This window comes from Cytobacillus sp. BC1816 (assembly GCF_051353635.1).
Classification (GTDB): domain Bacteria; phylum Bacillota; class Bacilli; order Bacillales; family Cytobacillaceae; genus Cytobacillus; species Cytobacillus oceanisediminis_C.
The window spans coordinates 161,565-219,235 of the sequence record NZ_CP195611.1 but is presented as its reverse complement, the minus strand read 5'-3'; the positions used below and the strand labels follow the sequence as shown (position 1 = coordinate 219,235).

Annotated in this window: 52 protein-coding genes, 10 tRNA genes and 3 rRNA genes (1 of these 65 only partly in view); 12 read left to right on the top strand and 53 right to left on the bottom strand. The window is 43.3% G+C overall.

All coding sequences use genetic code 11. From position 1 onward, the window contains the following. Nucleotides 1-2: 2 nt before the first annotated feature. Complete coding sequence (locus ACR42H_RS01210) at nucleotides 3-884, bottom strand: sulfite exporter TauE/SafE family protein (protein WP_113885051.1); 882 nt, start codon at nucleotides 882-884, stop codon at nucleotides 3-5. 183 nt (nucleotides 885-1,067) lie between these two features. On the opposite strand from ACR42H_RS01210, the gene ACR42H_RS01205 reads away from it, so the two are divergent. The 5 genes from ACR42H_RS01205 (at nucleotide 1,068) to ACR42H_RS01185 (ending at nucleotide 5,859) form a co-directional block, all read left to right on the top strand. Beyond that, on the top strand, nucleotides 1,068-1,505 hold the full coding sequence (locus ACR42H_RS01205) for a Dps family protein (RefSeq protein ID WP_113885052.1): 438 nt from the start codon (nucleotides 1,068-1,070) through the stop codon (nucleotides 1,503-1,505). Between the two features lie 139 nt (nucleotides 1,506-1,644). Next, nucleotides 1,645-2,538, top strand: a complete 894-nt coding sequence (locus ACR42H_RS01200) for an EamA family transporter (protein ID WP_113885053.1) — start codon at nucleotides 1,645-1,647, stop codon at nucleotides 2,536-2,538. 249 nt (nucleotides 2,539-2,787) lie between these two features. Further along, nucleotides 2,788-4,473 carry a mechanosensitive ion channel gene (locus ACR42H_RS01195; RefSeq protein ID WP_436374503.1) on the top strand — a complete coding sequence of 562 codons (1,686 nt, stop codon included), beginning with the start codon at nucleotides 2,788-2,790 and terminating at the stop codon, nucleotides 4,471-4,473. A gap of 122 nt (nucleotides 4,474-4,595) precedes the next feature. Beyond that, the gene (locus tag ACR42H_RS01190) at nucleotides 4,596-5,027 is read left to right on the top strand and encodes a DUF4395 domain-containing protein (protein ID WP_436374502.1); all 432 of its coding nucleotides are present in this window, start codon (nucleotides 4,596-4,598) and stop codon (nucleotides 5,025-5,027) included. A 106-nt stretch (nucleotides 5,028-5,133) separates the two neighbouring features. Beyond that, nucleotides 5,134-5,859, top strand: coding sequence for a YqcI/YcgG family protein (locus ACR42H_RS01185; protein ID WP_113885056.1), 726 nt, complete (start codon nucleotides 5,134-5,136; stop codon nucleotides 5,857-5,859). A gap of 145 nt (nucleotides 5,860-6,004) precedes the next feature. Here the strand turns inward: ACR42H_RS01185 and ACR42H_RS01180 are convergent, their stop codons facing one another. From ACR42H_RS01180 to ACR42H_RS01125, 12 genes are all read right to left on the bottom strand, one after another. Next, nucleotides 6,005-6,790, bottom strand: a complete 786-nt coding sequence (locus ACR42H_RS01180; protein ID WP_436374501.1) for a serine hydrolase — start codon at nucleotides 6,788-6,790, stop codon at nucleotides 6,005-6,007. A 1-nt stretch (nucleotide 6,791) separates the two neighbouring features. After that, on the bottom strand, nucleotides 6,792-7,802 hold the full coding sequence (locus ACR42H_RS01175) for an ABC transporter ATP-binding protein (protein ID WP_113885058.1): 1,011 nt from the start codon (nucleotides 7,800-7,802) through the stop codon (nucleotides 6,792-6,794). A 2-nt stretch (nucleotides 7,803-7,804) separates the two neighbouring features. Further along, nucleotides 7,805-8,734, bottom strand: coding sequence for an NlpC/P60 family protein (locus ACR42H_RS01170; protein WP_436374500.1), 930 nt, complete (start codon nucleotides 8,732-8,734; stop codon nucleotides 7,805-7,807). Between the two features lie 33 nt (nucleotides 8,735-8,767). Beyond that, nucleotides 8,768-9,874 (bottom strand): dipeptide epimerase, encoded by a 1,107-nt coding sequence (locus tag ACR42H_RS01165; protein ID WP_113885060.1) that lies wholly within the window; start codon nucleotides 9,872-9,874, stop codon nucleotides 8,768-8,770. 13 nt (nucleotides 9,875-9,887) lie between these two features. After that, nucleotides 9,888-10,808 carry a S66 peptidase family protein gene (locus ACR42H_RS01160; RefSeq protein WP_436374499.1) on the bottom strand — a complete coding sequence of 307 codons (921 nt, stop codon included), beginning with the start codon at nucleotides 10,806-10,808 and terminating at the stop codon, nucleotides 9,888-9,890. 439 nt (nucleotides 10,809-11,247) lie between these two features. Beyond that, a complete protein-coding gene (locus tag ACR42H_RS01155) occupies nucleotides 11,248-12,876 on the bottom strand; it encodes a peptide ABC transporter substrate-binding protein (protein ID WP_436374498.1) in 1,629 nt (542 codons plus the stop codon). A 108-nt stretch (nucleotides 12,877-12,984) separates the two neighbouring features. Continuing rightward, complete coding sequence (locus ACR42H_RS01150; RefSeq protein WP_113885064.1) at nucleotides 12,985-13,983, bottom strand: ABC transporter ATP-binding protein; 999 nt, start codon at nucleotides 13,981-13,983, stop codon at nucleotides 12,985-12,987. Nucleotides 13,984-13,987: 4 nt separating this feature from the next. Next, complete coding sequence (locus ACR42H_RS01145) at nucleotides 13,988-14,944, bottom strand: ABC transporter permease (protein ID WP_217035946.1); 957 nt, start codon at nucleotides 14,942-14,944, stop codon at nucleotides 13,988-13,990. Further along, on the bottom strand, nucleotides 14,944-15,876 hold the full coding sequence (locus tag ACR42H_RS01140) for an ABC transporter permease (RefSeq protein ID WP_113885066.1): 933 nt from the start codon (nucleotides 15,874-15,876) through the stop codon (nucleotides 14,944-14,946). Before ACR42H_RS01140 ends, ACR42H_RS01145 begins: the two co-directional genes overlap by 1 nt. Before the next feature lie 13 nt (nucleotides 15,877-15,889). Further along, a complete protein-coding gene (locus tag ACR42H_RS01135; protein WP_436374497.1) occupies nucleotides 15,890-16,714 on the bottom strand; it encodes a M55 family metallopeptidase in 825 nt (274 codons plus the stop codon). A gap of 181 nt (nucleotides 16,715-16,895) precedes the next feature. Further along, complete coding sequence (locus ACR42H_RS01130) at nucleotides 16,896-17,213, bottom strand: DUF3870 domain-containing protein (protein WP_035331889.1); 318 nt, start codon at nucleotides 17,211-17,213, stop codon at nucleotides 16,896-16,898. A gap of 180 nt (nucleotides 17,214-17,393) precedes the next feature. Then, complete coding sequence (locus ACR42H_RS01125) at nucleotides 17,394-18,596, bottom strand: alanyl-tRNA editing protein (RefSeq protein ID WP_436374495.1); 1,203 nt, start codon at nucleotides 18,594-18,596, stop codon at nucleotides 17,394-17,396. Between the two features lie 180 nt (nucleotides 18,597-18,776). Between ACR42H_RS01125 and ACR42H_RS01120 the strand changes: the two genes are divergently transcribed. Further along, nucleotides 18,777-19,550: a general stress protein gene (locus ACR42H_RS01120; RefSeq protein WP_436374493.1), complete on the top strand. Its 774-nt coding sequence runs from the start codon at nucleotides 18,777-18,779 to the stop codon at nucleotides 19,548-19,550. A 199-nt stretch (nucleotides 19,551-19,749) separates the two neighbouring features. Further along, nucleotides 19,750-20,439, top strand: coding sequence for a hypothetical protein (locus ACR42H_RS01115; RefSeq protein WP_436374491.1), 690 nt, complete (start codon nucleotides 19,750-19,752; stop codon nucleotides 20,437-20,439). Between the two features lie 49 nt (nucleotides 20,440-20,488). Here the strand turns inward: ACR42H_RS01115 and ACR42H_RS01110 are convergent, their stop codons facing one another. Further along, nucleotides 20,489-20,623 (bottom strand): BA3454 family stress response protein, encoded by a 135-nt coding sequence (locus tag ACR42H_RS01110; protein WP_113885071.1) that lies wholly within the window; start codon nucleotides 20,621-20,623, stop codon nucleotides 20,489-20,491. Between the two features lie 292 nt (nucleotides 20,624-20,915). Further along, nucleotides 20,916-21,479: a hypothetical protein gene (locus ACR42H_RS01105; RefSeq protein WP_436374489.1), complete on the bottom strand. Its 564-nt coding sequence runs from the start codon at nucleotides 21,477-21,479 to the stop codon at nucleotides 20,916-20,918. 195 nt (nucleotides 21,480-21,674) lie between these two features. On the opposite strand from ACR42H_RS01105, the gene ACR42H_RS01100 reads away from it, so the two are divergent. Next, the gene (locus ACR42H_RS01100; RefSeq protein ID WP_436374487.1) at nucleotides 21,675-22,898 is read left to right on the top strand and encodes an MFS transporter; all 1,224 of its coding nucleotides are present in this window, start codon (nucleotides 21,675-21,677) and stop codon (nucleotides 22,896-22,898) included. A gap of 218 nt (nucleotides 22,899-23,116) precedes the next feature. Here ACR42H_RS01100 and ACR42H_RS01095 read toward each other — a convergent pair whose 3' ends face one another. After that, complete coding sequence (locus ACR42H_RS01095; protein ID WP_436376798.1) at nucleotides 23,117-26,200, bottom strand: efflux RND transporter permease subunit; 3,084 nt, start codon at nucleotides 26,198-26,200, stop codon at nucleotides 23,117-23,119. Between the two features lie 94 nt (nucleotides 26,201-26,294). Here ACR42H_RS01095 and ACR42H_RS01090 point away from each other — a divergent pair, with 94 nt between their 5' ends. Continuing rightward, nucleotides 26,295-27,131: a TetR/AcrR family transcriptional regulator gene (locus ACR42H_RS01090; RefSeq protein ID WP_436374485.1), complete on the top strand. Its 837-nt coding sequence runs from the start codon at nucleotides 26,295-26,297 to the stop codon at nucleotides 27,129-27,131. Between the two features lie 77 nt (nucleotides 27,132-27,208). Here the strand turns inward: ACR42H_RS01090 and ACR42H_RS01085 are convergent, their stop codons facing one another. The 14 genes from ACR42H_RS01085 to sigW all read right to left on the bottom strand — a co-directional run bounded on the left by ACR42H_RS01085 (nucleotide 27,209) and on the right by sigW (nucleotide 40,458). After that, nucleotides 27,209-27,847, bottom strand: coding sequence for an O-methyltransferase (locus ACR42H_RS01085; protein WP_436374483.1), 639 nt, complete (start codon nucleotides 27,845-27,847; stop codon nucleotides 27,209-27,211). Further along, nucleotides 27,834-28,220, bottom strand: coding sequence for a hypothetical protein (locus ACR42H_RS01080; RefSeq protein WP_436374481.1), 387 nt, complete (start codon nucleotides 28,218-28,220; stop codon nucleotides 27,834-27,836). The genes ACR42H_RS01085 and ACR42H_RS01080 overlap by 14 nt, the downstream gene beginning before the upstream one ends. Nucleotides 28,221-28,298: 78 nt before the next feature. Next, nucleotides 28,299-29,324: a siderophore ABC transporter substrate-binding protein gene (locus ACR42H_RS01075; RefSeq protein ID WP_436376796.1), complete on the bottom strand. Its 1,026-nt coding sequence runs from the start codon at nucleotides 29,322-29,324 to the stop codon at nucleotides 28,299-28,301. Nucleotides 29,325-29,534: 210 nt separating this feature from the next. Continuing rightward, nucleotides 29,535-30,302, bottom strand: coding sequence for an iron ABC transporter ATP-binding protein (locus ACR42H_RS01070; RefSeq protein ID WP_113885079.1), 768 nt, complete (start codon nucleotides 30,300-30,302; stop codon nucleotides 29,535-29,537). Beyond that, nucleotides 30,299-31,252 carry an iron chelate uptake ABC transporter family permease subunit gene (locus tag ACR42H_RS01065; protein ID WP_436374478.1) on the bottom strand — a complete coding sequence of 318 codons (954 nt, stop codon included), beginning with the start codon at nucleotides 31,250-31,252 and terminating at the stop codon, nucleotides 30,299-30,301. Before ACR42H_RS01065 ends, ACR42H_RS01070 begins: the two co-directional genes overlap by 4 nt. Further along, nucleotides 31,242-32,195, bottom strand: coding sequence for an ABC transporter permease (locus ACR42H_RS01060; protein ID WP_009336388.1), 954 nt, complete (start codon nucleotides 32,193-32,195; stop codon nucleotides 31,242-31,244). Before ACR42H_RS01060 ends, ACR42H_RS01065 begins: the two co-directional genes overlap by 11 nt. Nucleotides 32,196-32,531: 336 nt before the next feature. Further along, entirely contained in the window at nucleotides 32,532-32,921 is a 390-nt protein-coding gene (locus tag ACR42H_RS01055; protein ID WP_113885081.1) for a ribbon-helix-helix protein, CopG family, read from the bottom strand. 298 nt (nucleotides 32,922-33,219) lie between these two features. After that, nucleotides 33,220-35,022: a glutamine--fructose-6-phosphate transaminase (isomerizing) gene (gene glmS / locus ACR42H_RS01050; RefSeq protein WP_436374475.1), complete on the bottom strand. Its 1,803-nt coding sequence runs from the start codon at nucleotides 35,020-35,022 to the stop codon at nucleotides 33,220-33,222. A gap of 96 nt (nucleotides 35,023-35,118) precedes the next feature. Further along, nucleotides 35,119-35,244: a hypothetical protein gene (locus ACR42H_RS01045; protein ID WP_258549837.1), complete on the bottom strand. Its 126-nt coding sequence runs from the start codon at nucleotides 35,242-35,244 to the stop codon at nucleotides 35,119-35,121. Between the two features lie 293 nt (nucleotides 35,245-35,537). Next, nucleotides 35,538-36,887, bottom strand: a complete 1,350-nt coding sequence (gene glmM, locus ACR42H_RS01040) for a phosphoglucosamine mutase (RefSeq protein ID WP_113885084.1) — start codon at nucleotides 36,885-36,887, stop codon at nucleotides 35,538-35,540. Nucleotides 36,888-36,921: 34 nt separating this feature from the next. Then, nucleotides 36,922-38,244: a CdaR family protein gene (locus tag ACR42H_RS01035; RefSeq protein WP_113885085.1), complete on the bottom strand. Its 1,323-nt coding sequence runs from the start codon at nucleotides 38,242-38,244 to the stop codon at nucleotides 36,922-36,924. Beyond that, nucleotides 38,237-39,064, bottom strand: a complete 828-nt coding sequence (gene cdaA / locus ACR42H_RS01030) for a diadenylate cyclase CdaA (RefSeq protein WP_113885086.1) — start codon at nucleotides 39,062-39,064, stop codon at nucleotides 38,237-38,239. The genes ACR42H_RS01035 and cdaA overlap by 8 nt, the downstream gene beginning before the upstream one ends. A gap of 177 nt (nucleotides 39,065-39,241) precedes the next feature. Next, entirely contained in the window at nucleotides 39,242-39,877 is a 636-nt protein-coding gene (locus ACR42H_RS01025; protein WP_113885087.1) for an anti-sigma factor family protein, read from the bottom strand. A 17-nt stretch (nucleotides 39,878-39,894) separates the two neighbouring features. Next, on the bottom strand, nucleotides 39,895-40,458 hold the full coding sequence (sigW, locus tag ACR42H_RS01020) for an RNA polymerase sigma factor SigW (protein WP_048008702.1): 564 nt from the start codon (nucleotides 40,456-40,458) through the stop codon (nucleotides 39,895-39,897). 174 nt (nucleotides 40,459-40,632) lie between these two features. Between sigW and ACR42H_RS01015 the strand changes: the two genes are divergently transcribed. After that, nucleotides 40,633-40,791, top strand: coding sequence for an aspartyl-phosphate phosphatase Spo0E family protein (locus ACR42H_RS01015; RefSeq protein WP_113885088.1), 159 nt, complete (start codon nucleotides 40,633-40,635; stop codon nucleotides 40,789-40,791). 42 nt (nucleotides 40,792-40,833) lie between these two features. On the opposite strand, the gene rocF is transcribed toward ACR42H_RS01015, so the two are convergent. The 15 genes from rocF to ACR42H_RS00940 form a co-directional block, all read right to left on the bottom strand. Further along, on the bottom strand, nucleotides 40,834-41,739 hold the full coding sequence (rocF, locus tag ACR42H_RS01010) for an arginase (protein ID WP_113885089.1): 906 nt from the start codon (nucleotides 41,737-41,739) through the stop codon (nucleotides 40,834-40,836). Between the two features lie 192 nt (nucleotides 41,740-41,931). Then, nucleotides 41,932-42,007, bottom strand: a tRNA-Ala gene (locus ACR42H_RS01005). A gap of 7 nt (nucleotides 42,008-42,014) precedes the next feature. Then, nucleotides 42,015-42,089 (bottom strand) — tRNA-Gly (locus tag ACR42H_RS01000). A 67-nt stretch (nucleotides 42,090-42,156) separates the two neighbouring features. Further along, nucleotides 42,157-42,229, bottom strand: a tRNA-Lys gene (locus tag ACR42H_RS00995). Between the two features lie 5 nt (nucleotides 42,230-42,234). After that, nucleotides 42,235-42,309: transfer RNA gene (locus ACR42H_RS00990), tRNA-Gln, on the bottom strand. A gap of 65 nt (nucleotides 42,310-42,374) precedes the next feature. Beyond that, a tRNA-Tyr gene (locus ACR42H_RS00985) sits at nucleotides 42,375-42,458 on the bottom strand. 15 nt (nucleotides 42,459-42,473) lie between these two features. Continuing rightward, nucleotides 42,474-42,549: transfer RNA gene (locus ACR42H_RS00980), tRNA-Thr, on the bottom strand. Between the two features lie 20 nt (nucleotides 42,550-42,569). After that, nucleotides 42,570-42,645 (bottom strand) — tRNA-Val (locus ACR42H_RS00975). Between the two features lie 4 nt (nucleotides 42,646-42,649). Beyond that, nucleotides 42,650-42,724, bottom strand: a tRNA-Glu gene (locus tag ACR42H_RS00970). A 27-nt stretch (nucleotides 42,725-42,751) separates the two neighbouring features. Then, a tRNA-Thr gene (locus tag ACR42H_RS00965) sits at nucleotides 42,752-42,824 on the bottom strand. A 36-nt stretch (nucleotides 42,825-42,860) separates the two neighbouring features. Beyond that, nucleotides 42,861-42,935: transfer RNA gene (locus ACR42H_RS00960), tRNA-Asn, on the bottom strand. 21 nt (nucleotides 42,936-42,956) lie between these two features. Further along, a 5S ribosomal RNA gene (rrf, locus tag ACR42H_RS00955) occupies nucleotides 42,957-43,073 on the bottom strand. 124 nt (nucleotides 43,074-43,197) lie between these two features. Next, nucleotides 43,198-46,133, bottom strand: a 23S ribosomal RNA gene (locus ACR42H_RS00950). A gap of 206 nt (nucleotides 46,134-46,339) precedes the next feature. Further along, nucleotides 46,340-47,889: ribosomal RNA gene (locus tag ACR42H_RS00945) — 16S ribosomal RNA — on the bottom strand. Together the 16S, 23S and 5S rRNA genes with 10 tRNA genes alongside form the textbook arrangement of a ribosomal RNA operon. Nucleotides 47,890-48,155: 266 nt before the next feature. Further along, on the bottom strand, nucleotides 48,156-48,386 hold the full coding sequence (locus tag ACR42H_RS00940; RefSeq protein ID WP_113885923.1) for a hypothetical protein: 231 nt from the start codon (nucleotides 48,384-48,386) through the stop codon (nucleotides 48,156-48,158). A gap of 144 nt (nucleotides 48,387-48,530) precedes the next feature. Here ACR42H_RS00940 and pdaB point away from each other — a divergent pair, with 144 nt between their 5' ends. Continuing rightward, nucleotides 48,531-49,283 (top strand): polysaccharide deacetylase family sporulation protein PdaB, encoded by a 753-nt coding sequence (gene pdaB, locus ACR42H_RS00935; RefSeq protein WP_113885924.1) that lies wholly within the window; start codon nucleotides 48,531-48,533, stop codon nucleotides 49,281-49,283. 292 nt (nucleotides 49,284-49,575) lie between these two features. On the opposite strand, the gene ACR42H_RS00930 is transcribed toward pdaB, so the two are convergent. Further along, the gene (locus ACR42H_RS00930) at nucleotides 49,576-50,208 is read right to left on the bottom strand and encodes a KinB-signaling pathway activation protein (protein WP_436374470.1); all 633 of its coding nucleotides are present in this window, start codon (nucleotides 50,206-50,208) and stop codon (nucleotides 49,576-49,578) included. Nucleotides 50,209-50,355: 147 nt separating this feature from the next. Here ACR42H_RS00930 and gerD point away from each other — a divergent pair, with 147 nt between their 5' ends. Beyond that, a complete protein-coding gene (gene gerD, locus ACR42H_RS00925; RefSeq protein ID WP_436374468.1) occupies nucleotides 50,356-50,997 on the top strand; it encodes a spore germination lipoprotein GerD in 642 nt (213 codons plus the stop codon). A gap of 47 nt (nucleotides 50,998-51,044) precedes the next feature. Here gerD and ACR42H_RS00920 read toward each other — a convergent pair whose 3' ends face one another. The 7 genes from ACR42H_RS00920 to rpsI form a co-directional block, all read right to left on the bottom strand. Next, nucleotides 51,045-52,103 (bottom strand): Mrp/NBP35 family ATP-binding protein, encoded by a 1,059-nt coding sequence (locus ACR42H_RS00920; protein ID WP_113885225.1) that lies wholly within the window; start codon nucleotides 52,101-52,103, stop codon nucleotides 51,045-51,047. Nucleotides 52,104-52,243: 140 nt separating this feature from the next. Next, complete coding sequence (cwlD, locus tag ACR42H_RS00915; protein ID WP_113885266.1) at nucleotides 52,244-52,966, bottom strand: N-acetylmuramoyl-L-alanine amidase CwlD; 723 nt, start codon at nucleotides 52,964-52,966, stop codon at nucleotides 52,244-52,246. 100 nt (nucleotides 52,967-53,066) lie between these two features. After that, the gene (locus ACR42H_RS00910) at nucleotides 53,067-53,510 is read right to left on the bottom strand and encodes a YbaK family protein (RefSeq protein ID WP_113885226.1); all 444 of its coding nucleotides are present in this window, start codon (nucleotides 53,508-53,510) and stop codon (nucleotides 53,067-53,069) included. Between the two features lie 140 nt (nucleotides 53,511-53,650). After that, the gene (locus ACR42H_RS00905) at nucleotides 53,651-54,919 is read right to left on the bottom strand and encodes a glutamate-5-semialdehyde dehydrogenase (protein WP_436374466.1); all 1,269 of its coding nucleotides are present in this window, start codon (nucleotides 54,917-54,919) and stop codon (nucleotides 53,651-53,653) included. A gap of 17 nt (nucleotides 54,920-54,936) precedes the next feature. Next, on the bottom strand, nucleotides 54,937-56,055 hold the full coding sequence (gene proB / locus ACR42H_RS00900) for a glutamate 5-kinase (protein WP_436374464.1): 1,119 nt from the start codon (nucleotides 56,053-56,055) through the stop codon (nucleotides 54,937-54,939). Nucleotides 56,056-56,091: 36 nt separating this feature from the next. Further along, complete coding sequence (gene proC, locus ACR42H_RS00895; RefSeq protein WP_113885229.1) at nucleotides 56,092-56,934, bottom strand: pyrroline-5-carboxylate reductase; 843 nt, start codon at nucleotides 56,932-56,934, stop codon at nucleotides 56,092-56,094. Between the two features lie 358 nt (nucleotides 56,935-57,292). Continuing rightward, nucleotides 57,293-57,671, bottom strand: the 3' portion of a protein-coding gene (gene rpsI / locus ACR42H_RS00890; RefSeq protein ID WP_009336614.1) for a 30S ribosomal protein S9. Its footprint extends 14 nt past the window's final position; the window shows 379 of its 393 coding nt (coding positions 15-393); the start codon falls outside the window, past its right edge; it ends in the stop codon at nucleotides 57,293-57,295.

Sequence of the window (57,671 nt, the reverse complement as noted above, 5' to 3'; positions counted from 1 at the left end):
CATTATGGTCTCTCCTTTTTTGCCTTTATGCGGGCATTTGCTTTCTGCACTTTCACAAGGCTTCTTACTAAAAATCCGCCGACAAAGATGGCCATCAGCACTAGGCCGGTATAATTCAAATGTATTAATTTCAAAATCACACTTGCCACTGTAGCCATATATAAGGCTCCTAGCATATAGGTGATCTCTTCGTTTTCAAAATAGGAGGTAAGCCTTGCTCCAAATTGTGATCCTATCAGGCCTCCTGTTACGAGTGAAATGCCAATCCAATAATCAATGCTGACAGTAGAAGCGTAGGATAGGAAGCCTGCGGATACGATTAACATGACAGCAAACAAGCTGGTCCCTACTGCTTTCTTCGGCATCATCCCTAAATAGGCAACCGATAAAGGCACCATAATAAAGCCGCCGCCAACACCTAATGTCGTAGAAACAAATCCTGCAAAAAATCCAATCAGCACCATTTTCACAATGGATGGAGAAAGTTCAGAAGGCAGAACGGCACTGGTTGATTTTCTCCCTCTTTTTAACATGCCCAAAGCAAAATAAGACAGCAGAATGATATAAAACAAAGGAACTGCCCACGTATCCCAGCCCTTTTCCTCAAGAAACAGCACAAATGGGTGGGCGGCCTGAGTAGCTGCCATGCCGCTTAGTCCAAGAATCAGCCCTTGCTTAAGCCATATATTCTTCATCCTGATATGAGCGAAAATGCCTGAAAGAGAGGTGCCAATTGAAAAAAGCAAACTCGTGGTGATTGCTTCTACCGGAGAAAAGCCAAACAGCATGAGTGTCGGAGTAAGAATGAATCCCCCGCCTACCCCAAAAAAACCAGAGAGCACACTAATAAGCGCTCCGAGCGCAATAAATAAGAGATATTCCATTAAAAATCCTCACTAACCTTTATGTCTTGCCAATTAAGCGGTACTATATCACTTTACCATAATCAGCCATGGTTATACTGTGGATTTTGAATTTACCTTATTTATAATTATTATAAATAAGTATTGATTTTAATTTAGTATTTGTTATAATAAATATATAAATGATTTAGGGGGAATATAACAATGGAAAAATTACATGCAGCATTAAATGTACAAATCGCAAACTGGAGTGTTCTTTATACTAAATTGCACCGCTACCACTGGTTTGTAAAAGGCCCACTCTTCTTTACCCTTCATGAAAAGTTCGAAGAATTATATAATGAAGCAGCGGAAGTTGTGGATGAGTCAGCTGAACGCCTGCTTGCAATCGGCGGCTCACCGGCAGCGACATTAAAGGAGTTCTTAAGCATCACTACTCTTGAAGAGTCCAATGGGGAAAAGAAAGCAGAAGATATGGTTGCTGCTCTTGCTTCCGATTATAGACATATTAAAGAACAATTAATTTCTTTAGCCCAGCTTGCTGAGGAGCAGGGAGATCAAGTGACAGGCGACTTTGCCATCGGTCTTATGGAGAAATTGGATACGCATATTTGGATGTTAAATGCCTACTTAGGAGAATAATCGATAATAAAGAAAGAGTCAGTGAGAAAAATCACTGGCTCTTATTTTTGTGAAGAAAAAAACCGTTCCCTTAAAGGCTCACTGAGATGTTATGATTGACCTGATTGCCTGATATCATCTTCTGAAAGGAGTATCCATAATGGCAAACTTAAAATATTCATTATTTATTTTTCTGGGCGCATGCAGTTATGGCATTCTGGCATCCATTGTGAAGCTCGGACTCCAAGCCGGCCACTCTGTTCCTGAATTGACTGGAAGCCAATATTTATTTGGGCTCCTTTTGCTGTTGCTTTCTTTCCCATTTATCAAAAGAATGAAAATCACCCTTAAACAAACAGCAGCTTTATTATTGACCGGTGCCTCCCTTAGTTTAACAGGCATTCTATATGGAATGAGCCTTGATCGGAATCCGGCCTCCACCGCTGTTGTCCTCTTATTTCAGTTCACCTGGATAGGAATTCTTTTAGAAGCCCTATATGAAAGAAAGATGCCCAGCAAAGCAAAAGTCATTTCTTCGATCTTGCTTATTATAGGGACTGTATTTGCAAGCAACCTGATTAATTCCGGGTCACATCCTATTAAAGCTGATGGACTGATCTATGGCTTATTATCTGCTGTTACATTTGCCGTATTCATTTTTGCGAGCGGCAAGGCAGGTAAAGGAATTCCAACCATCCAGAGGAGCATCTTCATCACATTTGGCGGTCTTCTTCTGGTTGCAGCTGTTTCAGGCCCCGTCATAATAAGCGGTGGCATACAGCTAGAGGGCCTGTGGAAATTCGGGCTGCTGATGGCATTATTCGGCGCTATTTTCCCAATTGTATTCTTTGCAATCGGTTCACCTCATTTAGATTCAGGTCTTGCCACGATTGTAGGTTCTGCCGAACTCCCGGCCGCTGTTGCTGCTGCCATGCTGATTCTTGGCGAAAGAATTTCAGAAACACAGACTTTCGGAATCGTGCTGATCCTGATTGGAATAAGCATTCCGCAGTTCTCATTTAAAAAAGCAGCAAAGAATCGTTTTAGCACGTAAGGAGTTTTTACGGCAAAAATTATTTTGAGGAGACTTTGGAGATCCACTCCAAAGTCTTTTTTCTTTAAAGGCTGTTGCACCGGGTTCGGACTCATTTGACCAGAATTCACCTCCTACTGTCCGAATTAGCGCAGGATTCTTTACGATATTCTCCTTCATAAAGGACTATTTAAAGAAGACTGTTTACTCCTAAAAGCAGTGGGTATATGAAAGTATGCATTCTACAAATTCTTTTAAGGAGTGACAATATTGGACAATAATCGGTACTGGGGCGGATTTGATTACCTTTTGGCCAAACTGCCTGATTTATTATTAGCACTATTAGTATTATTAGTTGGCTGGATTATCGCAAAAGCAATCGAAAAAGCCCTTTTAAAAGGCCTGCGCAAAACCAGCCTTGATGACAGAGTATTCCCTGATAAAGCAAATAGAAAATATTCATCTGAGAAAATAATCAGCAAGATTATTTACTATCTGCTTTTAGTGTTCGTGTTTATCTTGTTCTTCAATATATTGGACCTCGATATTATCGCTGCACCGCTTGTGGGCATGTTCTCCTCCATCATGGCAGCAGTGCCGAGCATTTTAAAAGCAGCTCTAATTCTATTATTCGCATGGCTGATCGCCACTGGACTCAGCCTGCTGATCAGAAAGAGCGGCAGAACGCTCAAAGTTCATGAAAAGCTGAGCAAATGGAATTTAACAGACAATAAAGAGCAGCCTGCCAATGTTATTGATAACGCAGCTAAAATTGTTTTCTACCTGACATTGCTGGTATTCCTGCCGGCTGTATTGGGAGCTCTAAACCTGAATGGAATTGCCGGACCGTTCACCGGCATGCTTGAAAGCATCCTTGCCTTTTTGCCTAAGCTTCTTGCAGCAGCCCTGATATTATTTGTCGGGTGGTTTGTTGCAAAAATCGTCCGCGATATTGTAACGAATTTCCTGCAGGCTATTGGAAGTGAAAAACTAACCGCAAGACTTGGCTTAAACCGATTGTTTGAAGGGACAAGCCTGGCATCTGTAATTGGCACAGTTGTGTTTGTGCTTATTCTGATCCCAACAGTCATTGCCGCTCTCGAGAGATTGGATATTGAAGGCATTTCCGGACCTGCCATTGCCATGCTGAATGACGTCCTGACGATGCTGCCGAATATTGCTGTAGCTATATTCTTCGTGCTAATTGGCGTTTGGCTCGGAAAATGGGTCCGCAAATTCGTCTCCAGTTTACTCGAACGCATCGGCTTGAATTCTTACTTCTCCGGTATGGGATTAAACAAGTCTGCTGCAGCAGGCAATGGTTTAAGCTTCTCCCAGCTGATTGGCTATATTGCAGAAGTGATTATTGTCCTGTTGTTTGTGGTGCAGGCTCTTAATATCCTTGGCCTTGACTTCCTCGTAACATTGGCGACAGGTGTAATTGCCTACCTGCCTCATGTGATTGCAGCTCTTGTCATTCTTGGTGTAGGTTTGTGGCTGGGCAGTCTGGTTAAGAAATTGCTAAGCACGATTCTTCAAGGACCGCATTATAAATTCCTTGCCAATGTCGCCCAGGCAGCCATTATCGCGATTTCAATCTTTATGGCACTTGATCAGCTTGGTCTCGCAGCTTCCATTGTCAATGCCGCGTTCGTTCTAACACTTGGTGCACTTGCACTGGCATTCGGCTTATCATTTGGTCTGGGAGGGAAAGACTTTGCTGCCAAATATCTTCAAAAGCTTGATCGTAAAATTGAAGAAACAACCATTAATAAAGATGCCGATACGAAAGCAGTGATGAAAGAAGCTATGCCGGAGATGAAACCAGGCAATGCCCCTGGCAGTACTGATAAACCGATTAACCCAACAAATTCGGATCCATCTATGAATCCGGCAAACGACCCATTAAATCCGCGCAATAACCGGATGGATGAAAACAATGGGCCATTGAAATAATATGGGAAGCACGTCCCTGTGGGCGTGCTTTTTTATTTTCCAGGCTTTTTATCTTCACAAAAACCTGCAATTTAAGTAAACTATTAATACCTATAAAACCAATGAGAAAGGTCGGAAAATAATTGGCAAATACAACGGTTTCTATTCCCCGTCCGCTCGTAAGAACCAATCAATGGTCAATCGTATTAAGTGTTTTAGCTTCGTGGATTACCGGAGAAGCATGGATTCTCGCCATACCCCTCCTTGCAGGTATAATGGGCCTATTGTTCGGCTACAATCCCATTATGCGTACAGCAAAACATTTTCTAAGAAAAAATCCTGCTGATTACATTCCCGAAGACTGGGAGCAGCAGCAATTTAATCAGGTGATTGCCGTTGCTTGCCTGGCGCTGGGCCTAACCGGCTTTCTTCTGGGCTGGACAGCTGCAGGATATGTTTTTACAGCTATGGTAGCTCTATCAGCATTTGTTGCCATTCTTGGATTTTGCATAGGCTGTTTTATCCGCTTTCAGCTCAATCAATATAAATACCGAAAATCGTTAGATAATTCTTAAGGCAGCCATCATGGCTGTCTTTTTCTTTTCCATTTCCACCCAGCTAGTTTCAAAGGACTTTTTAAGGGGTACATATTTCATAAGTAAATCATTCTGAGGTGAAAAAATGAAAACTGCCAGTAAGTTTCTTTTAACAAAAGAAGATATGACTAACCCCGAAATTGTGCCTGGGTGGGTTACTCAAGAATATAAAACATTTCATGATACGGTTACAGATAAAACCTTCCCGTGCTATTTTGGAATGACTGCTGAAATGCGCGGCGAATTAAGATATGCCTATATTACACAGGAGGACTGGTCTAACCTGCCGGAAGCCCTCGAATCCTTTATCGAGCTTTTTGAGGCACCAAAACTGATTCGCCATGGCCTGTTTGTATTTGTTGAGCCGGAAAAAGATGAAAAACCGCTTGAACATTACAGAGAATATTTCTGGAATATTCTTCAGTATTTGCATAAGGTTGATACAAAGCCTTGGCCCAAGGATTATCCGACAGATCCTGACCATCACCTTTGGGCGTTTTCTTTTGCTGAGGAACCATTCTTTGTGTTTGGAAATGCGCCTGCCTACAAGCAGCGAAAGACGAGGGATCTAGGCAACAGCCTTGTCCTCGGTTTCCAGCCGCGCCGCATCTTTGAAGGTCTTGAAGGCACCTCTAAAGGCGGCATCATGTCCAGGGAAAAGGTCAGGGAACGGGTTGAAAAATGGGATGGCCTTCCTACCCATCCAAACATCAGCCACTATGGCGATCCCGAACACCGTGAGTGGAAACAATACTTTATCGGTGATGACATTAAACCTATCAAAGGGAAATGCCCTTTTCATCATAAATAATTTTGAAAGCGCAGCGCCTTGCGCACGAAATATTATCGAGGATCTTCCGTCTTCCGCCCAATCACCTAAGCGGGCAGATCGGAAATCTGGCTGAAGTGCAAAAACTGCATAAATAAATAAGGAACCGTTCTCAGTAAACGGTTCCTTATTTATGGGTTATATATTGATTAATGCGACTGCCGATTGCGGCCAGTACTTCTCCGCCGGCTGCCTGGCTTTGAAGCTGGTCCACAAGTACAGCGGCGTAAACGGTGTTTCCTTTATAGGTAAATATGGCGCAATCATGCTCTATTCCGGGAAGTTCCCCTGTTTTGCTGGCAACCTTGACTTTTTCCGTGTCTATCGTGTTTGCAAGTTTATTCTTATACTGCTGTTTTTCCAATATATCCAGAGCTTTTTCTGTATATTTCCCGGATAAAAGTGAATGCTCTGCCAATGCCTTCATGCCATACACCATATCCCTGGCAGTCGTGATGTTGTCCATGCCGTTTTTCAATGCCTCAAAGTCCATCATCTTCCTGTTTAATTCTGTGCAATTAAAGCCCAAACCTTTGATAAGCTGATTGATTTTCTCTATTCCCAGCCTCTCAATGATAAGATTAGTCGCTGTATTATCAGATACAATGACCATGAGCGTCATTAAGTCTATAACCTTCACCTTCAAATCTTTGCTCATGGCCTGCAGTATCCCAGCCCCGCCAACCCGGACAGTATCATTCACTTCTGCTTCTTCATCAAGCTGAAGCAGGTTATTCTCCGCCTCCGAAAGACCCGCGAGTAAAATAGGAACCTTAATTAAGCTTGCGGAAGAGATAACATCATCGGCATTTGTTTCGATTACACCATCCCCTGTATGGATGTATACGGCCACGTGTCCTTCACAGCAGCTGGCCAAATCAAGAATTTCTGCTTTGAGAGTATGAAAGTTCATGTTATTTCGCAGCGGCTACTTGCGGCCGGTTATGGTCGCCAGTTACCTTTTCATTATATAAATGGCAGGCCACAAAGTGATCCTTCTCAATCTCCTGCCACTCAGGCTTCATGGAAGCACAGGCCTCCATCGCATAAGGGCAGCGCGTCCGGAATACGCAGCCGCTTGGAGGATTCATCGGACTCGGGAGTTCCCCTTCCAAAATGATTCTTTCCCGGTGATCCTCAACATCTGGGTCAGGGATGGGAATCGCCGACAGCAAGGCCTGTGTATAAGGGTGAAGCGGATTTTTATATAAGTTTTCGCTTGTCGTTAATTCCACTAAATTCCCCAAATACATAACGCCAATTCTGTCGCTGATATGTTTGACCATCGAGAGATCATGGGCGATAAATAAGTAGGTCAGGCCCTTTTTCTTTTGGAGCCCCTTAAGCAGGTTGACTACCTGGGCTTGTACCGATACATCCAGTGCGGAGATCGGCTCATCAGCAATAATGAATTCCGGCTCCAGCGCTAATGCACGGGCAATCCCAATTCTTTGCCTTTGACCGCCGCTGAATTCATGCGGGTAGCGGTTGGCATGATCGCGGTTAAGACCCACATCCTCCAGAAGCTGATAGACCCGCTCAAGCCGTTCCTTCTTGTTCGGATATAACCCATGCACTTCCATGGGCTCCGAGATAATCTCCTGGACGGTTGACCGCGGATTCAACGAAGCATATGGATCCTGAAAGATCATCTGCATCTTCCTGTGAAAAGCAAATCTTTCTTTCTCAGTCATGGTATGGACATTCTTTCCGTCATAAAGGACTTCGCCTTCCGTACGGTTATATAAACCAATAATTGTACGCCCTGCGGTTGACTTTCCGCAGCCGGATTCGCCGACAATCCCGAAGGTTTCTCCTTGTTTGATATGAAAGGAGACATCATCAACGGCCTTCAGAGTCTGTCCTTTCCCCATTGAAAAATGTTTTTTCAAATTATTGACTTTTAACAGTGCTTCTTTTGGCATATTTATTCCTCCGTCTCTTGCCAGTAGCGTCTAGCTGCACATAGTTCCTTTTCATAGATGGTATCTTTCAAGTCGATAATTTCGATGGTTTTACCGGTATTAGGAGAATGAAGCAGCTTTCCATCACCATAATAGATGCCTACATGATGAAGTTTGCCTTTTCCTTCTTCATAAGCAAAAAATAATAAGTCCCCCGGTTCAATGGCGTCAAGTTCCACCAAGTACCCTGCTTCCGCCTGATCATGGGCATCGCGCGGGATGATAAATCCATTTGCTTTGCACATAGAATAGCTGAAGCCTGAGCAGTCATATCCAAAGCTGCTCATGCCGCCCCATAGATATGGCAGGCCTATAAATTGTTCCCCCGCATCGATGATGTCTTTTCCGCTGCCTTTCCGTATAGCCTCAATTGTTTCATACACCTGTACATCTTCAGGTTTTAAATATCCTGCTCCCTCAGGTGTCTGTACCTGAATCCACTCTGCTTCTTCTTTTAACACTGGGAGTATGGTTTGATAGCTTAGAACAAGTTCTCTCTCTCTGTCATTAGAATAGAGAGTTGCTTTTTTCTTCTGAATGACTGCAGCCATTCTTCTATCAAGCTTCCAATCTTCATTTTTAGTCAGCTGGGCTTTCGGCAACCAGCCAGGGTATCCTCTCCCGTCCTTAGAAGAAGGCTGGCTCGGGACCACAACATGAACCCACCCATCCTTCTCCTCCAATATAATCACTTCTTCTCCGTACAGAACTTGTGATTGAACAAGATTTCCGTCACAAAGTTCCAGCCGGGGCTCATATGTAAGCTTTTCAAGCCAGGAATCCAGATTAACTGGATTGGTGATCGCTTCAAAGTCAATTTCTCTTGATGAATCGCTTGCTGTCCACAAGGTTGCAGCAGGAACCGAAACCAGCCATTTTTGCTGAATTGCCAAAACGAATTCCTCCTTTTTAATATCCAGAATTTATCAGGAAGTCAGTTCATGCTTGTTCACTATTAACGATACATTCCTGATGCCAAGGCCATGTTCAGAAGGCAAAGTGATTTTGCGGCCGGTATAATGGATTCCGCCTTCCACAATTTCCTTTGCCATCATCAATGGAGCGTCAAAATCAAAACGGGTTATATTCTTTTTGCTTGCTGCAAAATGGGCCGCAGCCGTAATGCCGATCTTGGTTTCAATCATGCTGCCCACCATGCACTCCATCCCGCAGACTTCAGCGAGCTGATTGATGATCTGTGCCTGATAAATGCCGCCTGATTTCATCAGCTTAATATTGATTAAATCAGCACTTCGGGTCTTAATGACTTCAAATGCCTGCTTCGGGGAAAAGACACTTTCGTCTGCCATAATCGGTGTATCTACCGCATCGGTAACCTGCTTAAGGCCCTCTATATCCCAGGCCTTCACAGGCTGTTCGACAAGCTCAATATTCAAGTCCAAAGCTTCCATTTTTCGGATGGCATAGATAGCATCCTTTGATTTCCAGCCCTGATTGGCATCGAGCCGGATTTTAATCTTTGATCCGACTCGTGTGCGGATTTCTCTAATTCTCTCAATATCTGTTAAAATATCATCCTTGCCGACCTTCACCTTAAGGACATTAAAGCCCTGCTGAACATAGGAAACAGCATCTTCGCCCATTTCCTCCGGGCCATTGACGCTTACCGTATAATCCGTTTCCACCTCATTTTTGTGTCCGCCTAAAAATTGATAAAGGGGCAGTTTGCACTGCTGTGCAAGACAATCATACAATGCCATATCCACTGCAGCCTTTGCACTTGAATTTCCTATTAAAGCTGACTGAATTTCCTGGAAGATATCTTCATAGTTTAGAAGGCTCTTATTGACCAGCATCGGCTTTAATACATGATGAATGGCGGATTCTATGCTTGATAGGCTGTCTCCAGTGATTACCACAGTGGGAGGGGCCTCCCCCCAGCCGAAAATACCGTTATCGCAAGTTACCTTTACAACAACCGTTTCTGCTGTCTCAACCGTTCTCAAAGCTGTTTTAAATGGTTTTTTCAGTGGTACCGCAGCTCTATATGTTTCGATCGTGTTTATTTTCATCTATACCACCCTTTTACTTAACGCCGCTTTCGATTGTCAGCTTTTTACCGGCCGCATCCAATTCTGCCCTTACACCTAATGGCACAGAAATATGAGGAGAGCAATGGCCGATGTTAAAGCCCGTTACAGCCGGCTTATTCATCCTTTTTATATACGAATCCAGCACTTCATCCAATTCCAGGGAAAGTTCTCTCTCCGGGACGCAATTATTAAAGTCCCCGATGATAAAGCCGGCCGCATCCTCAAGCTTCCCGGCCATATGCAGCTGGTTTAGCATGCGGTCGACCGCACGGGGCTCTTCATTGATGTCTTCAATAAGCAAAAGCTTATCTTTTGTATCAATTTCGAATTGTGTTCCAATCGTGCTGGCCAAGAGAGACAGATTGCCTCCCGTTAAGATTCCTGAGGCACTCCCGCTTACCATTGTCTCCAGGTTGGAAATACCGTCAGGGTAGTCAAGACTTACAGGTTCGAATAACTGGTTAAAGTATTGCTTCGAAAGGGGATCCGCATCCTCTTTTCCAATATCGGAAGCCAGCATCGGTCCATGAAAAGTAACCAATCCGGTCTGCTGGCGGATTGCGGTGTGCAGAAATGTAATATCACTGTAGCCCCAGAAAATTTTCGGGTTTTCTTTTATCAGGCTGTAATCGATTTGGGACGCAATTCTCCCTGTGCCATAGCCGCCGCCTGCACAAATAATGGCTTTAACTTCCTCATCCTTAAACATGTTATGTAAATCCGCCAGCCGGTCTTCATCCTTACCGGCCAGGTAACCATATTGATCAGTCACATGATCGCCCAGCTTTACCTTTACTCCAAGCTCCGCCAAAAAGACCAGGGAGCGCTTCAGGTTTTCCTGATTGGGAGGACTTGCCGGTGCTATAATTCCAATCACATCGCCTTTTTCCAGGCGCTGAGGTTTCATTGCCATGCTGCCACATCCTTTTAATTGTTTATTAGCATTATATGCTCCTTCAGCAAAAGCATTGTTTGGGAAATGAAATAATTGTCGGGGATATAAGCCAAAATTCGGGAAAATGTATTATTTTTCGGGAAATAATTCGAAAAGCGCAGAGCGCCAGCTTACCGGCGATAAGCATAAGACAAACGCCAGCAGAGGGTATCCTGCCTTCAGAAGTGATTGCCCGAAAAACCAAGGCGACTGCTTAGGGACGACAAGCATAAATGACCTCAAATCCCTGGGAGCCGCAGTTAGCCAAGCTTAAGATCTCGAGCAGACGGCGCTCAGAGCTAGGCAGTTTTTAAAGTTCAAAGATTCTATTCTTCAAAAAATTATTCTTCTGAAAAAAAGGGATGTTCGCACGAACACCCCTTTTTTCCTGTTACCTTCAAATCAAGCCGAAGGAGTATTACTTCTTATCTGCCCATTTAAGCTCCACGTATCCAACCGGATGGCGGACAATTCCTGAAACAGCATCATTATAGAGATAAACCTGGTTGTAGAAATGGATAGGGATAATCGGCATTTCTTCAAATAAGATTTTTTCAGCTTCATACATTAGTTCAAAGCGTTTGGCTTCATCTGCTTCATTCTTTGCATCTTTAATCAGCTGGTCATATTTCTCATTGCTCCAGCCAGTACGGTTCATGGAATGTCCTGTCTGGAAGTTTTCAAGGAAGTTAATAGGATCTGCGTAATCAGCAAGGAACGAGCTTCGTGATAATTGGAATTTAAGCGCTTTTTGTTCTTCAGCAAATACATTCCATTCCATGTTGGCAAGCTTTACTTCCACGCCAAGGTTTTCCTTGAACATTTGCTGAAGTGCTTCAGCTATTTTCTTGTGTGTATCATCCGTGCTGTATGTTAAGGTAACTTCTGGAAGCTTATCATATCCTTCCTCTTCCATACCTTTTTCAAGTAATGCCTTCGCTTCTTCTGCATTTGTTTTTACAAGATCTCCGGATACTTCACGGAAATCTTTTCCTGAAGGATCAGCAAATCCATATGAAACAAATCCATATGCTGGCTTTTCACCATTCTTTGTGACGAAATCAACAATTTGCTGCTGATCCACTGCCATCGCAAATGCTTTACGGATGTTAAGATTCTGGAATGGCTCCATGTTTACATTAAATCGATAGAAATAATCTCCAGCCTGGTCCTCAACTTTTGCCTCTCCCAGAAGCTGCTCACTTAGCTCAGATGGTACATCAGATACATCCAGTTCTCCAGATTGGTACATTTGATATTCTGTATTTGTATCATCAATGATTGCCCAGTGGATTTTATCAAGCTTTACCGTCTCAGCATCCCAATATTGATCGTTTTTCTCCATTACAAAATGGCTGTCATGCTCCCATTCCGTTAAGTTGAAAGGGCCATTTCCGACAAAAGATTCAGCTTCAGCAAACCACTTCGGGTTTTCTGTTGCAACTTTTTCGTTAATGGGGAAAAATGCCGGGTTAGTAATCACACTTAGGAAGTAAGCTTGCGGACTAACTAAAGTAACTTCAAATGTTTTGTCATCAACTGCTTTTACTTTTACATCATCAGCTGATCCTTCCCCATTGTTATATGCTTCTCCACCTTCAATGAAGTAGCCAAGGAAAGCGGCTGAAGAACCTGTATCAGGATTTAAAAGGCGCTTCCATGCAAATTCGAAGTCACCTGCAGTTACAGGATCACCATTTGACCATTTTGCATCCTCACGGATATGAAAGGTGTAAGTCTTTCCATCTTCTGAGATATCCCATTTTTCAGCAATAGCTGCCTCTGGTTCATGATCTTGCCCCAGACGGGTCAAACCTTCCATCAAGTTATTCAGTGCGCTCCAGGAAACAGAGTCAAAGCCGATAGGAGGGTCAAACGAAGTCGGCTCCTGGCCATTGTTCAAATAAAGCACTTTTTCAGCACTTTCTTCTTCTTTCTTGCCATCATCCTTGCTGTCTGTCTCTTTGCCGGCATTTTCATTTGCCGTACAGGCTGCCATTACAAATAGCAATACTCCTGCCAGCAGCAGTGATAAAAACTTTTTCATTCTTTTTCCCCCTCTTAAAATATATTTCTTTATCTACCAGGTGCCTGTTTGACAGCTGATAGAATCATAACTTTCACAGTGCTGATCCAGTACTGTGAAAGGGAAAACCTATTTTACGGCTGCAAGCATTTTCTGTGCCCGCTCATCCTGAAGCCAGCAATCTACATGATGATCCCGGCTTAAGTGAGTTTTATATGGATAGACCCGGTCACATACTTCCATTGCGAAGCCACATCGGGCAGCAAATGGGCAGCCAGCCGGCGGAGCGAATAAATCCGGCGGCGATCCGCCAATGGGAACTAGATCAGCTCCGTCCAAATCAAGACGCGGAACTGAATTCAGCAGGCCTTTCGTATAGGGATGCTGTGGATTGTAGAAGATTTCCCTTCGTTCTCCGGCTTCCACTATTTTTCCTGCGTACATGACGGCAATTCGGTCCGCTACTTGAGCGACAACGCCAAGGTCATGGGTAATGATGATAATGGATACTCCAGTCTTCTTCTGGATATCTTTAAACAAATCCAATATTTGAGCTTGTATGGTCACATCAAGTGCGGTTGTAGGTTCATCGGCAATCAGCACCTCGGGCTCACAGACAAGGGCCATGGCAATCACAATCCGCTGCCTCATCCCTCCGCTGAACTGGTGCGGGTAATGTTTCAATCTTTCGGACGGATTTGGAATCCCAACTAAATTAAGCATTTCCAGGGCCTTTTTACGGGCATCCTGCCGGGAAATGTTTTCATGCTGCATTATTCCTTCTATAATTTGCTCCCCAATTGTAATCGTAGGGTTCAAAGCCGTCATCGGATCCTGAAAGATCATCGAAATGTCTGCACCGCGAATATCCCGCATTTCAGACTCTTTTAATTTGGTCAGGTCCTTCCCTTTGAAAAGGACTGCACCATCAGCTATTCTCCCGGGCGGTGAGGGAATCAGCCGCATGATGCTCTGGGAAGTCACGCTTTTTCCGCAGCCGGATTCACCGACAATCGCAAGGGTTTCTCCCTTAAGCAGATCAAATGTTACTCCCCTTACAGCCTGGACTTCTCCGCCATAAGTGGTAAATGTGACATGCAGGTCTTTTACTTCCAGTACTTTTTCCATACTGCTACCTCCTTAACTTCGGATCAAGGGCATCCTGCAATCCGTCTCCCAGCACATTAAACGAAAACATGGTCAGGGAAATGAAAAAGGCAGGGAAGAACAGGCGCCACCAGTGACCTGATAGAATTGTAGATAGCCCATCATTGGCCATGGATCCCCAGCTGGCAAAAGGAGGCTGAATGCCTAATCCCAGAAAGCTCAGGAATGCCTCTGCAAAGATGGCTGAAGGAACGGTAAGTGTCATCTGTACAATAATAGGACCCATCGTGTTCGGAAGCAGGTTTTTCTTAATAATCCTCGAAGTTTTTGTCCCAAAAGTCTTTGATGCCAGTACAAATTCATAGTTCTTAATCTGCAGGACCTGCCCGCGGACAATCCGGGCCATCCCAACCCAGCCCGTCACAGAAAGGGCAAATATAATCGTGAACAAACCAGGTCCCATTACGACGCTGATTAAAATAACAACAAGCAAATAAGGAAGTCCATAAAGAATTTCCACAACCCTCATCATGGCATTATCTGTTCTGCCGCCTTTATAGCCGGCAATCCCGCCATAGATAACTCCGATTGCAAAATCAATCATGGCAGCAACAATTCCCACGAATAAGGAAATTCTTGCCCCATACCATGTTCTGGCGAATACATCTCTGCCCAGCTCGTCAGTGCCGAACCAATATTTCGATGATGGCGGAAGGTTCTGATTAGTCAGAGACTGCTCAGATACACTATGCGGGGAAATCATCGGTCCAAAAATAGACATAAAGGCTAAAGCAATAAGAAAGAATAACCCTGCCATTGCCAGCTTATTTTTCAAAAGCCGGCGCCATGCATCCTGCCAATAGGAAAGGCTCGGCCTTACAACTGCTTCCGCCGCATCCTGATCCTTGGCCTTAGGCACAAACCAGTCATCCGGAATATCAGGTGCAAGGTTGCGGTTATCATGCTGTTTGCGCAGTTCCATTAGCTCGCCTCCTTTTTGTGAAGCTTAATTCTCGGGTCTAAAATTCCGTAAGCAATGTCCACAAGGAACAGCATAATAATCAAAATTGAACTGTAAAAAACAGTGGTCCCCATTATGACGGGATAATCACGTGTATTGATGCTTTCTACAAAATACTTTCCCATTCCAGGAATGGCAAAGATTTTTTCAATGACAAACGTACCTGTCAAAATGCTTGCTGCCAGGGATCCCAATACAGTTACGACAGGCAGAAGGGCATTCCTCAGTGCATGCTTAAACACAATTTTTACTGGTGATAAGCCTTTGGCTTTGGCCGTTTTTATGTAATCCTGCGTCAGCACCTCCAGCATGCTTGAACGTGTCAGACGGGCGATAATTGCCATGGGCCCGGTCGCAAGCGCGAGAGTCGGCAGAATCATATGCTTCGGACTTGACCAGGTAGCCACCGGCAGGATTGCCAGGTTGACAGCAAGCTGCTGAATTAACAGTGTCGCAAGGACAAAGTTTGGCACCGATATCCCCAGAACAGCAATGGTCATCGCTAAATAATCAATAAAGCCATTGTGCCGGAGGGCAGCTATGATTCCGAGGGCAATTCCCGAAAAAACCGCCACGATCAATGTGACGATTCCCAGTTCGAAAGACACCGGAAAACCCCGGCCGAGCATTTCATTAACCGTCTGGGAAGATTTTTTAATAGATGGCCCAAAGTCGAATGTCACAACGGACTTCAAGTACATCCCATATTGGACATAGAGCGGTTCATCCAAATGGTAGAATTTCTCCAGATTCCGCTGAACCGCCTCACTTGTATTTCTTTCTTCATTAAAAGGCGACCCCGGTATGGAATGCATTAAGAAAAAAGTCAGAGTGATAATGAACCAAAGTGTGACGGCCATTGCGATAAGGCGTTTTATTATGTATCCAGTCATTCATTAACACTTCCTAACAGAATGTAGTTCTCATGGCCAGCTCAGTCATCACCAGCATTGCCTGGTATGCTTCAAGAATATCTTTAGCCTGATAGCGGACAATGGTTGTATTCTCTACTATCTCTGCACCAGGCATTAAAGCAGCCCACTCAGCCTGACCAAAGTTGGCAAATTCAATTTTCAATACAGGGTTTTCCGGCGGAACAAGCGGTTCTACAAGTTCCTTCCTGCTCAGAGCCTCTGCTGCTTTTTCTCTTAAAAGCTGTCCGGCTTTTGCAGGTGTCAGTGACTTCACGCTTGAGCGGGAAATCGTTTCCTTTACAACTGCAGTGGTGACATTCGGGATTAATTTTTCTGCTTCCAGAGCCGCCTGGTCATCTCCGCCCACCATGAGAACCGGTACGCCATGATAACCTGCCACATAAGCATTAAAGCCCATTTCCCCAATGGCATGGTCATTGATGTACATATGCCTTACACCGAATATCATGGAGTGGGACATCACTCCTTTCATGGAAGCACGTGCATGATAACCAACAAACATGGCACCGCTAAAGGTTGAATCAAGCCCCTGAACCATTGAGTATGGCTTCACATCGCCAGTAATCAGCTGTGTTTCAGGATGCATCCTTTCAATCAGCAGGTTATTCATTTTCGAGTGGCTGTCATTTACAATAACCTCGCTGCAGCCCTCATCAAAGGCAGCTGTTACCACATGATTTGCTTCATCAGTCATGATCACCCTGCTGCGTTCATAATTGTGCTTCGAAGAGTCTACATGAGTGTGATCAGCCAGACCCGTTATTCCTTCCATATCAACAGATAGATAAAGCTTCATTAATAATCCCCCAAATATTATATTGTTATAGTTTAATATTATAGATTATTTGCTATTTTCTGTAAAATTCATCTGTAATCTTCCTCTTATACAGGCAGAATGAAAAAAATCCAGCTATCGGAGAAAATAATGCTTTTCTCTGATAGCTGGATTTCATCTGCGGAAAACAGAAAAAGCAGCTCTACTTATTCATAATTTGTGTATATTTTATATGGGCATTTTTAAAGGCAACCATTAGTGCCTTTTGCGAGGAGCCGAAGTAGCGGCTTTCGATTTCTTCCATTACCTTGTCTGCTTCCAATATAGATTTGCCGACAAATATAGATTTAATAAATAGTGAGGTTAAGTTAATGGTAGATGAGCATTCTGCATCTACAATTTCATCTGTTTCCCTGTCAATTACAAGACCGATAAAAAAGCCATTGTATTTTTGCATAATCGGATTGTTCAATGATGTTTTGCTGTCTCCGATGATATAGACGGTATTTTGTCTGTACATGAACTAGCCTCCTGTAGAACCGGATATTATATGAGGCGTTTATGAGGTTATCATAAACATTCATTATAATGCATGGCCCGTACCAAAATTGTAATACAACAGAAGCTGTATTACAATCACTTTTCAACACTTTTCTAAATATTTTATCAATTATGGCTGTTCCTTTTCATTATTACCTAATCAGTTTTCTGAGCTGATTTGCCCTGCAAGTCTCAGTGCATGCTGAAGGAGGTCCTCCCCGCTCATAAGCTTGTCTCCCCCACCCTGTGCAAATAGAGGATTCCCCCCGCCTTTGCCGTTAATCTTCTGCAAAAGCTCTGTAGCAAGGCTCTTCATATCAGACCCGGAATCTGCTCCTCTGGCGCAAACAAATTGGAGTTTATCGGTGGTTTCATTGATTAGGATAACAACAGCATTTTCAGATTGGGAGGCGATTAGGCGGGCCAGTTTCTGGAGCTCCTGGATGGAGCGTCCCTCAAAGACCTTGCTGGTACACTCTCCGTTTCCTGCTGCGAATATTTCTTTTGCTTCATAAGCTAACAGTGCTTCCTTTTCTGCTTCCAGTTGTTTCTCCAGGTTCTTTCCGTTTTCTATCAAACGGCTGGCTGCTGAAGTCAAGTCCTGTTCTGGTGCATTAAGAAGCTGACTAAGATTTTTTGTGATTTCATGTTTGCTCTGAAGCTGAGCAAGGATCCGGCTCCCGCAGACAAACTGCACACGGATTTTCTTATTTTGGCGTTCCCAGTCTAATACTTTAATGCCGGTGACCTGGCCGGTTGAAGATGGGTGGGTTCCGCCGCAGCCGTTATAATCAAATTCCGGGATCATCACAAGCCGAATGTCTTCCCTTACAGACAGCTGCTTGCGGAGCGGAAATTGGGAAGCTTCTTCCGCACTCACCCACCTGGCTTCTATCGGCCGGTTCTCAAGAATGATGCGATTAGCCAATCTCTCCGCTTCTTCCGCATGCCGAACCGGCAATTCACTAATTTCCAGGTCAATGGTTAATGTTTCTTTGCCTAAATGAAAGCTTACCGTTTTATAGCCGTAAAGCTCTTCAAAGGCAGCCGATAAAATATGCTGTCCTGCATGCTGCTGCATATGATCAAACCGTCTGTTCCAATCGATTTCTCCTGATACACTGGAAATGGACGGGTCCAATTCCCTTTCTAAATAATGACGGATTTCTCCTTCAGCTTCTTCAACATCCACCACTTTTACGCCATTGAGTGTTCCCTCATCATGAGGCTGTCCTCCGCCAGTTGGATAAAAGGCTGTTTCTTTCAGGACGGCATATATCTTTTCCTTGTCATCTGCTGCCTGATATAAAAGTTCCGTTTCAAATGTTTGGATATATGGGTCTTCATAATAAAGTTTAATCAAAGCGAACCAACCTTCCTTGTGACTATTCTATTTTTAAAGTACCGATTATGCAGTTACAGGTCAAGCCACTTATTAGTCAAGGGGGAATTATTAGTAATTTTATCCACCCGGTTTATGGATGTGATGAAAAAGGTATGTACACCAATAGATAAGCAATAAATTATAAGGAGGATGATGAACATGGCAACAAACAAGCATATTGTAGGTGCATATGATACAGAGCAGGATGCTATTCAAGCGGTTGAAAAGTTAAGAGCGGAGGGATACCGCCCTGAAGATATTTCTGTAATCAGCAAAAATAAAGATGATGTGGATGCCGTTACAGAGGAAACAGGCACAAAAACTGAAGAAGGATTAGCTGCCGGAGCGGCAACAGGCGGAATTCTGGGAGGATTAACAGGTCTTCTGGCCGGTGTAGGCGCATTGGCCATTCCCGGAATCGGACCGATTGTGGCAGCCGGACCAATCGCAGCTACATTAACAGGAGCTGCTGTTGGCGCAGGTGCCGGCGGTATTGCAGGAGCACTTATCGGCATGGGCATTCCTGAAGAGGAAGCACACCGTTATGAAGCTGACGTCAAATCAGGAAAAATTCTTGTGTTAGTCGACCCTGAGACTAAGTCCGCCGATTTTACCGACGGCTATTCAGATACAAATCGTTCTGTTCTGGAAGGAGACCGGACAACCTATACAAACGCTGATCCTTTAAATCCAGGGGAGCTTGACCGCGGAACGAATGCTTTTAAGGATAACACCAGAAACAGCAGCAGTGTTTGGACAGATGAAAATCTGGACTCAAACCGTCCGCTAAGCGAAAAGCTTGACGACACGAAAACAGATGACTATACAGACCGTACTGTTTCGGCCTACAACGATGATGTGGATACCCGCTACAGAGATGCTTATGATTTTAATAACGTAAGGGAGAACCGCAATAACCCTTATAAAGGATAAAGAAAAAGGAGCTTTTCCCAAGAATGGGACGAGCTCCTTTTTTGCATTTATACACAGATAATGGCAGCAGCTCTCACATTTCAATACGGGATTCGCATTGAAAAAATTCCAGATTTTTCAGGCTTGTCCGCATAATTTTCAAAGTTATACTTAAATGTAATGGAATGGAAAAACAGAAATCTAGCGGGGGGAAATGATAATGAGAAGAGTGTTACCAGCACAAATTATTTCTCATAGTCAATTTGGTTACAAAAAGATACCATCAAGTGTCCAATGCGAGTGCCCTAAATGCAGTAAACCAAGTCTTTTTACGATAAAGGCAAATTATAATCATACAAGCAAGTCCAGCATACTTTCCCATGGAAATTGTTCTGCCTGCAAAAAGGAATCGGTTTTTATCATGATCCTTAATCAAGCTGAACAATCCAGCGACGGGACTATTCTCTATATCTATGATCCCAATTCAGCGAAAGAGCTCCTGACTCAGCTTGAGAAAATAAAGGAAGTGCCGGGAGACCTGACAAGAGCATACCGATCGGCATTAAATGTAAGCTATTCAAAAGATACAGTGGCTACTGCCGTGATGTCCAAACGGGTACTTGAAAGCATACTAAAAAACTTTCTCGGTGAAGAGGTCAAAGGGCAAAACCTTTCCAAGCAGTTTGAACAGCTGCCGGAGCATGTTGACTTAGCAAGGCCTCTGCAATCTTTAAGCCAGCTGGCACAGCCAGGCAGCGCCTTTTACCAGATGCTTGATCTTGAAAAAGATATTGATCAGGAAATGGCCTCTTTGCTGATGGAGCTCTTAGAGAGTTTAATAGAGTATTTATTTGTACTGCCGAATAAAATTGAAATGCTGCAGCAAAAACTAAATCAAAAACTGCATTGACTCCACAATTAACCCCCTTATCTTCTGATTAAGGGGGTATTTTTTATGCTTAATTATTTAACTGTTTTCTAATCTGGTCTTCTGCCTGCTTTAAAATTTCCTCGTCGCCAGCTTCTTTATTTGTAATGATATTCGTTTGATATTTTAAACCTTCATAGTCAACAGTTACTGTAATTTCTTTCATCTCTCTTGATCCTTTCCTGATGTTTTATTATATAAATACCAACAAAAGGACGATTTAAAACTTTTTATGTAAGTACTTTATTCATCCTTCAAATATTGCACGTTTGATTTCAGCACGAAGCACTCGCCTTCAGCGGGGCAGGGCGCTGAGCCTGCTCAACACTGCTTATGTGGGATCTCACCTGCTCCACTCCTCCCACAGGACGTTGAATAAGCTTCCTCAAGAAAACACCGGACGAAGAAAATGCGATAGCATTTTTTGCTGGATTAGCACCTTCCGCTCCACTCAACTCCTAGTCATTTTTCACATGCTCTTCAAAAATACTGGCCAGCCTTTCTTTCATTTCCTCTTCCGTTACAACAAGGCTATGGCTGCCCATTTTTGTTTTAAGGATAAGTTCGTAGCCTTCATTTACTTCTTGAGAATATCCATAGTATTTATGATTCAGATCGATTTTTTTGAAATGGAAGGATTTCAGCCTTTTCCATGGAACAAACTTGCTTCCGCTTATAAAGCCGTCATCATAGACAGCAAATACATTCAGCAGATCCTTGGCATTGATTAAAGGGATAAACAGAAGATAGAGATACGTCCAGCTGAATTTCATGTTATATTTTCCGAATATAAACATAGCGATTAGAAAAGCCAGCATGACAGCATACATCGTTAGTCCCAGCTTGTTTTTTGAGATAACAGGGGCATCCGCAGATTTCTGAGGGAATTTCCTTACTGTTTTCAGATCAGTCCTGTCAAAAGGAATCAGGGCAGGTTTCTTCATTTGCGCTATTAAAATAATGTAATGATAGCTGTAATAGATAACGATTAATAGAAATAGAACCTCGAAAATTAATCTCATTATACCCGCCTCCTTAATATTCTCTACGATTATCCCAATGATAAAGTTTCATCTCTACAAATTAATGTAAAATTTTTGATTGTGAAAACAAACTAATTCGAATATAATCTAATTAGATATTTATCTAATCAATTATTTCCATCATCCATCAAATTAGATACATATCGAATTAACATTCGCAGAGGTGCGGAAATAATGACAAATTGGACTGTATGGAAACAGGAAGCAAATTATCAAAAGCTCTTTTGGGCTGGTGTCATTAATGGAATCGGAAATCGGTTTACACAGGTTGCGCTGCTTGCACTGTTATACCATGTAACAGGTTCCGGAGTAGCGATTGGGCTATTATTTGCCATTCGCATGGCACCTTTTTTCTTCATTGCTCCAATAGGCGGAATGCTGGCAGACCGTTTTTCCAAAAAGGCCATTCTGGTGGCAGTAGACCTGTTGAGAGTGCCTGCTGTCCTGGGGCTGCTTTTCGTAAGGGAAGCAGGGGATTTATGGATTGTTTATGCAAGTGCATTCCTAATCGCAGCGGGAGAAGCCATCTACTCACCGGCCAGGATGTCTGCGATACCTGCCCTTGTAAAATCAGATAGGCTCATATATGTTAATGCGATTGAACAAGTCATGATCGGGGCCGTCCTCATTATTGGATCAAGCACCGGAGGAATCCTCGCCTACTTTCTAGGAAACAATGCTGCTTTCATGATTAACGGCCTTACCTTCCTGTTGTCAACATATCTAATCTCCAGGATGGTTTTCCCGGCTGTCTCAGAGGAAAATAGAAAAAAAACGAAAACTTCTGCTGCGGTTTCGCCAGCGAGGCTTATACTTGGCTCTTCTGCACTGATTGCCTTTTTTATCATGATGCTGACCATGCCGCTCGCCAATGGAATTGACAATATTCTTGTAAGCATTTATGGTCTGGAAGTTTTTGATATGGGAGAATTAGGCGTTGGATTTATGTATGGCGCACTGGGGGTTGGGCTCATTCTTAGCTCATTCTTTTCTCATATGATCAAGAAGGGCCTCCTGATACTCGCGATCATCTTTATCGCTTTAGAAGGCACTGGCCATATTATATTAAGCCTCGCACCAAGCTTTTATACAGCACTTTTCACCGTTGTGCTGATCACCTTTGCGGGCGGCCTTGGCAACATCTGCCTGGACACGGTCATGATGAAATTCATACCCCGATCCAAACAGGGAACCTTTTTTGGTTTAATGCAGATGGTTTCAAACCTTTCCCTGGCTATCTCCATGGGTGCAGCAGGATTCCTTCTGGAGATTTTTGATCCGAGGACTCTTAGCCTGATTATTGGCTTATCGTATCTTATTTTTACTATTATGTATGCACTTCTGTTTTCAAGAGTGGATCTTGTAAAAGAAAAGAGGGAGTTGATTAGGGGAATTTAGTTTTCAGAGTCTGAGTATTGTTTTCATTATGATCTGTCTGGAAAGCTGATGTGACGCGAAGTGACCGATATAATAAGAATCTGACTTATATCCTCACACAGGCTCTTAAAATACCGCAAATTTTATGAATAACGTAATTCCGACTAGAATCCCAGAAAAAGAATAGCTTGAAAAGCGAAAAAAGCCCTGCAAGTTTTTAAAACCTGCAGGGCTTTTTTTTAGTTTTCTTCGATTTCTCTGCGATTTTTCTTAAACATTTTAGATAATACTTCGTACACAATTGGCACAATGATAAGGGTCAATAGCGTCGAACTTGTCAGACCGCCGATAACGGTAATCGCAAGGCCTTTGGAGATAAGCCCTCCGCCGCCAGAGCCGATGGCCAATGGAATTAATGCACCAATTGTCGCAATGGCTGTCATCAGGATTGGGCGAAGTCGGGTTGCCCCTGCTTCCAGCACCGCTTCCCTCATGACCAGACCGTCACGTTCCATATGGATGATCCGGTCCACCAGAACGATGGCATTGGTTACGACAATACCAATTAGCATTAATAGTCCCATCATGACCGATACAGAAATCGTTTCGCCGGCAATTAATAAGCCAACGAAAGAACCAATCACGGCAAATGGAAGGGAGAAGAGAATCGCAAATGGCGCCACACCTTCACGGAATGTAACGACCAAAATGAAGTACACAATCGCGATGGCTGCAAGCATTGCAGCGCCAAGCTGTGTGAACGTCTCAGTCATGTCTGCCTGAACACCCGCAACTCCGACTGTTACACCCTTAGGCAGATCCAATTCATCAATCGCTTCATCTGTTTTAGAAGTAGCCTTTGAGATGTCATCGCCTTTCACCGTACCTGACACGGTTGCGTAGTACTCGCCTTTACTGCGCGCAAGCGTATTATGCGTTGTTCCTTCTTTCACTGTGACAAGCTCGGAAAGAGGCATAGTTGTACCCATCGCTGTCGGCACCTGTGTTGCCAGGATATCATCAATGGATTTCGGCTGTTCCGCTTTCTCCTGCTGGACAATGACTTCAAGCGTTTCACCGTCTTTTTCAATCGTTGTCAGAACATCCTTGGTGGCTGACGGATTCAGCATCATGACAATTTGTCCGGCTGTCAGACCGTACTGCAGCAGTTCATCCTGTTCAACATTGAAGGTATATTCAACAAATGCGTCTTCTGCACTTGAAGAAACATCCTCCAATTCTTCATTTTCCTTCATTACGTCTTCTACCATTTTGACAGAGTCATTCAGTTTATCTAAATCTTCACTGTAGAATGTGTAGCTGACTTCATTGGTTGAACCGGACATCGAAGAGAAGTTCTGGCTCTTCCATTCACCTGATTGTCCGATATTAAACACATAATCTTCTATTTCTTCACGGACTTCAGGGAAATTATCCATTTCAGGTTCAAAGATCAGGTACATTAAGGCTCCGCCTGCTCCTCCGCCCATCATGGCAGCCATTTGATCCGCTTCTTCGGTTACAGATATTTGAACGATGTCAATATCATCACGCTTTAGCATCTCTTCTTCTACTGCTTCAACGTTCTTTAATGTCTCATCTTTAAGTTCTCCAGCTTCAGGCGTGTATGTTAGATACATCACTTTCTCTTCTTCACTGCCCATAAAGCTGAATCCAATCATTGGTGTCAGAGCTAAGCTTCCCGCTAGCAATACTACTGCAATGATGGATGTAATAATCTTATGATTAAGAGATTTCTCAAGAATGCCTTTATACCATTTTGATAGCTTTCCAGCTTCTTTATGGCTGCCTTCCGTTTTTTCACTGTACAGCTTCTTTCTAAACAAGAAGTGAGACAGTGCTGGAACAATTGTAATGGCCACAAGGAGTGAAGCACCAAGCGCAAACGTCATCGTCAAAGCGAATGGCATAAACAGCTCGCCGACCATGCCTCCTACAAAAATGAGCGGGGCGAATACAGCAACCGTTACTAATGTAGACGAAAGGATTGGTTTGAACATCTCGATGGTAGCTTCACGAATAAGTGCCCGCCCTGTTAGTTTTTCTTCTTTTAAATGCAGGCGGCGGTAAATATTTTCAACCACAACGATAGAGTCATCAATTACTCGGCCGATGGCAACCGTAATGGCTCCAAGCGTCATAATGTTCAAGGTAATATTCATCCAGTTCAGCAGCAGCAAAGCCATGAAAATCGAAACTGGAATAGATACGATTGAAATAATCGTGGATTTAAAATCACGCAGGAACAGTAAAATAATCAAAACTGCAATCAGCCCGCCAAACACAGCTTTTTCAATCATGGTTGAAACAGATTCTTCAATTGGCTTACCCTGGTCAAGTGAAAGATCTATAACTAGACCCTCGACCTTTTCTTTTTCTTCCTTGATTAAATCCTTGACACTGTTGACCACTTCAACGGTGTTTGCCTGCTGTTCTTTCACAATTTGAATCGCAATGGCGTCATTACCATTTGTACGGGAAACAGATTGCACTCTGCCGACGGTATCAATCTCGGCAATGTCACTCAGCTTCACAAAAGGTGACTGGTTTTGTGCCGTTGGTGTTACTGGGATGAGCATGTTCTTTAATTCATCCTCGGTCATGAACTTGCCGTCTACTGCGACAGCCTGTTCTCCTTCCTCAAACTCGTAAAGCCCCAATGATACAGCCATGTTGCTTGCCTGAATCATTTCCTTTACTTTATCTTCCGTCAGCTCCAGCTCAGCCAGTTTTTCTTCGTTGTATGTGAGCTGCACCTCTTCCACATGCTGACCAGTGATGGTCGCTGATGCTACACCATCAATTTTTTCTATTTTTGGAAGTATGATATCTTCTACAGTTGAGGTTAACTCAACAATATCCTCTGATTTACTGCTTACACTCAGTGCAGCAACCGGCATCATATTCATGCTGATGGCCGTGATGGAAGGTTCCTGTGCTCCTTCCGGCAGCTCCACTGCATCAAGAGCTGATTGGAGAGCCCGCTTGGCTTCGTCCATATCAATACCATAGTCATATTCCACTTGGATATTTGACATGTTAGAATATGAATTTGAGTAAACTGATTTAACATTTTCAAGGCCTTCTACGGCTTTTTCAATTGGGATGGACACATCTTCCATCACTTTTTCAGGAGTCGCCCCCGGATATACGTCCATTACCATTAAGTAAGGAATTGAGACATCCGGAATGGTCTCCATATTCATCCGCGTACCTGAATAGATGCCAGATACCGTGATAATAATTGTTAACAGCCAGACTGCAAGTTTATTCTGCAGGACAAAATTCACTAAACCTTTCACTTGTGCACCTACCCTTAATTGACTTGTTAGACTCAATTACATATAATAATGACTGGTTGGTCATTTGTCAATCAAAAAGGAGTGACACCATTACATGAGCAAAAAGCAATTAATTATGGAAAGCGCTTTAGAACTCTTTGCAAAGCAAGGGTTTGAAGCTACCTCTGTACAGCAGATCACAGAGCACTCCGGTATTTCCAAAGGAGCTTTCTACTTATCATTCAAATCAAAAGATGAATTGATCATGGCCTTGATTGATCATTTTATGGAGCAATTCGTTTCAGATATTGACCATATAGTCAAAGACTCGAATAACAGGGGCGAAGAGCTTTTAAGAAAGTTTTTTTACACCACGTTCCACTCCTTTCAAAAGCATTCAGACTTTGCCAAGATTTTCATCAAAGAACAGGCACATACATTTAACGAAGAGCTTATATCAAAAGGGCGTCACTTTGACCAATTAATCGATGATATTACTCTATCCATGCTTGATCAGTTATACGGAGAAACCGTCCAGCATACAAAATACGATATAATCTATTGCATCAAAGGCTTTATGCATGTGTACTCTCATTTATTTTTATTTTTCAATGTGCCTTTGGATTTGGACCTTCTATGCCGATCACTTGCAGAGAAGACAGAACTTCTTGCAAAGCATTCGACTATCCCGTTTATAACCGATGAGCTTTACGAGATGTTCAGGAAAACGGGACATGAAGAGATGACTCACGGGCAACTAATTGAAGTTATGGAGCAAAAAATAGAGGAATTAGAAGACTCGATTGAAAAGGAATCCCTCATCCTGCTAAAGCAGGATGTACAGGAGCGCAGCTTGAATCCTGCTATCGTAAAAGGGCTGATTACAAATATCAGAAACAACCCTCATTGCAGATGGATTGCTTATCTGCTACTCCATTTCTATGAGATTTAGACCATGAAAGGCAGAATGCTTTAGCAGGCATCCTGCCATTTTCCTGCTATATAGGATTATTACCGCATAGTGTTTTTTTATTTTTTTACTTTTGAAACAGTCAGCCCATCACCGATAGGAATAAGCACAGATTCCAATTGAGGATGGTTAGCAACTGTTTCATTAAATTTTTTCATGAATTCAGTATGACGTTCAGGTTCAGCACTCTCGTCTGCTACACTGCCTTTAGCCAGTACATTATCACAAACAATTAAAGCTCCATTTTCCGCTAGTCTGATGCAATAATTCAGATAGTTTTCGTAATTTTCTTTATCTGCATCGATAAAGAAAAAATCAAATTGTCTATTATCGCTAACAAGCTGGTCGAGACTTTGCAAAGCTGGTCCGATTAAATATGATACTTGACTGCCAAAACCAGCTTTAGACAGATTAGTATTTGCTAATTTTGCGTAGCTCTCCATAAGTTCAAGGGAAGTTAATGTTCCCGACCGATCGAATCCCCTGGCTAAGCAAATCCCGCTATACCCCCCAAGGGCCCCGATCTCAAGTACACTTTTTGCCCCCGACATAGATACTAGCAGCGTAAGAAGCTTACCAGTAGAAGGAGATACTGATATGGATCGCATACCGTTCTCTTTTATGGAAATAAGAACTGCCTCTAAAATATCATCCTGGCTGTAAAAAACTGAATCGATATATCTGTTAATTTGTTTCATTTTCCCCGCCCCTTTTTATTTTTTTCTCTTCATTGGAATCTTTCACTAAATCTTCCTTATCTTCCGTTTTGCTAGCTGTTTCCCCTTCTTCAAATTCGTAAAGCTCAAATAACTGTACGAATTCACTGATCACCATATCAATTGCTTTTAGCTCCCCGACTAGTATCGGATTAATTGATTGCAGCTCTGGCGTTTCTAATTGTTTCTTTAGTGCAGAACGTTTAAGGCTCATTCTCTCTAAAAAGGTAAGGGCTCTTCCTCTGCGAAATGTTTTTGCACTGCGATCCCTTCGTTCAAGACCATCATTTTGATGTCTGTTTTCACCACGAACTCTATCAAATGTATACGAAGTATTATTTTGAATTGTATACAAATGTATACAACAAGTCAGTGAAAAGGGACTGCCAGAGGGTCAGTTCTCACTGACATTCTGGACAGTCCCTTACATAGTTTATTTCAACTCATCTAAAACTTCCTCAATTTTAGCAAGCTCGGATTGTAAACCGCCTCCACTTAGGTACCATAGAGGGCCATCTAAGTAAACGATTCTTTCATTTTTAAAGGCATCTGTTTTCTTAATGATATCGTTTTCCATATCAGCTTCAATATTAGAGTCGCCACCAGTAGCTGCTGTACGGTCAATTACAAATAGCACTTGTGGGTTAAATTCCAGGATGGCTTCAAAGCCGAAGTTAGAACCGTGAGAAGAAGACTCGATATCTTCTGTTACCGGCTTGAATCCATAAATGTCATAAATGTAGCCGAAACGGGAATTTGTTGCAAAACCTGATAATTTACCTTCATTGTACATTGTAACTAGAGAGGTTTCGTAGTTTCCAGCTAAAGCTTTGATTTCTTCTAAAGCTGAATCATATTTTGCCATGTACTCTTCAGCTTCTGCTTCTTTATCAAACATTTTCGCCGCTAGATCTACAGAAGATTGGAATGTGTTCCAGTAGTCAGCCTCAGACGTACCAACAAACACAACAGGAGCGATTTCTTTTAATTCTTCATAGAATGCTGACTGACGCCCAGAGATAAAGATTACATCCGGATCCATTTCAGCGATATCTTCAAGTAAAGGTTCCTTTAATCCACCAACGCTTTTATACTCTTCAGAAGCGTATTTTTCAAGGTGAGCTGGCAGGGTAGAATCTTTTGCAACCCCAACAATTCCTTCAACACCTAGAGCATCTAATGTATCTAAGAAACCATAATCGAATACAGCAATTTTTTCTGGCATCTTTTCAAATTTCACATCTTCAAAGTTAGTTGTACCGCCCTCATTGCCTTCTGTTGAGGCAACTGTCGGAGATACCGTCATTGGATAGGCTGCGTTTCCTTCTGTTCCAGTTCCATTTGTTTCTTCCTCTGCTGCTTTATCAGCTGATTCTTCTTTTGAAGCTTCTTCGCTAGAACCACATGCGGCAAGCAATAATACCATAGCTGTTAACAATGCATAAAATAGTTTTTTCATCTTTCTTAACTCTCCCTTTTTATTTATTATTTGATATTGATTATCATTATCAATCATGATGATAATTATTATTGAATAATCTTTATTAGTCAATAACTTTTTGATGTTTTTTTAAATTTTCTTCCAATTTTTCAGGAATCTGACACAAAAAAAAGCTAATCCCTGAAGAAATACAATAGATTTCTCCAGGTATATTTATTACTTCAAAGTTTACGTATGTGAATTAAAATAGACACAAATTCTGCAGCCATTCTGTTCTTGAATGGGAATATCCATATCATAAATTTCACGAAGCACTTCAGAATTTATGATTTCATGGGTCGGCCCATTTCTCATCAGCCGGCCATTTTTCAACGCTACGATACGATCAGAATAAACAGATGCAAAATTTATGTCATGCAAAACAATGACAACTGTCTTTCCAAGTTCATCAACAAGCTTGCGCAAAATTTTCATAATTTGAACTGAATGCTTCATATCCAGGTTATTTAAAGGCTCATCCAGCAGGATATAATCCGTATCCTGAGCAATGACCATTGCAATAAATGCCCGTTGCTTTTGACCACCTGATAATTCATCTAAATATTTGTCTTCCATATCAGCTAAATTCATATATTCAATGGCTTGATCAACAAACTTTTCGTCTTCAGCCGCTAAACGTCCTCTTGAATAGGGATAGCGCCCAAATGAAACAAGCTCACGCACTGTTAACCTCACATTAAGGTAATTGGCTTGTTTCAAAATAGATACTCTCTTTGCAAAATCCGAAGACTTCCACTTTTTCACATTATTCTGATCGAGTAATACCTCACCTGTATCTGCTTCTAATAAACGGCTTACCATAGAAAGAAGTGTTGATTTACCAGCACCATTCGGTCCAATAAAAGAGGTGATGGTCCCCGGCTCGATTGTGACTGTAACATCCTCTACAACAGGCTTTTTACCAAATTGTTTTGTTAATCCTTTGATTTCAATCATCCTGCTGCCCTACTTTCCTTAAGTAATAGATAAATAAAGTAAATACCACCGATAAAGTTAATAATGACACTTAATGTTGTACGCAACTCAAAAATATGCTCCACAAGGAAATTACCGCCGACCAATGCAATAATACTGATCAAGCTCGCCCCTAATATGTGGATGGAGTGTTTATACGTCACCAGATACTGATAGGAGAGATTGGCAACAATTAATCCAAAAAATGTAATTGGGCCGACAAGCGCTGTAGATGTAGCAATTAAAACAGACGATAAAATTAAAATTCTCATTACCATGCCGTCATAATTAATGCCAAGATTTATCGCATTTTCGCGGCCAAGTGACATAACATCCAGTTTATCCATAATGAGGTAGCCATAGAGAAAAGCAAGAAATAGGATGCCAATTGAAATAAATAATAACTCAGCTTTTACGTTTGTAAAGGTCGCAAACAACCGGCTTTGAAGACTTAAATATTCGACTGGATCTATCAATACTTGCAGGAATGTGACAAAGCTTCCCAGAAGTGTCCCTATAATCATCCCTATTAATAGAAGAAAATAAATGGGATGCTTATCAGCCCTGAACAAAAACCGATATAAAATCAAAGCAAAGACGACCATGGCAAAAATGGCTGCGCCAAAGTTTAAATATTTATTTAACACCCACACTGACATCGACCCTGCAAAGAAGTAGATTAATGTTTGTACTACTTGATACATAGAATCAAGGCCCATAACAGAAGGTGTTAAAATACGGTTATGCGTAATTGTCTGGAACACAACTGTAGAATAAGCAATTGCGATTCCTGTAATAATCATTGCTGTAACTCGGAGCATACGCTTAGGAAAGGCATAATCAAAGCCGCCTTTAATATCATAAAAGCCATATAACAAAATAAACACAAGGGCAATAGCTGCTAGAATCATCAGTTTTGTACTATTTCGCATATGCTCTCCCCCTAAGCAGCATCGTTAAGAAGATTGCACTGCCTATCACTGCCACTGTTACATTAACTGGAATTTCATAAGGATGAATGATGATACGCCCTAGAATGTCACATATTAATAAGAAGACAATTCCTAACACCGCTGTATGCGGAATTGTTTTGCGCAGGTTGTCACCTAAATATAAGGAGACAATATTGGGAACTATTAGTCCTAGAAATGGAATAACCCCGACAGTAAGGACAACCGTTGTCGATATAACCGCAACAAGGACCAGACCAATATTTAGTACTAGTTTATAACTTAAACCAAGATTTCTCGCAAAATCTTCACCCATTCCTGCAACTGTAAATTTATTCGCATAAAGATACGCTAGAATAATAGCTGGAATACTAACATATAAGAGTTCATAACGGCCAGCAATAATCAAAGTGAAACTTCCCATAAGCCAGGAAGATATATTTTGCAGCAGATCCGCTTCATATCCAAAGAACGTTGTAATGGAAGATAGTATATTCCCATACATAATTCCGATTAATGGAACAAAAATAACATCTTTAAATTTTATACGATCTAAAATCTGCATAAAGAGAAATGTACCTGCTAAAGCAAAGGCAAAACTAAAAATAACTTGCTGTGTATAGGTTACATTCGTAAAAAACAGCATGGAAATTAAAATACCCAGTTTTGCCGCATCCAAAGTTCCAGCAGTTGTTGGTGATACAAATTTATTTCGGCTTAAAGACTGCATAATTAAACCGGCAATACTCATCCCTGCCCCCGCTAATATTATCGCCAATAACCGTGGGATGCGGCTAATAAGGAAAATATGTGTTTCATCTGATTCCCAATTAAGCAGATCCTTAGGCGTTATATCTATTGCTCCGATAAATAGCGAGATAAAAGACAGAACGATGGCTGCAATTCCTAACATCCATAATCTCATTAATAACCCTCATAACATGTTTATTATCATTTCAACAATTGAAAAGATCTTTATTCCAAGCTAAGGAATAGTACTAAATCTATAAAACTATTTTTAAAAACAATGATAATCATTATCATCTAATAGCAAAAAAAAAGAACCTTGATATGTATAACTTTTTTGTTTATTGAAAATGATTATCAACTTGCCAACACAATAAATGTATCACAAAAAATAATAAAAGAAAAGAGGCAGATAGTAAATTTCGGTAATTGTCTAAATTTATTCTCACTTTAATAAAGAAACATAAAAAAAGAAGATTCAAACCAAAAAGTTGAATCTTCTTTGCGCGGGCCTCTATAATGTTTTAATTAGAACCCGGATAGCCTCAGATACGTCAATCTGATTCTCCTGGCAGTGATTCGTAAGCTGCCGATATGTTTCCTCATCCAGCCTTACATGAACAGTGTGCAAATATTTTTCAGAATCTAATTTTTTCGGCCTTCCTCTTGTAACTTTTCTTTTGCCGCTCCCGTCTTTCCAAACATTTATGATGACATATCCGTGCTTTTGTAGCCAAAGATCACAATCATATTCTTTCCACATGTTTTTGGCCCTTTGCAGAAATTCAAGCTTGAATTTTTCCAGTTCATCTCCTTGAAGTCCCTTCATAATTGCTTTTTCCATTGCCTTATGTTCGTTAAAGTGGAGAAATTGGTCGTAGGATTTGAATGTTAATTCTTTCATTATTCCGCTCCCATAATCTATTATCTATCTATAAAAATCATACCCTTTAAGAAAACGGTTGTAAATCCTGACTGAATCGGTAACTTCCTTCATTTTATTTACATTAGACGGCAAAATATTCACAGTTTAAATGAATGCTGAATGATGCCGGTCTTATATGTAATTCTCATTTTAAAAAAAGACCCAATCCTGTAATTGGATTGAGTCTTACTTAATCAAATTTTTATGATGTTATGGAGCGGCAATTTTCAAGCCGGCATCCACAACTTTACTGGTCCAACATTAGTACAGACTTTCCTTACTCCACAGTAACCGACTTAGCCAGGTTACGCGGCTTATCTACGTCACACTCACGGTGCAGCGCAGCAAAGTAAGAGATTAATTGTAAAGGTATTACAGAGATAAGAGGTGTTAATAGCTCGTTCACTTCCGGAATGATAAAGCTGTCTTCTTCTGTTTCCAGCCCTTTCATGGAAATGATGCAAGGGTTTGCTCCACGGGCAACAACCTCTTTGACGTTGCCGCGAATGCTTAAGTTAACACTTTCTTGAGTTGCCAGAGCAATGATTGGCGTACCATTCTCGATTAAAGCGATGGTTCCATGCTTTAATTCTCCGCCTGCAAAGCCTTCAGCTTGAATATATGAAATTTCCTTCAGCTTAAGTGCACCTTCAAGGCCAACATAGTAGTCAATCCCACGGCCAATAAAGAACGCATTGCGTGTAGTAGAAAGGAATTTGCGTGCTATATCTTCGAAATCTTCCTTCGCATCGCAAAGGACTTCCATTGCGTTAGCAACAATGCCCAGTTCCTGAACAAGGTTGAAGTTCAGTTCCAATCCGCGGCTCTTCGCAGTAACTTCTGCAAGAATGGATAATACAGCAATCTGGGCTGTATAAGCCTTTGTAGAAGCAACTGCAATTTCAGGACCAGCATGAAGCAATAATGTGTAATCTGCTTCACGTGATAGAGTTGAACCTGGAACGTTTGTAATGGTTAATGCCTTATGGCCCATTTCCTTCACATTTACAAGTACGGCACGGCTATCTGCTGTCTCACCGCTTTGAGAGATAAAGATAAATAGCGGCTTCTCTGAAAGCAGCGGAATATTGTAGCCAAACTCACTTGAAATATGAACTTCAACCGGGATTTTGGCGATTTTTTCAATGAACTGCTTTCCGACAAGACCTGCATGATAAGAAGTCCCGGCAGCAATGATATAAATGCGGTCTGCATCGTTCATTGCTTCAACGATTTCCTGGTCGATTGTCAGCTCGCCATTATCATCTTGATACTTCTGGATGATTTTGCGCATCACTAAAGGCTGCTCATCGATCTCTTTCAGCATGTAGTGAGGATATGTTCCTTTTTCAATATCGCTTGCATCCAATTCGGCCGTATACGGATCACGGCTGATTTCCTCGCCATTCAGCGTCTGAATCTTAACAGCATCTTTTGTGACAATAACGATTTCTTTGTCCATTAGTTCAACATATTGATCTGTAACTTGCAGCATCGCCATTGCGTCAGAAGCGACTACATTGAACGTTTCACCTAATCCAACCAGAAGAGGACTCTTGTTTTTCGCAACAAAAATTGTTTCATTGTTTTCTGCATCCAAAAGGGCAATTGCATAAGAGCCTTTTAAAAGTGTCAGCGTTTTGCGGAACGCTTCTTCAGTATCAGAACCTTCGTTCACGAATAGTTCAATCAGCTGAACGATGATTTCTGTATCTGTATCACTTTTAAGGGCAACTCCCTGCAAATATTCGCGCTTTAAGATGTCATAGTTCTCAATAACGCCATTGTGAACAAGCGTAAAACGGCCTGAATTGCTTTGATGAGGGTGGGCATTTACTGTGCTTGGAACCCCGTGAGTCGCCCAGCGGGTGTGTCCGATCCCTGTGTTTGCCACCACATCTTCATCAACAATATTGCGAAGGTCCGCAATACGGCCTTTTTCCTTGAAAACCTGAACCCCGTTATCATTCATAACCGCGATGCCAGCTGAATCATAGCCTCTATATTCAAGCTTTTCCAAGCCCTTTAATAAAATTTCCTTTGAATCTAAGTTTCCAATATATCCAACGATACCACACATACTTCTTTTCCTCCTAATAATGAAGGGGCAAGAAGCCTTTTCGGGGCAGTCCTGCCCCTTATCTCTGTTTTTTTATATTCGCCGCTCTAAGGGGCATCACAGCCTCTTGGATGAGCGTTTCTTAGTTTTAGCATTCCCTTCTCTTTGTCCATTCAGTTGCCCGAATGTTTTAAAGAAGAAATCATCGGTTGTGCTTTCAACCGGGAGGCATCCGCCGAACATTCGATAAACCTCCTCCTCGTCAACTAATCCTTACGTCCAGGATCAGTTCAGGCGCTTTAAATTTAATTAATTTCTCACGATCCACCTTTCTCTTCTTGAATAAAAGATGTCCTGTATTCTTAAATACAAAAACAGGATTATCATACATCAAAGTCAGACTTCCGTCAACAGATAAATGAAGGCAGCTGCCAGCCGGCCATTTGGGTATTCCCTTTTCGTGCAGCTGTAAACTCCATATATAAAAATATGCATAAGGGAGTTCCGGAGTTCCCTTATGCATATGATTTGTGCTTTTATTCCTTTAATCCCATTTCACTTTCAACAACGGCAGCGATGCGCTCTACATATGATGCGCAAAGTTCACTCGTTGGGGCTTCTGCCATTACGCGTACAAGCGGCTCTGTACCGGAAGGACGGACCAGAATCCGGCCGTTTCCGTTCATTTCTTCTTCAACCTGTGCAATGACTTCTTTCACTTTTTCATTGTCTGTCACATGATGTTTATCTGTGACACGAATGTTTACAAGCTTCTGCGGGAATTTCTTCATTTCGTTCGCAAGCTCAGATAGCGGCTTCTTAGTTACTTTCATGATGTTAACAAGCTGAAGGCCTGTCAAAAGCCCATCTCCAGTTGTGATGTAGTCCAGGAAAATGATATGACCTGACTGTTCTCCGCCAAGGTTGTAGCCATTCTTCTTCATTTCTTCCACAACATAGCGGTCGCCTACAGCTGTCTGAACACTTTCCACACCGTTGGCTTCAAGCCCTTTATAGTATCCAAGGTTGCTCATCACAGTGGAAACTACTGTGTTTTGCTTAAGTCTTCCCTGCTCTTTCATGTATTTTCCGCAGATATACATGATTTGGTCGCCATCTACAATATCGCCATTCTCATCAATGGCAATTAAACGGTCGCCATCTCCATCAAAAGCCAAACCTACATCTGCTTCTTTTTCCTTAACAAAGGCAGACAATGCCTCAGGATGAGTAGAACCGACTCCTGCATTGATATTTAATCCATTAGGAGATGCTCCCATCATGGAAAGATCAGCATCAAGATCAGCAAATAGGTGTGTTGCCAGCGGAGAAGTGGCCCCATGTGCACAATCGAGCGCAATGTGGATGCCTGAGAAATCTTCATCAACCGTCTGCTTTAGGTATTGAAGATACTTCTGTCCGCCTTCAAAATAATCATTTACCTGCCCGAGGCTGCCTCCGACCGGTCTTGGAAGCTGGTCTTCTGCCATATCCATCAATTGCTCAATTTCAGCTTCCTGATCATCGGACAATTTAAACCCATCCGGGCCAAAGAATTTGATTCCGTTATCTTCAACAGGATTATGGGAAGCAGAAATCATTACGCCAGCTTCTGCACCCAGAGCTTTTGTTAAATAAGCGACGCCAGGCGTTGAAATGACACCGAGGCGCATAACTTCTGCTCCGATTGATAATAGCCCCGCTACGAGTGCGCCTTCGAGCATATGGCCCGAAATACGGGTATCACGGCCGATTAATACTTTCGGACGATCATGGTCCTTCGTTAATACATAACCCCCAAAACGGCCCAGTTTAAAAGCCAGCTCTGGTGTCAATTCACTATTTGCAACTCCTCGTACTCCATCTGTACCGAAATATTTACCCATTTTATAATCGCTCCTTCTAACTTTAAAAACTATATTAAGCTTCTTCTTTTCGCGTAATTGTAATAGTCGCTTTACCTGATGCAGTTTTTATATCCACCCCTGAAGGGCCATCGACATTGATTGGCACCTCATGATCACCTTCACCAAGGTCTGCCAGGCTCAAATACAGATTAAAATCTTCCGCTTTGAGATCCTGAACCGTGCTGCTTTTTCCGGTAACCGTAATACTTGTCCGTCCGGAAGCTGGATTTTTAAGGACTGCTTCATATTCTTCAGCTAAGCCGGCTAAATTGATGGGGAGGCTTGAAAAGGTTTTGGTTTCCTCTTGTTCCTGTGCCTGTGTTTCTTCTGCAGGCTCTTCGGTGCTTTCCTCTTCTCTATCAGCATTCTCAGCGTTCTCCTCAGTGCTAACGTCAATAGACGCCTTCACTGTCTTAGGGTCCACTGCAGAAATGCCATCCGGAATAATAACCGGTAGGGTGAGCACGGTATCTTTTTCGATCTTGCTTACATCCACCTCTACCCTGACACTTTCAGTCTCATTTAATATTTCTTCCCGGCCCGTTATGGAAGCCTCGTTAACATCGAGTTCAATCGAATTAATGGTAACACCATCTTGAGGGTCCCCCTTCCGGACGATCGTAACGGGAACCGTCTTGCTTAACTGCTTAACCGGCACTGTTACTTGAATTACCTGGGGTTCCACAATAACATCAAGCTTATTCATCTCACGGTCCAATACCCTGACAGTTGCTTCATCAGTGATTGTCTCGGTTATTGGCCCCTTTACATCCAAGGTTGCTTTAACAAAGCTGATCCGCTCGATCACTTCTTTTGCACCTGTGATTTTTACCGTCTTTGGTTCCGCAGATGCCGCATCGGCTGAATACCCCTCACCAAGCAGTCCATTATTAAATTCTGCATCCACTTTAAACTCCTGGGTCACTTTTTCGTGGACTGTCACATCTGCATATTGCGGGTTGATTGTCACATCAAGTTTATCTGAGATATCGCGGATCTTAATTTCCACTCTTTGAGAGCCGATTTCTGCATTTGTCAAATCTACATATACTTCAAAGTTCTGCAGTTTTTTAGCTTGCTCCAAGTGGCTTTTTGGCCCTTCTATATTTAAGTCCACTGTTTCCGGAATACCGGTAACGACCAGATTTTCCGTATCATAATAGCTTTTCACCGGGACATTTTCAACAATGCCTGAATCCTGCTGGCCAGGAACGTTTATATCCTTTAATTCCTTATCTGCATCATACACAGAGTCAAATAGAAAAAGTGCCAGTATCAAGGCAACAATTTTCATGAACCAGCGGGTATCTACCAATTTATCAATTAACTTATCCATTCTTTTTCCCCCTCCAGTTCCAAAGACCTGAAGAAGTCTGCTTTAGTTTCTGTTGAACAAGCAATTCATTTGAAAGCATATCTTTAAAAGCTTCAGCTTTTAAATCACGGTGCAGCTCACCGTTTTTGGTTAAGGAAACACTTCCTGTTTCCTCTGATACGATAATGGTAATACTGTCGGTTACTTCACTTATACCTAAAGCAGCCCTATGCCTGGTGCCGAGCTCTTTTGAGATGAAGGGGCTTTCTGACAGAGGAAGATAACACGCTGCTGCTGCCACACAATTCTTTTGAATGATAACGGCTCCGTCATGCAGCGGTGTGTTCGGTATAAATATATTAATCAGGAGCTCAGATGATATTTTAGAATCCAGCTGAATACCGGTTTCAATATAATCGTTCATCCCTGTTTCCCTCTCAACTGAAATAAGCGCCCCAATGCGGCGTTTAGCCATATAATCCACAGCCTTAGCAATGGATTCGACCAGTTTCTCCTGATTTTCCTCCTCCTGATTAGCTGTCCTTGAGAAGAATCTTCCTCTCCCCAATTGCTCCAATGCTCTTCGCAGCTCCGGCTGGAAAATGATTATGATGGCCAGAAATCCCCAAAGAAGCACTTGTTCCATCATCCAGCCTAATGTTTGCAGGTGGAACTTGTCGCTTGCTACTTTGACCAGGATAATGACAAAAATCCCTTTTAGCAATTGGACAGCCTTTGTTCCTTTTACAATCATTATGAGTTTATAGATGACGTACCAGACAAGGAGAATGTCTATTGTATTAGCCAACAATTTCAAAATAGAGAAATCTGCAAACGACATTATCCTTCCTCCAAATATATATTTCAAAAGCAATAAATGCTTAAAGTTCCTTTATGTAACTTTCATATTATATCATATTTGACGCTAATTCCAATTTTGAGACAACAGACACCACCTGGAAAAATAAGTACACTAAGAATCCCTGCATTAAAGCAGGGATTCTTACTATGGTTATGTCTATTTCTCTTTATCTGTTTCTCCGCTTTCAAATACGTTTACAGCATCTTTGGCTGCCTTTTTGATGTGGTACCATAGCCATTCGAAAATGGCATCAACCTCTTCAATTTCTCCGGTAACATTACCTGCTGAAGCCATGTACTGCTGGCCATTGATGACTGTAACATTTCCGTCTATTTCGCCCTGGATTTCCAAGTCGCCGTTCTTAACTACTACATCGCCTTTTACCACTTCGCCTTCGGGTACAATCACCTTATCATTTTCCACCACAAGGTTTGGCTGCTTGGAAACTGATAGTTGGTGATCCTGATCCCAGGATGATACGACGCTTCCCATCATCAGAACAAGAAAGAGGGATGCAGCAGTTAGAATCGGATGATGCCTGAACCAGCGCTGGACCCCGACTTTCCGCTTCTCTTTGGGTAATTTGGCCATAACGTTTGCTGTGAAATTTTCAGGTGCCTGTATATGTGAAGTGCTTTGGACTAAAGCGATCGTCTTCTTTAATTCATGGAAATGAATTTGGCATTCCTCACAGTTCTGCAGATGTGCCCTTAATTCCTTCTCATGTTCGGCTGAGATCTCTTCATCTAGGTACTCATGCATATAAACAACCATTTCTGCTGGACATTTCAAAGTTCTCACCCTCTTTTTTAAACGTATCTTAATTGATTCCTAAGTGCTTCCCTGCCCCGGTGAATTCTGGTTTTAACCGTTCCCAGAGGAAGGTCCAGCGTTTCACTGATCTCGTTCAGCGATAATTCTTCAATATATTTTAGAACAATAACCGAACGATATTTCTCCGGAAGCTTCGATATTTCCCTTTGGATTGTTTCCTGCAGTTCCAGGCTTTCAACATCTTCCTCCGGCAGCCTCGCATCTGAAGCAATTTGAGAATACATGTTCAGTCCATCCGTTCCTGCGACCTCTGCATCCAGATAATAATCAGGCTTCTTTTTTCTGATTCTGTCTATACAAAGGTTAGTGGCAATCCGATAGAGCCACGTGGAAAATTTCAAGTCAATATTAAAGCTGGCAATGTTAACATAGGCTCTTAAGAAAGCCTCCTGTGCGATATCCTCTGCCTCATGCCTGTTTCCCAGCATTCTGTAGCAAATCTGAAAAACTTTATCTTTGTATATTTCAACAACTTCAGCATAAGCATCCTGGTCGCCTTTTAATACTTGCTTTATCCTCTTCTTTACGATTGTCTCCATTTTTTTACCTCCGCTCCAGTGCGGCTAATCGATAATACGAATCGATAGCGGAAAAGGTTTCATTTTAATTAAAAAACATTCAATTTCTATATTAGCAAATTTTTACTTATTCTGGTTTATTTTTTTCCTTTTAGGGTATAAAAGTACTAAATTAATCGAAAAGGGTTGGTTACGGTGTGTGTTAAGGAATTATTGAGAGATATTGAGGATTGCAGATCAAGAATGATTCAGTTAACAGCTTCCGCTTCTTTTACAGACCACTTGGTAGTTGATACGAGCACGAAACTCGATCAGCTTCTAAATAAATATTATACACTTACAGCAAAAAAATGAGCAGAACTTGTATACGTTCTGCTCATTTTTATTTTTCTATTATTATAGAAGCTTCTCGCCAAATAATGAACCCATAAGCGCGACTGCCACAGTAGCTGTTTTGTTTTTGTCATCCAAAATTGGGTTAACCTCTACAAATTCAGCCGATGTAATGATCTGCGATTCTGCAAGCATCTCCATGGCCAAGTGGCTTTCACGGTAGCTGATACCTCCAATAACTGGAGTTCCAACACCAGGGGCATCATGCGGATCCAGTCCATCCAAATCTAAAGACAGATGAACACCATCTGTATTTCTTTCTTTTAAGTATGTAATAGACTCCTCCATGACCTTTGTCATCCCAATCCGGTCGATTTCGTGCATGGTGTATACTTTAATGCCTCTTTCCTTAATAAGCTCCCGCTCTCCTTCATCCAAAGATCTTGCCCCAATAATGACAATATTCTCTGGCTTAACCTTTGGAGCATATCCCCCTACATTGGTTAAAAGCGGGTGGCCAATTCCCAGGCTTACTGCAAGAGGCATACCGTGTATGTTCCCTGATGGTGAAGTTTCAGCTGTATTTAAATCACCGTGGGCATCATACCAGATTACCCCAAGATTTTTATAGTGCTTCGAAACACCGGCCAAGGTTCCGATTGCGATGCTGTGATCGCCGCCCAGTACTAATGGAAAAGAACCGCTTTCTATTGCTTTATCAACTTCTTCGCCTAGTTTTTCTGTCTTTTCAGCAATAAGGTCCAAGTTTCTAAGATTTGAATTTGGATCGATTTGAACTTCTGGACGGCCGATGGCAATATCGCCCTGGTCATGGATTTCTTCGAATAAACACTTTAATCGTTCATTTACACCGGCATATCGGATCGCACTTGGCCCCATGTCCACACCGCGTCTCATCTGGCCAAGATCCATCGGCATTCCAATTATCGATAATTTCTGTCTTTTCATAGTAAAGTCCTCCCTTTCCCTTCATACTCATATTTTAACCGCTTTCAAACACATGACTCAACTCGACAAAATCGTGTATATATATGCGGTTTCCGGGGAAGAAAGTCCTAACAACCAGGTGTTCACCTCTAATGATGAGAAATAAAAAATCCCTAAACCATGATGGTTTAAGGATTGTCGTATGATGTATAATGGTGGAGCCTAGCGGGATCGAACCGCTGACCTCCTGCGTGCAAAGCAGGCGCTCTCCCAGCTGAGCTAAGGCCCCATTTATTTGGAGCGGAAGACGGGATTCGAACCCGCGACCCCCACCTTGGCAAGGTGATGTTCTACCACTGAACTACTTCCGCAAACATATTTATATGAAAAGTAAGACCTTCAGGAATCGATTCCCAAGGTCTGTGTTTTTCTATAAAGTGAGCCATGAAGGACTCGAACCTTCGACCCTCTGATTAAAAGTCAGATGCTCTACCGACTGAGCTAATGGCTCGAAATTGGCTGGGCTAGCAGGATTCGAACCTGCGAGTGACGGAGTCAAAGTCCGGTGCCTTACCGCTTGGCTATAGCCCAATAATGACAAAATAAAAAGGACATTCATATCTTGTCCAGTTTTTTGTGTTTTTATTAAAAATAAGTGGTGGAGGGGGGCAGATTCGAACTGCCGAACCCGAAGGAGCGGATTTACAGTCCGCCGCGTTTAGCCACTTCGCTACCCCTCCATCTATAAAACAAGATGGTGCCGGCGAGAGGACTTGAACCCCCAACCTACTGATTACAAGTCAGTTGCTCTACCAATTGAGCTACACCGGCAGCTTGTACATTTAAATTAATGGTGGAGGATGACGGGATCGAACCGCCGACCCTCTGCTTGTAAGGCAGATGCTCTCCCAGCTGAGCTAATCCTCCATTATGGTGACCCCTACGGGATTCGAACCCGTGTTACCGCCGTGAAAGGGCGGTGTCTTAACCGCTTGACCAAGGGGCCTAGTACTCTAGTTGTCTAAATTAAAAGAGCTTCCAACCGGGCTCGAACCGGTGACCTCTTCCTTACCATGGAAGTGCTCTACCTGCTGAGCTATGGAAGCAACAGCTCATAATTCCCAAAAGGGGCTTTATGAAAATGGCTCCGCAGGCAGGATTCGAACCTGCGACCGTTCGGTTAACAGCCGAATGCTCTACCACTGAGCTACTGCGGAAAATTGGTATTTTAGTAAACAGCCCGGCAGCGTCCTACTCTCACAAGGGGACAGCCCCTAACTACCATCGGCGCTGAGAAGCTTAACTTCCGTGTTCGGTATGGGAACGGGTGTGACCTTCTCGCCATCGCCACCAGACTATTTTCAAAAGACAAGTATGATTATACTTTCTTTTGGTGTTTTTTTCAAGAGGAAATTTCATTTTCTCGTTCCCTCAAAACTAGATAATGCATGAAGAAGCATATGCCGAGAATTCACCAATGTGGTTAAGTCCTCGATCGATTAGTATCAGTCAGCTCCACATGTCGCCACGCTTCCACCTCTGACCTATCAACCTGATCATCTTTCAGGGATCTTACTAGCTTGACGCTATGGGAAATCTCATCTCGAGGGGGGCTTCATGCTTAGATGCTTTCAGCACTTATCCCTTCCGCACATAGCTACCCAGCGATGCCTTTGGCAAGACAACTGGTACACCAGCGGTGCGTCCATCCCGGTCCTCTCGTACTAAGGACAGCTCCTCTCAAATTTCCTGCGCCCACGACGGATAGGGACCGAACTGTCTCACGACGTTCTGAACCCAGCTCGCGTACCGCTTTAATGGGCGAACAGCCCAACCCTTGGGACCGACTACAGCCCCAGGATGCGATGAGCCGACATCGAGGTGCCAAACCTCCCCGTCGATGTGGACTCTTGGGGGAGATAAGCCTGTTATCCCCGGGGTAGCTTTTATCCGTTGAGCGATGGCCCTTCCATGCGGAACCACCGGATCACTAAGCCCGACTTTCGTCCCTGCTCGACTTGTAGGTCTCGCAGTCAAGCTCCCTTGTGCCTTTACACTCTGCGAATGATTTCCAACCATTCTGAGGGAACCTTTGGGCGCCTCCGTTACTTTTTAGGAGGCGACCGCCCCAGTCAAACTGCCCACCTGACACTGTCTCCCGCCCCGATAAGGGGCGCGGGTTAGAATTTCAATACAGCCAGGGTAGTATCCCACCGACGCCTCCACCGAAGCTAGCGCTCCGGCTTCTCAGGCTCCTACCTATCCTGTACAAGCTGTACCAAAATTCAATATCAGGCTACAGTAAAGCTCCACGGGGTCTTTCCGTCCTGTCGCGGGTAACCTGCATCTTCACAGGTACTATAATTTCACCGAGTCTCTCGTTGAGACAGTGCCCAGATCGTTACGCCTTTCGTGCGGGTCGGAACTTACCCGACAAGGAATTTCGCTACCTTAGGACCGTTATAGTTACGGCCGCCGTTTACTGGGGCTTCGATTCAAAGCTTCGCTTGCGCTAACCTCTCCTCTTAACCTTCCAGCACCGGGCAGGCGTCAGCCCCTATACTTCGCCTTGCGGCTTCGCAGAGACCTGTGTTTTTGCTAAACAGTCGCCTGGGCCTATTCACTGCGGCTCATCAGGGCTATTCACCCTAATGAGCACCCCTTCTCCCGAAGTTACGGGGTCATTTTGCCGAGTTCCTTAACGAGAGTTCTCTCGCTCACCTTAGGATTCTCTCCTCGCCTACCTGTGTCGGTTTGCGGTACGGGCACCTTTTCCCTCGCTAGAGGCTTTTCTTGGCAGTGTGGAATCAGGAACTTCGGTACTAAATTTCCCTCGCCGTCACAGCTCAGCCTATGTGGTAACGGGATTTGCCTCGTTACCGGCCTAACTGCTTGGACGCGCTAATCCAGCAGCGCGCTTACCCTATCCTCCTGCGTCCCCCCATTGCTCAAACGGTAAAGAGGTGGTACAGGAATATCAACCTGTTGTCCATCGCCTACGCTTTTCAGCCTCGGCTTAGGTCCCGACTAACCCTGAGCGGACGAGCCTTCCTCAGGAAACCTTAGGCATTCGGTGGATGGGATTCTCACCCATCTTTCGCTACTCATACCGGCATTCTCACTTCTAAGCGCTCCACGGGTCCTTGCGATCCCGCTTCAACGCCCTTAGAACGCTCTCCTACCACTGACATCGTAAGATGTCAATCCACAGCTTCGGTGATACGTTTAGCCCCGGTACATTTTCGGCGCGGAGTCACTCGACCAGTGAGCTATTACGCACTCTTTAAATGGTGGCTGCTTCTAAGCCAACATCCTGGTTGTCTAAGCAACTCCACATCCTTTTCCACTTAACGTATACTTTGGGACCTTAGCTGGTGGTCTGGGCTGTTTCCCTCTTGACTACGGATCTTATCACTCGCAGTCTGACTCCCATGGATAAGTCTTTGGCATTCGGAGTTTGTCTGAATTCGGTAACCCGATGGGGGCCCCTAGTCCAAACAGTGCTCTACCTCCAAGACTCTTACTACATGAGGCTAGCCCTAAAGCTATTTCGGAGAGAACCAGCTATCTCCAAGTTCGATTGGAATTTCTCCGCTACCCACACCTCATCCCCGCACTTTTCAACGTGCGTGGGTTCGGGCCTCCATCCAGTGTTACCTGGACTTCACCCTGGACATGGGTAGATCACCTGGTTTCGGGTCTACGACCACATACTCATTCGCCCTATTCAGACTCGCTTTCGCTGCGGCTCCGTCTCATCAACTTAACCTCGCATGTAATCGTAACTCGCCGGTTCATTCTACAAAAGGCACGCTATCACCCATTAACGGGCTCTAACTACTTGTAGGCACACGGTTTCAGGATCTCTTTCACTCCCCTTCCGGGGTGCTTTTCACCTTTCCCTCACGGTACTGGTTCACTATCGGTCACTAGGGAGTATTTAGCCTTGGGAGATGGTCCTCCCTGCTTCCGACGGGATTTCTCGTGTCCCGCCGTACTCAGGATCCACTCTGGAGGGAACGAAGTTTCAACTACAGGGCTTTTACCTTCTCTGGCCGGCCTTTCCAGACCTGTTCATTTACCTCGTTCCTTTGTAACTCCGTATAGAGTGTCCTACAACCCCAGGAGGCAAGCCTCCTGGTTTGGGCTAATCCCGTTTCGCTCGCCGCTACTCAGGGAATCGCGTTTGCTTTCTCTTCCTCCGGGTACTTAGATGTTTCAGTTCCCCGGGTCTGCCTTCCATACCCTATGTATTCAGGTAAAGATCCTATCCCATTACGGATAGGGGGTTTCCCCATTCGGAAATCTCCGGATCAAAGCTTACTTACAGCTCCCCGAAGCATATCGGTGTTAGTACCGTCCTTCATCGGCTCCTAGTGCCAAGGCATTCACCGTGCGCCCTTTCTAACTTAACCGTATTTGACAGGTTCATCGAAGATGAACAAGATCAAAGGTTTTTTACTCTATTTAACATAGAGAGAATTCACTAAAATGGCGATTACTCGGTTATTGCTTCTTCATAATCATTATCTAGTTTTCAAAGAACGAATCTTTCATTGAGAGATTGAACTCTCAAAACTGAACGAACAAAACGCGTCACGTTTCATGTAAATATCCTTAGAAAGGAGGTGATCCAGCCGCACCTTCCGATACGGCTACCTTGTTACGACTTCACCCCAATCATCTGTCCCACCTTAGGCGGCTGGCTCCAAAAGGTTACCCCACCGACTTCGGGTGTTACAAACTCTCGTGGTGTGACGGGCGGTGTGTACAAGGCCCGGGAACGTATTCACCGCGGCATGCTGATCCGCGATTACTAGCGATTCCGGCTTCATGCAGGCGAGTTGCAGCCTGCAATCCGAACTGAGAATGGTTTTATGGGATTCGCTTAACCTCGCGGTCTCGCAGCCCTTTGTACCATCCATTGTAGCACGTGTGTAGCCCAGGTCATAAGGGGCATGATGATTTGACGTCATCCCCACCTTCCTCCGGTTTGTCACCGGCAGTCACCTTAGAGTGCCCAACTGAATGCTGGCAACTAAGATCAAGGGTTGCGCTCGTTGCGGGACTTAACCCAACATCTCACGACACGAGCTGACGACAACCATGCACCACCTGTCATCCTGTCCCCCGAAGGGGAACGCCCTATCTCTAGGGTTGTCAGGAGATGTCAAGACCTGGTAAGGTTCTTCGCGTTGCTTCGAATTAAACCACATGCTCCACCGCTTGTGCGGGCCCCCGTCAATTCCTTTGAGTTTCAGCCTTGCGGCCGTACTCCCCAGGCGGAGTGCTTAATGCGTTTGCTGCAGCACTAAAGGGCGGAAACCCTCTAACACTTAGCACTCATCGTTTACGGCGTGGACTACCAGGGTATCTAATCCTGTTTGCTCCCCACGCTTTCGCGCCTCAGCGTCAGTTACAGACCAAAGAGTCGCCTTCGCCACTGGTGTTCCTCCACATCTCTACGCATTTCACCGCTACACGTGGAATTCCACTCTTCTCTTCTGCACTCAAGTTCCCCAGTTTCCAATGACCCTCCCCGGTTGAGCCGGGGGCTTTCACATCAGACTTAAGGAACCGCCTGCGCGCGCTTTACGCCCAATAATTCCGGACAACGCTTGCCACCTACGTATTACCGCGGCTGCTGGCACGTAGTTAGCCGTGGCTTTCTGGTTAGGTACCGTCAAGGTACCGGCAGTTACTCCGGTACTTGTTCTTCCCTAACAACAGAGTTTTACGATCCGAAAACCTTCATCACTCACGCGGCGTTGCTCCGTCAGACTTTCGTCCATTGCGGAAGATTCCCTACTGCTGCCTCCCGTAGGAGTCTGGGCCGTGTCTCAGTCCCAGTGTGGCCGATCACCCTCTCAGGTCGGCTACGCATCGTTGCCTTGGTGAGCCGTTACCTCACCAACTAGCTAATGCGCCGCGGGCCCATCTGTAAGTGATAGCCGAAACCATCTTTCAGCTTTCCCTCATGTGAGGGAAAGAATTATCCGGTATTAGCCCCGGTTTCCCGGAGTTATCCCAGTCTTACAGGCAGGTTGCCCACGTGTTACTCACCCGTCCGCCGCTGACTTCAGGGAGCAAGCTCCCATCTGTCCGCTCGACTTGCATGTATTAGGCACGCCGCCAGCGTTCGTCCTGAGCCAGGATCAAACTCTCCATATAAGAGTTGATTAAGCTCATAAGTTGTCTTTTCAAAAAAGACTAATGATTTAACGTTGACGTTTTTGTTCGTTCAGTTTTCAAAGATCAATCCGCCGCTCAGAAGCGACTTTCTTAATATATCACGTGTCAGCTTCGACGTCAACAACTTTTTTTTAAGTTGTTTTTATTGGTGCTTTCCGTCATCAGCGACGTTTATTAATATACCAAGATACCAATAACAAGTCAACAACTTTTTTATATTTTTTTAATAAGAAAAGAAATATTTATTATCCCTTCTTTTCCCGATCCTGTCGGGAACGCATATATTTAAGGCAATCTGCTGGTGTTGCCATACGCTGAAATAAAGAAAATAAGATTTTATATCGTTCTTCCATAGCTCTTTTGACAATGTGGTCGATCCTGTCATCTTTTAAATCGAATAATATTTCGTCCATTTCCCGCTTAATGAGGTACTCCATTTCTTTCAGCTCTTTTTGGTTTAATAGCATTCCAATCATTTTGATGGCCTCCAATGTATTATTCAATTTGTTTTCTGTAGTATTTTTCCATTTAGGATTTATTATGAGTGAATTTTTTATACATGGAAGAGACAAGTTCAGCATAGGTATGGATTAGGAAGGTATCGGACGAGGTGAATAGTTATGAACTTTTTTTATGTATTGAATGGTAAGTCTTTAAAACAAGTTTCGCTGGTTGTCATTGCAGCATTTTTCACAGCTTGGTTCCTCTATATGCAGAGCATTGTCCATTTGCCTGCTTTTTCAGCCAAAGACGGGCCTAAAGCGATATACAAAGGGGAAAAAGATTTAGCCCTCACTTTTAATATAGGGTGGGGGGATGTAAAAGCAGAGCCCATATTGGATATTCTCAAAAAAGAGAATGTTAAAGCAGCGACCTTTTTTCTGGCGGGTTCCTGGGCTGAACGCCATCCGGATTTAGTTTCAAGAATCGTGAAAGAAGGTTACGAAATTGGAATTCTGGGCTATGGCTATGAAGATTATACAGAGCTGGAAGAAGACAAAATCAGGAGAGATCTCGCAAAGGCACAGGAAGCATTTAGAAAGCTGAATATTAAAGATATTAAGCTCGTGCGCGCCCCAACGGGACATTTTGACAAGAAAACGTTAAAGGTTGCTGAAAGGATGGGCTACACTGTTGTCCATTGGAGCGTTGATTCAAAGGATTGGACCAATCCGGGTGCAGAGAGGATTGCAGAAAATGTATCAAAAGCAAAAAAAGGAGACATTGTACTTCTGCATGCATCCGATTCTGCAAAACAAACAGCCAAAGCTCTTCCGCTCATTTTAAACGATGTAGAAGCCAAGGGACTCAAATTCGTTTCCGTTTCTGAAATGATTGCTAATGCTGAGACGAAGACAAATGAAATAAAATAGAAAGGCGAAAAACGCCTTGCCCACGAATGGACGCATACTAAAAACGCAACGTCCTCCCAAAAGCGGCCGCTTTGGTTTGTGCGATGTTTATGCTGACGAAGCCTTCCTTGTCCTGCGGCCTCAGGCACCAGACGAGCCCTGCAAGAAGGTGTTCTTTCCTTCCGGAAGGGATTGGCTTATGTCTCGGGTCCCTAGGAGCGAAACAAGAAAAGCTTGTGGACTCAGGGGGATGCTTGCGCTAGACAATTATTACATTCAAAATTTTACCTTAATTATAAACAAAAGCCATCCATTATTTGGATGGCTTTTGAGCTAGATTGCTTCTTTGTTTTTGAGAATCCTCATTTAATTTATGAAGGATAAGCAGCTGATAAGTGTTGCAGACTAATAATGGAAACAGCATAAGATATAGCCAGCTTTCCTCATTTACCCTTAAGACCGGCACCCACTCAATGGCGGTTACAACCACCATAAAAAATACTGCAGGAATAAATGCATGCTGATTGGTCTGCTTTGTTTTAATTGCTGCAACTATAAGTGCGACTATAAGAAGAAAAGCCGCTACTCCAATATATGGAATCACGCTGTCTCCCCCGCCCGCAAAAGCCTTATAGCGGAAGTAAACCAGGTCAAACAAAGCAAATAAAATTAGGACAATCTGAATAGGATTCCACAATCCTTTAAAAATCCCCAACCCAAAACGGTGTACTGTCAAATATGCAAAGAAGCCCATTTGGCTAATGATGCTGAAGATTAACCCTACACCTATAAGCCAGAAGAATACCGACAGAACCTCAAGGAAATCGAAGTCAGTAAAAATAGGCGCAAATTCATTCCAGCGCACAATAAATCCGACAACTCCAGTAGTTAATCCTCCAACTAAAAGAGTTGATATAAAAAGCTTTACCCAATTACGGCTAGTCAATTTATTTTTCCCCCATAATAAATAAATTCATTCTTTATGATTGTACCAACCAAAGTTTGAAAAATCTAGGCATTGTATTTCCAGCGCATAATATTTGCTGAATTTCTTCATTCTAAAGGTAAGGACACCTCTGAAAGGAGCTTCATCATGATAAAAAAATTCCGTTTGCTCCTTCCATTAGCGCTAGTGTTTTTCATATCAGGCTGCGGCCAAGGTGAATCAGGCAACGGCCAAATGGATTATGAGCAAACTAAAAAAATGGTTGTAGATATATTAAAGACCGATGAAGGAAAAAAGGCACTCGAAGAATTGATGACTGATGAAAAAATGCAGCAAAAGATGGTCATGGATCAAAAGGTAGTAGCAGATACCATTCAAAAAACCTTAACCTCTGATAAAGGAACAGAGTTTTGGAAGAAGTCCTTTGATGATCCGAAATTTGCCGAAAGCATGGCAAAAAGCATGCAGAAAGAAAATGAGCAGCTCTTAAAAGATCTAATGAAAGACCCTGAATACCGGGGAATGATGATAGAAGTACTTAAAGATCCTGAACTCGAAAAAGAAGTTACGGATGTCCTTAAAAGCAAGGAATATCGGGAGCATATACAAAAGGTAATGACCGAGACATTTGAAAGCCCGCTTTTTAAAGCAAAAATTCAGGACATCCTTCTGAAAGCAGCGGAAGAAACGAAAAGCGGCGGTCAGCAAGGCGGTGGAGAAAGCGGCGGTGGCGGCGGCCAGGGTGCAGACCAAGGCGGCGGTGGCGGCGGCCAGGGAGGCGGAGCATAACTCCTTTTAAAAAAATACCTCTTCCAACTCGGAAGAGGTTTCTTTCATTACTTGCTTTCAATTGATTGGATAACTTTGCGGGCGATATCTGTATAAATTTGTCCGAGCTTATGGTCTTCATTATAAATTGACGGAGCGAAGTCTTCTTCATTCCAATCAGGCTGCTGAAGAGGCAGCTGACCCAGCACTTCTGTCCGCAGTTCCTCAGCAAGCTTTTTACCGCCGCCTTGACCAAATACGTGCTCTCTTTCACCAGTCAATTGGCTCTCGAAATAGGCCATGTTCTCGATAACACCCAGGATTTCATGCTCAGTACGAAGTGCCATAGCACCCGCCCTCGCAGCAACAAATGCGGCTGTAGGATGCGGAGTTGTCACAACGATCTCCTTGCAGGATGGGAGCATTGTGTGCACATCCAGTGCCACATCTCCTGTTCCCGGCGGCAAATCAAGAAGAAGGTAATCCAATTCGCCCCATTCTACTTCATTGAAGAAGCTGTTCAGCATTTTGCCAAGCATTGGGCCTCTCCAGATAATTGGAGCATTATCTTCTACAAAAAATCCCATTGAGATTACTTTTACTCCAAAGCGCTCAACCGGCAGAATCCTTTCTCCTCTAACCACGGGGCGCTTTGTAATACCCATCATGTCCGGTACGCTGAATCCATAAATATCGGCATCGATCAGACCGACCTTTTTTCCTAAACGGGCCAGGGATACTGCCAGGTTTACAGATACGGTGGATTTGCCGACTCCGCCTTTTCCGCTGGCAATCGCAATAAATTCAGTTTTATTTCCAGGAGAAAGCAGTCCTTTGTCTTCTTCAGCCGCTGTCTCTCTATATTGTGAAAGCACTTCATCAGGAAGCTCGCTGAAGCGTATGCCAACGGTTGCCGCTCCTGCTTCTTTTAGAAGATTGACGATTTGAGTCTGAAACTGAAGCTGTTCAGCTGTACCTGTCTTGGCGATTTGAATCTTGACGCTGACATGGTTCTTTTCTTCCTTTATTTTAATTTCTTCAATGGCGTTAAGTTCGCCCAATGTTCTATGTATAAATGGTTCCTTCAAGCCGTTTAAAGCTTCTTTGACTTTCTGTTCAGTTAACATACATTGCACCCGCCTTCTGAATTCATTTCCATTTTAGTATAACATATTGAATATTCTATACTGTTAATTCTATCACACCAGGAATACATTCACTATTTCCCTGCATCATTAAAAGAAAAGGCACTTTTCTAAGCGCCTTTTCATTCCCATGTTTCGGTCAGTTCTTTTTCATTGGTGTAGTATCGCATGATTCCATTGTAAATGGAGGCAGCGATTTTATCCTGATATTCATCAGTTTTCAGATTGGCCCGCTCCCCCGGATTTGATAAGAACCCAACTTCTACTAAGACACCTGGCTTTTTGGCGTATTTTAAAATGAAAACATTGTTTAAAGGCTTCGAATTCCGCTTGGTATTCTCCAGGTTGCTGCGGAGTTCGTCCTGTATGAATTTTGCCGCTTTGGCATTTTCCTTAATCCCCGGTGCATAGAAAGTCTGCGCCCCGCTCCACCTGGGGGAAGGAATTGAATTTAAATGAATGCTGACATAAAAATCAGAATTAGAAGTATTTATCATTTCAAGCCGTTTCTTCAGGTCTTCTACTTTTCTCCGGCTGTATCCCCTGGTTCCCTCTGGTGCGAGGTCTCTGTCTTCCTCCCTCGTCATCAGCACAAGAGCTCCCTGCTCCTGGAGGTAATCCCTAACTTTTAATGAAACATCCAATGCGATATCTTTCTCGAGTGCCCCTTCATCGCCTGCCCCGCCATCCGGGCCGCCATGGCCGGGATCAAGCAAAATGATTTTTCCTGTTAAAGGCAGATTCCACGATTCCCAGGAATCATCATCCGTAAAGTCATATTGCAAAATGAGAAAAAGGACAATAAGCCCGATCGCAAACCCGCCTATTTTTAATTTTTTCTTCATTTGTCCCAATCAGTCCCTCCTGCTTATCCTCATTTCAATATATGGGACAAGATGGAGATCTAGAACTTCGATCAGGCCACTCCTTTAATCATTGAACTTTTCAGTGGAGACGCAATTTATGCCTTCTCTCCCCTTTATTAAAACCTTCCGACCACCAGCTGTTTACATATTGCTCACACATATAATAAAGGGACTCGCTCATAACCGCTTCCGAACCATGACCCCAATAAAGAAAAAAGTTATATAGGGTATCCACTAAATGCTTATACTCTTTTTCACATCTATGGCGGACCTGATCCAGCGATTCGCCAAAGCGCCCAAAACGGCTGTAATTGGCCCCCAGCAAATAGGCTTCAATCGCAACATCATAGCAGGCCTCCTCAATGCCGGCATTCATCATTAGACCGGAGACAAATCTGGAAGAGCCAAAAAATTGCTGTACTTTCTCTTTTAACGCTTTTATCGAAATTTCCCGAAGGACTGATTTTTCATATTTGATTTGCTTTTCTCTTTTTTTCTCTTTAAACGTGTTTATTACAGTCACTGCTTTCTCACCCCTTGAAGATAGTCTTTATCTGCAGCGGGAGAGAAATGCAAAAAGCAGCCGCGAATCGGGCTGCCAATTTTTTATGGGTTTAGTTAACGAAAAGCAACAGCCAGAGCTGATGATTTTAAAAACGCTTTTTATCGGATCTGTCCATTTCCTGACATGAGATATTTTCGGGTTGTTAATGCCGGCAGTCCCATTGGGCCTCTCGCATGGAGCTTCTGTGTGGATATGCCGATTTCTGCACCGAAGCCAAGAGCCCCTCCGTCCGTGAATCTGGTCGAAGCATTATGGTACAATGCTGCAGCATCTGTCAGCTGCATGAACTTTTTGGCTGTTTCTCCATTTTCCGTAATAATCGCCTCAGAATGCTTTGTTCCGTATCGGTCAATATGATCGATGGCCTTTTCAAGGCTATCTACGGTTTTTACCGCCAAATCCAGGCTTAAATATTCATTTGCCCAATCGTTCTCGCCCGCTGGCACCACATCAGGCAAGGCCTTTGCCGCAGCCACATCTCCATGTACAGTTATACCGTGCTTCTTCAGAGCTTGTGCAAGCAAATCTTTATGCTGGTTAAGCCATACTTCATGAACAATCAGCGTTTCTACTGCGTTGCAGACAGCCGGACGGTCTGTTTTGGCATTAACAAGGATTTTGATCGCTTTTTCAGCATCTGCTTCCTTATCCACATAGATATGGCAGTTTCCCACACCTGTTTCAAGAACAGGCACTGTTGCATTCTCAACCACTGCCTTAATAAGGGATGCGCCGCCTCTCGGAATCAAGACATCAATATACTCTTTCATTGTAAACAGCTTCTTTGTCGCTTCTCTGTCTGCTGTGGCTATAAATTGAACAGCTTCTTTAGGTATCTTCGTTTTTCCAAGAGCGGCATGAATGATCTCAACTATAGCCTGATTCGAATTTAGGGCTGATGATCCGCCTTTTAGGATAATGGCATTTCCTGATTTCAAAGCCAGACCTGCCGCATCTGCTGTTACATTAGGTCTTGCTTCATAAATCATGCCGATGACACCCAGCGGAACACGGACCTCTTCCACCTTCAGTCCATTATCCAAAGTCCATTCAGACATCACGTCTCCAACCGGATCGGGAAGTTCAGCTACCTGGCGAAGGCCAGCTGCAAATTCAAAAACCCGCTCTTTAGATAATGACAGCCGATCCATATATGCCTCTTCGAATCCTTTTTCCTTCCCGTTTTTTAAATCGGCCATATTGGCTGCAAGAATGGATTCATATCCAGTCTCCAAAGCAGCAGCAACTGTATGGAGCGCTTCGTTCTTTTCTTCCGTTGTTAAAATACTTAATGTTTTGGCAGCCTTCCTGGCCTTTTTTGCCTGTTCTTCTATATTATTTGTTTTAACTGCTGGTGCAGTAGTCATTGAATCCCTCCTATAGTTTAAACAAGTGCCGGCAGCTTAAAGTCGCGGGAACATACAAACGTTTCCTGAGCAATGGCCGGCTCATGCTCTTCATCTGCTGTATGGTCGCTTAACTGCTCGTTTGAATAATTAATGCGGCCGAGACCGATTTCTTTTCCCTCTTCATCCAGAATGCGGACAACTGCGCCATCCTTAAATCGCCCTTTTACTTCCTGAATATCAGAGCGATACAGGTTTTTTTGATGATCCACAATCGCCTCTATCCCATGGGAGCTGATGGTCACCTTGCCTTCAGGGCCTGAGTGGAATGCAATCCATTGCTTCTGATTGTCCAGATTAAATGCATCCGGCTCCGGCTTGAAGTAGGTTCCTTTCGCCTTGCCTTCCACAGCTTCCATTAAGATATGTTCCATACCTGCTTTTCCTAAAAAGGAGTCAATTCCAGCAGCCATCGCAATTTTCACTGCCTGGATTTTTGACTTCATGCCGCCTGTTCCTACAGCACTTCCAGATCCTCCTGCAGCAGCTTCAATTTCAGGTGTAATGCTGTGGACCCTCTCCAGAAGACATGCATCAGGATTATCATTTGGGTTGCTGTCATATAGGCCGTCAATATCTGATAAAATAATCAATAAATCAGCATCAATCAGACCGGCCACTTTTGCCGCCAGGGTATCATTGTCCCCGAAGCGCAAACGGTCAACCGTAACCGTGTCATTTTCATTTATAATCGGGATGATTCCGCGCTCCAGCAGCACATTCATGGTGTTATGCATGTTGCCATAACGCTTTTCATCGGAGAAATCGCTTCTTGTAATTAAGATTTGTGAAGCTACATACCCATGAGATAAAAAGAGTTCTGAGTAAGATTCCATTAATAAGCCCTGGCCAATTGAAGCTGCAGCCTGTTTTTCCGGAAGGGAAGAAGGACGGTCAAGGCAGCCAAGCTTCCGATAGCCTGCAGCTACAGCACCTGATGAGACAACAGCTGTTTCATAACCAGCATCCTTCAGCTCGACAATTTGCTCTGCAAGTTTTTCAAGCTTTCTGCGGCTGATCTCCCCATGCATGCTTGTTAGTGAGCTGCTTCCGATCTTAATAACAACTCTTTTTATCTGCTTTTCTTTAATCAACATCCAATACCTCCTGTAAACTTATAAATCCCATCTCCCTTAGGAAGTGACAAGGGCGCCTTCCAATTCTTCGCTGATCTCCTTTGAACGTTTAGCGGCATGCTCCACTGCCTGTGTGATGGCTTCGCCTCCATTGTATTTCCTTAAAGCTTCAAGTCCTGAAGCAGTTGTGCCATTTGGAGAGGTCACTTTCTCTCTAAGAGAAGTTGGAGCTTCTTCCTTTTCAAGCACCATCTTAGCTGCTCCAAAAATCGTCTGGGCTACAATTTTTCGCACGGTCTCTTCGTCCATGCCCTTTTGCATCCCAACCCGCTCCATATTTTCCATCAAATAATAGAAGTAAGCAGGGCCGCTTCCGGCTAATCCCGTAAAAACATCCATCTGGTTTTCATCGATGATATACACTTCCCCCATGCATTCCAGCAATTCCTTAACCAATTCCACATTGGCCAGGCTGGTATTCCTGCCTGCCACGACGGCCGTCGCAGATTCCTGAATCATGCTTGAAGTATTTGGCATCACACGCACAACCTGCTGTCCCGGATTTAAATGGTCTTCCATGAACTCAGTTGTAATGCCTGCCAAAACAGAAAGAATCACCTGGTCAGGATTTAACTTATCTTTAATCGAACGCAGAGCTTCCTCTGCACCTTTTGGTTTCATGGCTAAAATGAATAAATCTATCTGCTCAAATGGAAGCTCGCTTTGCGGCATCGCAATCACACCATACTTATCATGAATCTCTTTCAGTCTGTCTGCATTGCTCTTATTCGTTACAAATACTCGATCGGGTGACATTTTCTCTGCTGTTATGACTCCCGAAATCATTGATTCCGCCATTGACCCTGCACCTAAAAAGGCAATCGTTTTATTGGCTAACATGGACATCCTCCTTTAAATGAACAAACTGTTCGTATAACCGTTCGTATTTTATCAACGTTATCTATCGTAACATGCTCAAATACATATTCAAGGGTATTAGGGAAAGAGGGGAGGATATGGGCGAGATAGTGAATGAAAACGCTAACATCATCTGCCTAAGATTCGCTGAGGCTCTCTCAGCGTGAATAATCCCCTCTCAGGCTCATATTTGCAATAATATAATTTCCATTTTCTCAATAGTGTACAAACAAGACCCGGCCAACTGGCTGAGCTGCGCGAATAAAAAAGCGCCAGATAAATAAAATAAGAAATAAAAAAACTCCCAGCCGAAATAGCTGAGAGCTTTGATAAGCAAATATTAACGCTTTGAGAACTGAGGAGCACGACGAGCACCTTTAAGACCGTATTTCTTACGCTCTTTCATACGTGCGTCACGAGTTAATAGTCCTGCGCGCTTTAATGTTGGACGGAATTCCGGATCTGCTTGAAGCAATGCACGAGCGATGCCGTGGCGGATTGCGCCAGCTTGACCAGTGTATCCACCGCCGTTTACATTTACAAGAATATCGTAGCTGTTAACTGTTTCAGTAGCTACAAGCGGCTGTTTTACAACTTCACGTAAAGCTGCAAAAGGAATGTAATCTGTGATTTCACGACCATTGATGATGATTTTACCGTCGCCTGGAACTAAACGAACACGTGCAACGGAGCTCTTACGACGACCAGTACCAATATAT

Excerpts from the sequence above, each read along its gene's own strand:
- ACR42H_RS01210 (WP_113885051.1), bottom strand. The coding sequence starts at position 884 with ATGGAATATCTCTTATTTATTGCGCTCGGAGCGCTTATTAGTGTGCTC.
- ACR42H_RS01205 (WP_113885052.1), top strand. The coding sequence starts at position 1,068 with ATGGAAAAATTACATGCAGCATTAAATGTACAAATCGCAAACTGGAGT.
- ACR42H_RS01200 (WP_113885053.1), top strand. The coding sequence starts at position 1,645 with ATGGCAAACTTAAAATATTCATTATTTATTTTTCTGGGCGCATGCAGT.
- ACR42H_RS01185 (WP_113885056.1), top strand. The coding sequence starts at position 5,134 with ATGAAAACTGCCAGTAAGTTTCTTTTAACAAAAGAAGATATGACTAAC.
- ACR42H_RS01180 (WP_436374501.1), bottom strand. The coding sequence starts at position 6,790 with ATGAACTTTCATACTCTCAAAGCAGAAATTCTTGATTTGGCCAGCTGC.
- ACR42H_RS01175 (WP_113885058.1), bottom strand. The coding sequence starts at position 7,802 with ATGCCAAAAGAAGCACTGTTAAAAGTCAATAATTTGAAAAAACATTTT.
- ACR42H_RS01165 (WP_113885060.1), bottom strand. The coding sequence starts at position 9,874 with ATGAAAATAAACACGATCGAAACATATAGAGCTGCGGTACCACTGAAA.
- ACR42H_RS01160 (WP_436374499.1), bottom strand. The coding sequence starts at position 10,808 with ATGGCAATGAAACCTCAGCGCCTGGAAAAAGGCGATGTGATTGGAATT.
- ACR42H_RS01155 (WP_436374498.1), bottom strand. The coding sequence starts at position 12,876 with ATGAAAAAGTTTTTATCACTGCTGCTGGCAGGAGTATTGCTATTTGTA.
- ACR42H_RS01150 (WP_113885064.1), bottom strand. The coding sequence starts at position 13,983 with ATGGAAAAAGTACTGGAAGTAAAAGACCTGCATGTCACATTTACCACT.
- ACR42H_RS01145 (WP_217035946.1), bottom strand. The coding sequence starts at position 14,944 with ATGGAACTGCGCAAACAGCATGATAACCGCAACCTTGCACCTGATATT.
- ACR42H_RS01140 (WP_113885066.1), bottom strand. The coding sequence starts at position 15,876 with ATGACTGGATACATAATAAAACGCCTTATCGCAATGGCCGTCACACTT.
- ACR42H_RS01135 (WP_436374497.1), bottom strand. The coding sequence starts at position 16,714 with ATGAAGCTTTATCTATCTGTTGATATGGAAGGAATAACGGGTCTGGCT.
- ACR42H_RS01130 (WP_035331889.1), bottom strand. The coding sequence starts at position 17,213 with ATGTACAGACAAAATACCGTCTATATCATCGGAGACAGCAAAACATCA.
- ACR42H_RS01120 (WP_436374493.1), top strand. The coding sequence starts at position 18,777 with ATGGCAACAAACAAGCATATTGTAGGTGCATATGATACAGAGCAGGAT.
- ACR42H_RS01115 (WP_436374491.1), top strand. The coding sequence starts at position 19,750 with ATGAGAAGAGTGTTACCAGCACAAATTATTTCTCATAGTCAATTTGGT.
- ACR42H_RS01110 (WP_113885071.1), bottom strand. The coding sequence starts at position 20,623 with ATGAAAGAAATTACAGTAACTGTTGACTATGAAGGTTTAAAATATCAA.
- ACR42H_RS01105 (WP_436374489.1), bottom strand. The coding sequence starts at position 21,479 with ATGAGATTAATTTTCGAGGTTCTATTTCTATTAATCGTTATCTATTAC.
- ACR42H_RS01100 (WP_436374487.1), top strand. The coding sequence starts at position 21,675 with ATGACAAATTGGACTGTATGGAAACAGGAAGCAAATTATCAAAAGCTC.
- ACR42H_RS01090 (WP_436374485.1), top strand. The coding sequence starts at position 26,295 with ATGAGCAAAAAGCAATTAATTATGGAAAGCGCTTTAGAACTCTTTGCA.
- ACR42H_RS01085 (WP_436374483.1), bottom strand. The coding sequence starts at position 27,847 with ATGAAACAAATTAACAGATATATCGATTCAGTTTTTTACAGCCAGGAT.
- ACR42H_RS01075 (WP_436376796.1), bottom strand. The coding sequence starts at position 29,324 with ATGAAAAAACTATTTTATGCATTGTTAACAGCTATGGTATTATTGCTT.
- ACR42H_RS01070 (WP_113885079.1), bottom strand. The coding sequence starts at position 30,302 with ATGATTGAAATCAAAGGATTAACAAAACAATTTGGTAAAAAGCCTGTT.
- ACR42H_RS01065 (WP_436374478.1), bottom strand. The coding sequence starts at position 31,252 with ATGCGAAATAGTACAAAACTGATGATTCTAGCAGCTATTGCCCTTGTG.
- ACR42H_RS01060 (WP_009336388.1), bottom strand. The coding sequence starts at position 32,195 with ATGAGATTATGGATGTTAGGAATTGCAGCCATCGTTCTGTCTTTTATC.
- ACR42H_RS01055 (WP_113885081.1), bottom strand. The coding sequence starts at position 32,921 with ATGAAAGAATTAACATTCAAATCCTACGACCAATTTCTCCACTTTAAC.
- glmS (WP_436374475.1), bottom strand. The coding sequence starts at position 35,022 with ATGTGTGGTATCGTTGGATATATTGGAAACTTAGATTCAAAGGAAATT.
- ACR42H_RS01045 (WP_258549837.1), bottom strand. The coding sequence starts at position 35,244 with ATGTTCGGCGGATGCCTCCCGGTTGAAAGCACAACCGATGATTTCTTC.
- glmM (WP_113885084.1), bottom strand. The coding sequence starts at position 36,887 with ATGGGTAAATATTTCGGTACAGATGGAGTACGAGGAGTTGCAAATAGT.
- ACR42H_RS01035 (WP_113885085.1), bottom strand. The coding sequence starts at position 38,244 with ATGGATAAGTTAATTGATAAATTGGTAGATACCCGCTGGTTCATGAAA.
- cdaA (WP_113885086.1), bottom strand. The coding sequence starts at position 39,064 with ATGTCGTTTGCAGATTTCTCTATTTTGAAATTGTTGGCTAATACAATA.
- sigW (WP_048008702.1), bottom strand. The coding sequence starts at position 40,458 with ATGGAGACAATCGTAAAGAAGAGGATAAAGCAAGTATTAAAAGGCGAC.
- rocF (WP_113885089.1), bottom strand. The coding sequence starts at position 41,739 with ATGAAAAGACAGAAATTATCGATAATTGGAATGCCGATGGATCTTGGC.
- ACR42H_RS00940 (WP_113885923.1), bottom strand. The coding sequence starts at position 48,386 with ATGATTGGAATGCTATTAAACCAAAAAGAGCTGAAAGAAATGGAGTAC.
- pdaB (WP_113885924.1), top strand. The coding sequence starts at position 48,531 with ATGAACTTTTTTTATGTATTGAATGGTAAGTCTTTAAAACAAGTTTCG.
- gerD (WP_436374468.1), top strand. The coding sequence starts at position 50,356 with ATGATAAAAAAATTCCGTTTGCTCCTTCCATTAGCGCTAGTGTTTTTC.
- ACR42H_RS00920 (WP_113885225.1), bottom strand. The coding sequence starts at position 52,103 with ATGTTAACTGAACAGAAAGTCAAAGAAGCTTTAAACGGCTTGAAGGAA.
- cwlD (WP_113885266.1), bottom strand. The coding sequence starts at position 52,966 with ATGAAGAAAAAATTAAAAATAGGCGGGTTTGCGATCGGGCTTATTGTC.
- ACR42H_RS00905 (WP_436374466.1), bottom strand. The coding sequence starts at position 54,919 with ATGACTACTGCACCAGCAGTTAAAACAAATAATATAGAAGAACAGGCA.
- proB (WP_436374464.1), bottom strand. The coding sequence starts at position 56,055 with ATGTTGATTAAAGAAAAGCAGATAAAAAGAGTTGTTATTAAGATCGGA.
- proC (WP_113885229.1), bottom strand. The coding sequence starts at position 56,934 with ATGTTAGCCAATAAAACGATTGCCTTTTTAGGTGCAGGGTCAATGGCG.